48 protein-coding genes (1 of these 48 only partly in view) are annotated in these 57,671 nt (G+C 40.8%); 12 read left to right on the top strand and 36 right to left on the bottom strand.

Features of this window, described 5'->3' with window-relative positions; all coding sequences use genetic code 11:
- From H3T84_RS04645 to purL, 15 genes are all read right to left on the bottom strand, one after another.
- On the bottom strand, positions 1-967 hold the 5' portion of the coding sequence (locus H3T84_RS04645; protein ID WP_198218358.1) for an ATP phosphoribosyltransferase regulatory subunit. 185 nt of this gene lie to the left of the window's left edge; the window shows 967 of its 1,152 coding nt (coding positions 1-967); the start codon lies at positions 965-967; the stop codon falls past the left edge of the window.
- A gap of 151 nt (positions 968-1,118) precedes the next feature.
- Positions 1,119-1,937, bottom strand: coding sequence for an undecaprenyl-diphosphate phosphatase (locus H3T84_RS04640; protein ID WP_084552957.1), 819 nt, complete (start codon positions 1,935-1,937; stop codon positions 1,119-1,121).
- Between the two features lie 98 nt (positions 1,938-2,035).
- Entirely contained in the window at positions 2,036-2,731 is a 696-nt protein-coding gene (locus tag H3T84_RS04635) for a thiol:disulfide interchange protein DsbA/DsbL (RefSeq protein ID WP_198218356.1), read from the bottom strand.
- Between the two features lie 31 nt (positions 2,732-2,762).
- Positions 2,763-3,473 (bottom strand): SPOR domain-containing protein, encoded by a 711-nt coding sequence (locus H3T84_RS04630; RefSeq protein ID WP_198218353.1) that lies wholly within the window; start codon positions 3,471-3,473, stop codon positions 2,763-2,765.
- A gap of 98 nt (positions 3,474-3,571) precedes the next feature.
- The gene (locus H3T84_RS04625) at positions 3,572-5,068 is read right to left on the bottom strand and encodes a YifB family Mg chelatase-like AAA ATPase (RefSeq protein ID WP_084564932.1); all 1,497 of its coding nucleotides are present in this window, start codon (positions 5,066-5,068) and stop codon (positions 3,572-3,574) included.
- Between the two features lie 11 nt (positions 5,069-5,079).
- Positions 5,080-5,385 carry an accessory factor UbiK family protein gene (locus tag H3T84_RS04620; protein ID WP_084564930.1) on the bottom strand — a complete coding sequence of 102 codons (306 nt, stop codon included), beginning with the start codon at positions 5,383-5,385 and terminating at the stop codon, positions 5,080-5,082.
- Positions 5,386-5,474: 89 nt separating this feature from the next.
- Positions 5,475-5,915, bottom strand: a complete 441-nt coding sequence (locus H3T84_RS04615) for a hypothetical protein (RefSeq protein WP_198218346.1) — start codon at positions 5,913-5,915, stop codon at positions 5,475-5,477.
- Between the two features lie 87 nt (positions 5,916-6,002).
- A complete protein-coding gene (locus H3T84_RS04610; RefSeq protein ID WP_198218344.1) occupies positions 6,003-6,794 on the bottom strand; it encodes an NUDIX domain-containing protein in 792 nt (263 codons plus the stop codon).
- Positions 6,791-7,177 carry a holo-ACP synthase gene (acpS, locus tag H3T84_RS04605; RefSeq protein WP_025330433.1) on the bottom strand — a complete coding sequence of 129 codons (387 nt, stop codon included), beginning with the start codon at positions 7,175-7,177 and terminating at the stop codon, positions 6,791-6,793. The genes H3T84_RS04610 and acpS overlap by 4 nt, the downstream gene beginning before the upstream one ends.
- A 29-nt stretch (positions 7,178-7,206) precedes the next feature.
- Positions 7,207-7,938, bottom strand: coding sequence for a pyridoxine 5'-phosphate synthase (pdxJ, locus tag H3T84_RS04600; protein WP_084563445.1), 732 nt, complete (start codon positions 7,936-7,938; stop codon positions 7,207-7,209).
- A 79-nt stretch (positions 7,939-8,017) separates the two neighbouring features.
- Positions 8,018-8,329, bottom strand: a complete 312-nt coding sequence (gene yfaE, locus H3T84_RS04595) for a class I ribonucleotide reductase maintenance protein YfaE (protein WP_025330435.1) — start codon at positions 8,327-8,329, stop codon at positions 8,018-8,020.
- Between the two features lie 55 nt (positions 8,330-8,384).
- Entirely contained in the window at positions 8,385-9,518 is a 1,134-nt protein-coding gene (gene nrdB / locus H3T84_RS04590) for a class Ia ribonucleoside-diphosphate reductase subunit beta (RefSeq protein ID WP_144235867.1), read from the bottom strand.
- An 86-nt stretch (positions 9,519-9,604) separates the two neighbouring features.
- Positions 9,605-11,884 (bottom strand): class 1a ribonucleoside-diphosphate reductase subunit alpha, encoded by a 2,280-nt coding sequence (gene nrdA, locus H3T84_RS04585; RefSeq protein ID WP_198218342.1) that lies wholly within the window; start codon positions 11,882-11,884, stop codon positions 9,605-9,607.
- Positions 11,885-12,270: 386 nt separating this feature from the next.
- Positions 12,271-12,777: an S-ribosylhomocysteine lyase gene (gene luxS, locus H3T84_RS04580; protein ID WP_174833152.1), complete on the bottom strand. Its 507-nt coding sequence runs from the start codon at positions 12,775-12,777 to the stop codon at positions 12,271-12,273.
- Between the two features lie 19 nt (positions 12,778-12,796).
- Entirely contained in the window at positions 12,797-16,732 is a 3,936-nt protein-coding gene (gene purL, locus H3T84_RS04575) for a phosphoribosylformylglycinamidine synthase (protein WP_198218339.1), read from the bottom strand.
- A gap of 166 nt (positions 16,733-16,898) precedes the next feature.
- Here purL and H3T84_RS04570 point away from each other — a divergent pair, with 166 nt between their 5' ends.
- Positions 16,899-17,237 (top strand): P-II family nitrogen regulator, encoded by a 339-nt coding sequence (locus H3T84_RS04570; protein WP_078475291.1) that lies wholly within the window; start codon positions 16,899-16,901, stop codon positions 17,235-17,237.
- A 103-nt stretch (positions 17,238-17,340) separates the two neighbouring features.
- On the opposite strand, the gene H3T84_RS04565 is transcribed toward H3T84_RS04570, so the two are convergent.
- From H3T84_RS04565 to dapA, 11 genes are all read right to left on the bottom strand, one after another.
- Positions 17,341-17,928 (bottom strand): biotin transporter BioY, encoded by a 588-nt coding sequence (locus H3T84_RS04565; protein ID WP_198218335.1) that lies wholly within the window; start codon positions 17,926-17,928, stop codon positions 17,341-17,343.
- A gap of 86 nt (positions 17,929-18,014) precedes the next feature.
- Positions 18,015-19,352 carry an ATP-dependent protease ATPase subunit HslU gene (hslU, locus tag H3T84_RS04560; protein ID WP_025330442.1) on the bottom strand — a complete coding sequence of 446 codons (1,338 nt, stop codon included), beginning with the start codon at positions 19,350-19,352 and terminating at the stop codon, positions 18,015-18,017.
- A 57-nt stretch (positions 19,353-19,409) separates the two neighbouring features.
- Positions 19,410-19,943, bottom strand: coding sequence for an ATP-dependent protease subunit HslV (gene hslV, locus H3T84_RS04555; RefSeq protein ID WP_025330443.1), 534 nt, complete (start codon positions 19,941-19,943; stop codon positions 19,410-19,412).
- A 232-nt stretch (positions 19,944-20,175) separates the two neighbouring features.
- Positions 20,176-20,745: a hypothetical protein gene (locus H3T84_RS04550; RefSeq protein WP_174833156.1), complete on the bottom strand. Its 570-nt coding sequence runs from the start codon at positions 20,743-20,745 to the stop codon at positions 20,176-20,178.
- Positions 20,746-21,000: 255 nt separating this feature from the next.
- Positions 21,001-21,819 carry a symmetrical bis(5'-nucleosyl)-tetraphosphatase gene (locus H3T84_RS04545; RefSeq protein WP_198218334.1) on the bottom strand — a complete coding sequence of 273 codons (819 nt, stop codon included), beginning with the start codon at positions 21,817-21,819 and terminating at the stop codon, positions 21,001-21,003.
- A gap of 60 nt (positions 21,820-21,879) precedes the next feature.
- Positions 21,880-22,266, bottom strand: coding sequence for a RidA family protein (locus H3T84_RS04540; protein ID WP_100125324.1), 387 nt, complete (start codon positions 22,264-22,266; stop codon positions 21,880-21,882).
- A 30-nt stretch (positions 22,267-22,296) separates the two neighbouring features.
- Positions 22,297-23,496 carry a radical SAM family heme chaperone HemW gene (gene hemW / locus H3T84_RS04535; RefSeq protein WP_198218329.1) on the bottom strand — a complete coding sequence of 400 codons (1,200 nt, stop codon included), beginning with the start codon at positions 23,494-23,496 and terminating at the stop codon, positions 22,297-22,299.
- Positions 23,489-24,100 (bottom strand): RdgB/HAM1 family non-canonical purine NTP pyrophosphatase, encoded by a 612-nt coding sequence (rdgB, locus tag H3T84_RS04530; protein ID WP_198218327.1) that lies wholly within the window; start codon positions 24,098-24,100, stop codon positions 23,489-23,491. The genes hemW and rdgB overlap by 8 nt, the downstream gene beginning before the upstream one ends.
- Positions 24,093-24,332 (bottom strand): NGO_0222 family membrane protein, encoded by a 240-nt coding sequence (locus tag H3T84_RS04525; protein WP_198218319.1) that lies wholly within the window; start codon positions 24,330-24,332, stop codon positions 24,093-24,095. The genes rdgB and H3T84_RS04525 overlap by 8 nt, the downstream gene beginning before the upstream one ends.
- Before the next feature lie 820 nt (positions 24,333-25,152).
- Positions 25,153-26,301, bottom strand: coding sequence for an outer membrane protein assembly factor BamC (gene bamC / locus H3T84_RS04520; protein ID WP_198218317.1), 1,149 nt, complete (start codon positions 26,299-26,301; stop codon positions 25,153-25,155).
- 44 nt (positions 26,302-26,345) lie between these two features.
- Positions 26,346-27,221, bottom strand: a complete 876-nt coding sequence (gene dapA, locus H3T84_RS04515) for a 4-hydroxy-tetrahydrodipicolinate synthase (protein WP_174833162.1) — start codon at positions 27,219-27,221, stop codon at positions 26,346-26,348.
- A gap of 224 nt (positions 27,222-27,445) precedes the next feature.
- Between dapA and H3T84_RS04510 the strand changes: the two genes are divergently transcribed.
- The gene (locus H3T84_RS04510) at positions 27,446-28,840 is read left to right on the top strand and encodes a nucleobase:cation symporter-2 family protein (protein ID WP_037394020.1); all 1,395 of its coding nucleotides are present in this window, start codon (positions 27,446-27,448) and stop codon (positions 28,838-28,840) included.
- Between the two features lie 253 nt (positions 28,841-29,093).
- Here H3T84_RS04510 and H3T84_RS04505 read toward each other — a convergent pair whose 3' ends face one another.
- The 8 genes from H3T84_RS04505 to H3T84_RS04470 form a co-directional block, all read right to left on the bottom strand.
- On the bottom strand, positions 29,094-30,494 hold the full coding sequence (locus H3T84_RS04505; protein WP_198218315.1) for a DHA2 family efflux MFS transporter permease subunit: 1,401 nt from the start codon (positions 30,492-30,494) through the stop codon (positions 29,094-29,096).
- Positions 30,495-32,327: 1,833 nt separating this feature from the next.
- Positions 32,328-33,074: a phosphate/phosphite/phosphonate ABC transporter substrate-binding protein gene (locus tag H3T84_RS04500; protein ID WP_174833164.1), complete on the bottom strand. Its 747-nt coding sequence runs from the start codon at positions 33,072-33,074 to the stop codon at positions 32,328-32,330.
- Between the two features lies 1 nt (position 33,075).
- The gene (locus H3T84_RS04495) at positions 33,076-33,573 is read right to left on the bottom strand and encodes a PAS domain-containing protein (RefSeq protein ID WP_174833207.1); all 498 of its coding nucleotides are present in this window, start codon (positions 33,571-33,573) and stop codon (positions 33,076-33,078) included.
- A gap of 414 nt (positions 33,574-33,987) precedes the next feature.
- Positions 33,988-34,350, bottom strand: a complete 363-nt coding sequence (locus H3T84_RS04490) for a roadblock/LC7 domain-containing protein (RefSeq protein WP_100117186.1) — start codon at positions 34,348-34,350, stop codon at positions 33,988-33,990.
- Positions 34,351-34,847: 497 nt separating this feature from the next.
- Positions 34,848-36,824, bottom strand: a complete 1,977-nt coding sequence (locus H3T84_RS04485) for a DNA topoisomerase IV subunit B (protein WP_198218307.1) — start codon at positions 36,822-36,824, stop codon at positions 34,848-34,850.
- Between the two features lie 127 nt (positions 36,825-36,951).
- Positions 36,952-37,491, bottom strand: coding sequence for an RNA pyrophosphohydrolase (locus tag H3T84_RS04480; protein ID WP_037394009.1), 540 nt, complete (start codon positions 37,489-37,491; stop codon positions 36,952-36,954).
- 913 nt (positions 37,492-38,404) lie between these two features.
- Positions 38,405-38,545: a hypothetical protein gene (locus tag H3T84_RS04475; protein WP_157784913.1), complete on the bottom strand. Its 141-nt coding sequence runs from the start codon at positions 38,543-38,545 to the stop codon at positions 38,405-38,407.
- Between the two features lie 294 nt (positions 38,546-38,839).
- On the bottom strand, positions 38,840-40,174 hold the full coding sequence (locus tag H3T84_RS04470; RefSeq protein WP_174833166.1) for a DEAD/DEAH box helicase: 1,335 nt from the start codon (positions 40,172-40,174) through the stop codon (positions 38,840-38,842).
- Between the two features lie 417 nt (positions 40,175-40,591).
- On the opposite strand from H3T84_RS04470, the gene H3T84_RS04465 reads away from it, so the two are divergent.
- The 5 genes from H3T84_RS04465 (at position 40,592) to hisC (ending at position 46,541) form a co-directional block, all read left to right on the top strand.
- Entirely contained in the window at positions 40,592-41,539 is a 948-nt protein-coding gene (locus tag H3T84_RS04465) for a class I SAM-dependent methyltransferase (RefSeq protein ID WP_198218305.1), read from the top strand.
- 28 nt (positions 41,540-41,567) lie between these two features.
- Positions 41,568-42,185, top strand: a complete 618-nt coding sequence (locus H3T84_RS12415) for a ricin-type beta-trefoil lectin domain protein (protein ID WP_174833168.1) — start codon at positions 41,568-41,570, stop codon at positions 42,183-42,185.
- Positions 42,186-42,651: 466 nt separating this feature from the next.
- Entirely contained in the window at positions 42,652-43,827 is a 1,176-nt protein-coding gene (locus tag H3T84_RS04455) for a 5-(carboxyamino)imidazole ribonucleotide synthase (RefSeq protein WP_198218303.1), read from the top strand.
- Between the two features lie 38 nt (positions 43,828-43,865).
- Positions 43,866-45,401, top strand: coding sequence for a SulP family inorganic anion transporter (locus tag H3T84_RS04450; protein WP_198218301.1), 1,536 nt, complete (start codon positions 43,866-43,868; stop codon positions 45,399-45,401).
- Positions 45,402-45,482: 81 nt separating this feature from the next.
- Positions 45,483-46,541: a histidinol-phosphate transaminase gene (hisC, locus tag H3T84_RS04445; protein ID WP_198218299.1), complete on the top strand. Its 1,059-nt coding sequence runs from the start codon at positions 45,483-45,485 to the stop codon at positions 46,539-46,541.
- Positions 46,542-46,616: 75 nt separating this feature from the next.
- Here the strand turns inward: hisC and H3T84_RS04440 are convergent, their stop codons facing one another.
- Both H3T84_RS04440 and H3T84_RS04435 read right to left on the bottom strand, forming a co-directional pair.
- Complete coding sequence (locus H3T84_RS04440; RefSeq protein WP_198218297.1) at positions 46,617-47,585, bottom strand: FAD:protein FMN transferase; 969 nt, start codon at positions 47,583-47,585, stop codon at positions 46,617-46,619.
- A 24-nt stretch (positions 47,586-47,609) separates the two neighbouring features.
- Positions 47,610-50,387 carry a flavocytochrome c gene (locus tag H3T84_RS04435; protein ID WP_198218296.1) on the bottom strand — a complete coding sequence of 926 codons (2,778 nt, stop codon included), beginning with the start codon at positions 50,385-50,387 and terminating at the stop codon, positions 47,610-47,612.
- Positions 50,388-50,858: 471 nt separating this feature from the next.
- Here H3T84_RS04435 and H3T84_RS04430 point away from each other — a divergent pair, with 471 nt between their 5' ends.
- The 5 genes from H3T84_RS04430 (at position 50,859) to sbmA (ending at position 57,176) form a co-directional block, all read left to right on the top strand.
- Positions 50,859-52,109 (top strand): lipoprotein-releasing ABC transporter permease subunit, encoded by a 1,251-nt coding sequence (locus tag H3T84_RS04430; protein ID WP_174833174.1) that lies wholly within the window; start codon positions 50,859-50,861, stop codon positions 52,107-52,109.
- Positions 52,102-52,797 carry a lipoprotein-releasing ABC transporter ATP-binding protein LolD gene (gene lolD / locus H3T84_RS04425; RefSeq protein ID WP_198218294.1) on the top strand — a complete coding sequence of 232 codons (696 nt, stop codon included), beginning with the start codon at positions 52,102-52,104 and terminating at the stop codon, positions 52,795-52,797. Before H3T84_RS04430 ends, lolD begins: the two co-directional genes overlap by 8 nt.
- A 35-nt stretch (positions 52,798-52,832) precedes the next feature.
- Positions 52,833-54,614: an exodeoxyribonuclease V subunit alpha gene (gene recD / locus H3T84_RS04420; protein WP_198218286.1), complete on the top strand. Its 1,782-nt coding sequence runs from the start codon at positions 52,833-52,835 to the stop codon at positions 54,612-54,614.
- Positions 54,615-54,760: 146 nt separating this feature from the next.
- A complete protein-coding gene (locus tag H3T84_RS04415) occupies positions 54,761-55,489 on the top strand; it encodes a 5'-methylthioadenosine/adenosylhomocysteine nucleosidase (protein ID WP_078475270.1) in 729 nt (242 codons plus the stop codon).
- 484 nt (positions 55,490-55,973) lie between these two features.
- On the top strand, positions 55,974-57,176 hold the full coding sequence (gene sbmA / locus H3T84_RS04410) for a peptide antibiotic transporter SbmA (protein ID WP_198218279.1): 1,203 nt from the start codon (positions 55,974-55,976) through the stop codon (positions 57,174-57,176).
- Positions 57,177-57,671: the final 495 nt, after the last annotated feature.

The raw sequence follows: 57,671 nt of genomic DNA, 5'->3' as shown, positions 1-57,671 counted from the left end.
CCGGAGGCAGATGCCCGATTAAATCACGTAAATCAAAACTAAAGCCGGAAGCAGGGCGGTTACGGCCAAAATATTTACCCAGACCATTATAACGTCCGCCTCGTGCCAGTGCGTCCGGCCAGTCTTCGCTATAGGCAGCAAACAGCAACCCGGTATGGTAGTTGTCTACTCGCAATTCACTTAAATCAATAAATATATTATGGTTTGCAAATGCTGTGCAGATTTGTCGGAGCTGCTGTAATGCTTCACTTATTTCCGGCAGGTCTGGCAGACAGTCTGCGGCAGTCTGCAATACTGTCTGGGTTCCATATAATGCAGGTAAAGCGACGAAAGCTTTAATCCATTGCTCAGGAAGCTGCCATTGTTGTACACACTGCTGAACTGCGGCAGCGTCTTTAGCCTGCATCAGCTGTAATAAAGTTGCCGCCTGTTGTGTAGTCAGGCTGGCAGCATTAGCCAGTGTATGAAAAATACCGATATGCCCAAGTGACAGTGTTGGTTTGGGTATATTGACAACGGTCAGGCTTTTGAGCATTAAATCAATAAGTTCGATGTCGGCTTCGATACCCGCATACCCATATAATTCAGCGCCGATCTGTAAAGGCTCCCGGGTACTTAAAAAGCCGTCAGGTCGTGCATGTAAAACTGGACCGGCATAACACAGTCGGTTAATCCCGCTATTGGCTGACAGTAGATGAGCATCTATACGGGCAACCTGGGGTGTAATATCTGCGCGCAGACCAAGCTGCCGGCCACTAAGCTGATCGACAACACGGATGGTTTTTAGTGACAGCCCTTCATCAATACGGGTAAGTAAGGACTGGCTGTATTCAAGTAAAGGGGGGCTGACAAGTTCGTAGCCATGGACGCGATAAAGTGCTAACAGCTGTTCTTTGGCGCTTTCAAGCTGGCGCGCCGCTGAAGGTAGAATGTCGGCAATATATTCGGGCAATTGCCAAGACTGCATTGGGATTCCTCACAAAATACAAGCCACACTGACCCTGACGGAACAGTGTGACGTAGACGTGGAAAGGCAGCTGAATGTTGTGCCTGAGGTCTTTTAAAATATCACTTTATCACAATTTAACGTTTTTATACCAGAGACAATTAGATTCTGATTACCATTTTACCCAGCCTGTAGCCCAAGTAAGTAAAATGATACCGCCAAATACAATTCGGTACCAAGCAAAAGGGATATAATTTTTATGAGCAACAAAGCGCAGTAAAGCTTTCACTGCAACCAAGGCAGAAAGAAATGCGGCAACAAAACCAATAGCAATCAACAATAAATCATCTCGGGTAAATTCATGCAGATGCTTAAGCATGTCATAACCGGTGGCAGCAATCATTACTGGTACGGCCAGAAAAAAAGAAAACTCTGTTGCTGCTTTGCGCTCAATCCCCCAAAGCATGCCGCCCATAATCGTACTTCCAGAACGAGATGTACCGGGAATTAATGCCAGAATTTGTGCCAGCCCGACGATAAGTGCATCGCGAGGCCGCATGTCCTCAACAGTTTTAACTTTCGGTTCGGTACGGCTCTGACGTTTTTCAATCCAGAGAATCAGTAAACCGCCTATTACAAGTGCTGTAGCAACAGTAATTGGATTAAACAGATAATGCTTGATTTGTTCACTGAACAGTAAACCCATGATGGCTGCGGGAATAAAGGCTATAGCCAGATTAAGAACAAAGCGGTTGGTAGCCGGTTCTTTACCAATATGGGTAATGATATGAGCAAATCGGTGTTTATATTCAAAAACAATGGCAAGAATTGCACCAAGCTGTATCGTAATGTCGAATACTTCACCTGTAGTCTCAAATTTCAGCAGATTACCGACTACTATCAGATGTCCGGTACTGGAAACAGGCAGAAATTCGGTCAAACCTTCTACAATGCCCAGAATCAGGGCTTTTAAAAACAAGACAATATCCATTTTATTTACTGTATTTGTGTATTTAAGCCATGAAATTTATACAAAACAATAGTGTGTTTAAGGTTAAACACACTATTGTTTTGATCGAAGATCAGAGTCTATCGATTGGCAGAGGCTGCTAGTGAGGCACCTATGCTTTTGGGTAGTTTACGTGTGCTTGCAGCATGTGCGCTATTCTCATTGCGTACTTTTTCAATTAGTTCATTCATTGTTTTCATTCCTGCTGCAAATCCTTTCGGAAATTTAAGTACGTATTTGCCACCCACAATAACAGTAGGTGTTGACGTAATATTGTATTTTTCGCCCATTTTACGCATGCTGGTAGCTGTAGCTGAATTTTCCAGACTATTATAGGCTTTTACCAGTTTCTGACCGTCAAATGCAGTTTGTTCTACTGCCCATTTATTGAATACGTCAGGTTGCCATAATTCAATATGTTTACTAAAAATAGCATCAAAAATCAGCGGGTCTGCCTGTAATTTCATTCCGGTACTGTTTACTGCGGCAGCTACACGGGCAAGATTGAAATAAACGTCATCATCCCAGACAACATGAACGGGCCGTAGATAGGTATCAGGCGCAAAAGATTTCATTTCTTTAAGCATAAAGGGCTCAAGATGTGAGCAGTGAACACAGCTGTAGGAGAAAAATTCCAATACTTCCACTTTGTTTTTATGCAGTTGAGGAATGGGTGTTTTTAGTACATCGTAATCTACGGATTCTGTTGCAGCTTGTGCCAGAGCGCTGATACAAGCCAGTATTGCCAACAAAGATGTTATAAATTTTTTAAGCATGTTAATTTCCTGTTTAATAAATCCGGATGACTCAGGATGCTGTTCTGGTCAGGCTGTCAATGTTATGCTGCTGTAAAATTCGTTTAATCTGCTCAGCCTGATTCCGACTCAGCTTATCAGTCTGAACACGATATTTGATTGTACCGTTGACTTTAGCATTATGTACGCTGCTGTTAATTCCCAGCATTACTAGTTTGGCACGCTGGGCATCAGCATCAGTACGGTTGTTATATGAACCGATTTGTAAAAAAACTTTGTCTTCACTATGCTGCTTTGCTGCAGCACGCTGAGCTTTTTCAAGACTACCGTTATTCAGAATTTGTTCCGGAGTTATATCTGTATGACTGACTGGGGGTGCTTTTCTGGGTGTTTTTTCTGGTGTTTTATGTTGTATGGGTGGTTGTGTTGTCGGTGTGTGTTTAATAGTAATGTCATTTTCAATCCCTCCCACATTGACCGGTTGTGAAGCTGGTATAGTTTCCGGAGTTTCACCTGTGGTTCCTGAAGACGCAGGAGTATCAGGAGTAAAGATTTGAGAAGATGCTGTTGTACTATTGGCCGGAGTAAGTATTTCGGGTTGTGGCGGAACAGAAGCAGCGGGATTATCAAGATTTTTAAAATCTGATTTGCTTTTATTCAGGAAGAACAGGATACAGGCAATGATTAAGGTTGCAAGAAGCAAACCTATTATAAAGCTGACAAGCCCCTTACCTGCCTGACGAAGTGGTGTGTACATATGCATGTTAAAAGCCTTTATGTTTGGCATTATATACGGCAAATTCTGTTCAGAACTGGAAGCTATCTGTATAGATAACATTATCAATTTCAGTTCTGCTGATATTATAAAGCACGGCGGAAGCTTATGGCGCGTAAAATGTGACTGGTTTCAACATCATGTATATCATTCATATCTGCTAATGTACGTGCAATACGTAAAATACGATGAAAACTGCGTGCTGACAGCGACAATTTTTCCATCACACTGGCCAGGGTTTGTTTGGCTTCAGGGGTGATTCGGGCTATATCATCCAGTTCACGGTTGCTCAGTTGAGCATTGATTTTACCCTGACGCTGATACTGGCGCGAGCGTGCTGTTTTGACACGCTCACGAATACTGCTACTGTTTTCACCGTTTGCCTGCTGTAACAAATCACTGGCAGGTAAACTGGGCACTTCAATGATCAGGTCTATACGGTCAAGCAGCGGACCGGAAATTTTATCACGGTAACGGGTTATGGCTTCGGGTGTACAGCGGCATGGTTTAACTGGATGTCCGAGATAACCACAAGGGCAGGGGTTCATTGCTGCTATTAGCTGGAATTTAGCCGGATAAGTAGCCTGACGTGCTGCGCGTGAGATATGAATTTCTCCGCTTTCCAGTGGCTCTCGCAGAACTTCAAGAACTTTACGGTCGAATTCCGGCAGTTCGTCCAAAAATAAAATACCATGATGTGCCAGTGAAATTTCACCAGGTCGGGGATCGGAGCCACCACCTACCAGTGCAACAGCCGAAGTACTATGATGGGGCGAGCGAAATGGCCGGTTCAGGCGGTATTTTTGCTGTCCGTGAGGCAACAATGACTGTAATGACCAGACACTGACGAGTTCTTTGGCTGTAAGTGGCGGTAAGATACCGGGTAGACGTTGTGCCAGCATAGATTTACCGGTTCCAGGCGGTCCGGACATGAGGATGCTGTGACCGCCGGCTGCGGCGATCTCCAGTGCCAGTCTGGCTGTTTGTTGCCCGCGTACATCAGACATATCAGGATAGTTTGTTTCATCAGGCTGTTGTTGTATATGTTGTACATCAACAGGGGAAAGTGGTTGGTCCTGATTAAGATGAGCTGCTACTGCCAATAATGTATCAGCGCCATAAACATGCGCATCAGGTAACAGGGCAGTTTGAAAAGCATTATCTGAGGGCAGAATAAATGAACGCTGGTGCTGTCTGGCTGCTTCTGCCATGGCGATAGCCCCGCGGATAGGCCTGATCTGACCGGACAGGCCAAGTTCTCCGGCCAGTTCATACTGATGCAGATTGGTACCATCAATCTGACCGGATGCTGCCAGTATGCCGATAGCTATCGGTAAATCAAACCGGCCTGATTCTTTGGGTAAATCAGCAGGTGCCAGATTAACGGTAATTTTTTTAGCCGGAAAGTCAAAACCGGACTGAATAATAGCCGCTCTTACCCGATCTCTGCTTTCTTTAACTTCTGTATCCGGCAGACCAACAATACTGAATGCAGGTAAGCCGTTGGCCAGATGAGCTTCTACCTCTACAAGTGGTGCTGCCATGCCAGCCAGAGCACGACTATAAACAACTGCCCATGACATGGCGTAATTCCCTAGTTAGACAAATCAGTATGATTATCTGTCGGAGCAACCGGATCGGTGGTTTCATGGTTTTTATTATTTTGTGCTAACAATGCTTCCAGCGCGATCACTCTGCTTTCCAGTTCAGCCAGTTTTTCCCGGGTTTTTAGTAAAACCTGTTGCTGAATATCGAATTCTTCACGTGTAATCAAATCCATCCGGTTAAAAGCACTGCCAAGCATGGATTTAACATTTTTTTCCATATCTTTGATGGGACTGTTACTGATGGTATCGCCGAGTTTATCGCTGATGTCTTCAAAAAATTTTTTGCTGATCATGACCTGAATCCTTTTAATGGCAAGGTAATCAATGTCTGTGATTGTACGGGTGAAACAGTCTGAGATGCAATGCTTATATGCTGTGCTGTTTACGGTGCAGTGAACACAATATTGTAATGCTTGCCGTCAACAGTTAAATCACCAAGAAAGTCATTACGTTCGTCAACACATACGGGCAATACGGCACGGTAAGCTGTCCATACCCCCTGTCCCTGCGGTTTGAAGTCGGTACGATTAAAACCCAGACTCATATTGCGCATGGTGAAATGTATGCTGATTCGTTTTACAGAAGCAGGTACTTTACGCATGCTGATATCAAAAGGTTTAGTGATATCTGCTGGAGGCGTAAATTGAATGACAGCTCCTCCGGGTAATATGCAGCCGGTACGGACATTACAGTTACTGAGGGTGCTCAAAGCATCGGTACGGGTGTTATGCCAGAAAACTATGCCAATAATAAGCGTAACAGCTATGATAAAAATAAGTAGTCCGATGATAACAGCAGTTGATTTTTTTGCGGGCTGATTCATGAGATTGGCTGACCAATATAAATTAAGAAAAATTATCCGGTAATTGCAGTACAGGTGGTCGTGAATACACAGAGGTGGTAATACTTATTATTGTTGTTCCAGTATGATGCCATGAACACCCAGTGTCATCCAGTCTGGCTGTGCAATGAGCTGAGCGTTTGTTTGCTGTAAAACCATAACGGGTACAGAGGAAGGCTGATTATGCAGCAGATGAAGCAGCAGATGAATATCTTCATGCTGGCCTACCGGCCAGATTATCGCCGCAGCTGTTTGTGCCTGTAGCCACTCTTCACTGTTATGACATATAGCCCAGATAGCGCTGACAGGATGCAGATTCGCCAGTTGCTGTAGCTGATTTGCTAGTGTGTAAATAATTGATCCTGCTGCTATTCCTGAATGGTAAGGGTATATTTTTAAGGCAGGTTCCTGCTTTGACGCGGTATAAAAACCTGTATTTAAATTTCCGCTCATATGAGCAGGGATGGCTAATGCGGCCAGAATAGGTGCATTAGCAGGTAATATGGGGGTAACAGTAAGACAACCTGGCTGCTGCCAGCTCCAGCTTTGCTGTTCTCGTGCAGTTAGTTGTCCCTGCCACTGATCGGCAGCAATGCGATAAAATTGCAAATATACGTGGGCATGTTCGTAACGATGAGTTTTGCTTATCCATGGTGTAGCTGAATTAACGGTTATGCCTAGTTCTTCGGCAAATTCCCGCTGCAATGCCGCCAGTGGACTTTCCCCTGATTCTACTTTACCGCCGGCAAATTCCCAGTACCCCGCATATGCTTTACCTGCCGGACGTGAACTAAGCAGAAATTCACCGCGCTGGTTATAAAGGACACCGGCAACTACTTCGATGAGATTATCCTGCGTCATTTAGCATACTCTGCTACAGCAAAAGCCACTATGTAGTCGTCTTCATCTGTGAGACTCAGATGGATACGGCCAATGTTTTTTTGTTTGAGCCATTGTGCTAATGGCTTTTCAACAATAAATTCAGGCCGGCCGAGTTCATTATGACCGATTCCGATATTGCGTAAGGTCACTGGACTGCGCAGACCGGTATGGACGGCTTTGGCAAAAGCTTCTTTAGCGGCAAAGCGTTTGGCCAGAAACTGTACAGGATGATTGGCTGAAGGCCACTCTAGTGCTTCAATCCGTGACAGCATTTTTGCTGCTACGGCATTGGCACCATAGGTTTTACACATTTTGGCAATACGCTCAATTTTAACTAAATCTGTACCTATGCCGTAAATCATGTTGTTCCTTTTGCTGGTAAAAGGTTAGGTTAATAAGGAAGGCTGCGTGCACGGAAAATAGTGGTCTTCATTTGTTCAATGGCTTGTGGTAAGCCGATGAAAATAGCCTGAGCAATCAGGGCATGACCAATATTCAGTTCGTTTATAGCCAGAATTTTAGCAATAGGGGTGACATTGTGAATATTCAGACCATGGCCGGCATTAACAATTATGCCCATTTCACTGGCCTGATGAGCTGCTTCTTCGATTCGTGCCAGCTGCTGCCGGCGCTGATGCATTTCAGGTGCATCAGCATAAGCACCGGTATGCAGCTCAATAACTGGTGCACCGACTTCCTGACAGGCCTGTATCTGCCGGCTATCAGCATCAATAAACAGTGATACGCGTATCCCCGCAGCTGTCAGTTTCTGGACATATTCTGCTACTTTATCCTGTTGTGACAGAACATCCAGTCCGCCTTCTGTGGTAATTTCCTGTCTTTTTTCCGGTACGATACATACGTCGGCAGGCTGAACAGCCAGAGCGTTGTCAAGCATTTCCGGGGTAAGTGCCATTTCCAGATTAAGACGGGTGCTGATGGCATTTTTTACGGCAAATACATCTGCATCATGAATATGGCGGCGATCTTCACGTAAATGCATGGTAATCAGATCGGCACCATGTGTTTCGGCAAGCAGTGCTGCTTCCAGCGGGCTGGGATAGATACTGCCGCGAGCGTTACGTACTGTTGCTACATGATCTATGTTTACGCCAAGTAACATAAGTTTTTACCTAGTGCTGAGTTAAATGGATGTCACGATACTTTATCTTTTTCCGGCGGTAAAGATAACCGGTTTAACTTTATTTATCTGCAAATAAATCGTTGTCAAAAAGGTCTGGATTGTGTTCCGGTGTATCGGTTCGAAGATGGCAGACCAGATGCAAATCGGTTTTTACCTGACAGCAGCAGGGAAGTATCTCTCCCGGGGCGATAAAGGCCAGCGGCTGTTCTGCATAACTGACCTGCCCGGATAGCAGTTTGAGCCGGCATGAACCACAATAACCGCTGCGACACTGATATTCAACTTCATGTCCGGTACGTTCCAGACCTTCCAGCAGGGTTTCATCCTGCTGAAGAGTGAATGTTTTGTCGCAGGTGGTGATTAAGCTCATTTTAGCTGAAGCTGCTCCGGTAGGTTTTGTTGAAAACTGGGTTCAGACAGAAATTTTAAAGTTCAAAATCGCTTAAGTCGTCTTCATTAAGTTCGGCATCAATCTGACCAACCAGATATGAGCTGACTTCTACTTCCTGTGGTGCTACCTGAACATTGTCGGAAGACAACCATGCATTAATCCACGGAATGGGATTTTGTTTGGCATGTTCAAAAGCCGGCGGTAAGCCTACAGCCTGCATACGCAGGTTGGTGATATATTCGACATACTGACCAAGAATATCTTTGTTCAGACCAATCATGGATCCGTCTTTAAATAAATATTCTGCCCAGTCTTTTTCCTGTATGGCAGCACGACGGAAAAGCCGGAAACATTCTTCTTCCGTTTCAGCCGCTATCTGAGCCATTTCCGGATCATCTGCACCGGTACGCATCAGGTTAAGCATTTGCTGGGTGCCAGTGAGGTGTAAAGCTTCATCACGGGCAATCAGTTTGATGATTTTGGCATTGCCTTCCATCAGTTCGCGCTCAGCAAAAGCAAAGGAGCAGGCAAATGAAACATAAAAGCGGATTGCTTCCAGTACATTGACACACATCAGGCACAGATACAGCTTTTTCTTCAGTTCATGTAAATTGATTACAACGGTTTTACCGTTAATCTCATGTTCACCTACGCCCAGTAAGTTGTAGTACTGGGTATATTCGATTAAATCATCGTAGTAACAGGCAATTTCTTCAGCACGGGCAATAATGTGTTTGTTTTGTACAATATCATCAAATACAACCGAAGGATCATTCACGATATTGCGGATAATGTGAGTGTAACTGCGTGAATGAATGGTTTCAGAAAAAGACCATGTTTCAATCCATGTTTCCAGCTCAGGAATAGATACCAGAGGAAGTAAGGCAACATTAGGACTGCGCCCCTGAATGGAATCAAGCAGGGTCTGATATTTCAGATTACTGATAAAAATATGCTTTTCATGCTCTGGTAAATTGGCATAATCGATGCGATCACGCGATACATCGACTTCTTCAGGGCGCCAGAAGAATGAAAGCTGTTTTTCAATCAGTTTTTCGAATATATCAAATTTCTGCTGGTCATAACGGGCTACATTAACCGGCTGTCCGAAGAACATCGGCTCTGTCAGGGCATTATTCGGTTTTTGACAGAATGTACTGTAATTCATAGACAGATGTTCACAGGCCATGGCGATACTCTTTATTTAATTAATGTAGAAAAAGGAGATAAGGGTGCTGATGCACCCTTGTTTAATCAGATTTTGCAAGCACCGCTGGCGCAGCCGTCATCCTGAATACTGGTTTGCATATCATCGGCACCATCACGGGTATTCTGGTAATACAAAGTTTTCAGACCAAATTTATAGGCTGTCAGCAAATCTTTGATTAATTGCTTCATCGGGACTTTTTGTCCTTCAAAACGCTGCGGATCGTAATTGGTATTGGCTGATATCGACTGGTCGATAAATTTCTGCATAATACCGACTAAATGCAGATAACCTTCATTATTCGGCATATCCCAGAGCAATTCATACTGGTTGTGCAGACGTTCGAATTCCGGTACTACCTGTTTAAGAATACCATCTTTGGACGCCTTCACCGATACCAGCCCGCGCGGTGGTTCAATACCGTTTGTAGCATTGGCAATCTGACTGGATGTTTCTGATGGCATGAGTGCCGTCAGGGTGGAATTGCGCAGGCCGTGTTTAACTATATCGGTACGCAATGACTCCCAGTCCAGATGCAGAGGTTCCTGACAGATTTTATCCAGGTCTTTTTTGTATGTATCAATCGGTAATAAACCCTGAGCATAAGTAGTATCGCTGAATTTAGGGCATGCTCCCAGTTCCTGTGCCAGTTTGACAGAAGCTTTCAGCAGATAATATTGAATGGCTTCAAAAGTCCGGTGCGTAAGGTTTATGGCAGAACCATCACTGTATTTAACGCCATTTTTGGCCAGATAGTATGCAAAGTTAATGACACCGATACCTAATGTCCGCCGGTTCATGGTAGCCAGTTCAGCTGCTTTGATAGGGTAGTTCTGATAATCCAGCAAAGCATCCAGAGCACGGGTAGCCAGTTCGGCCAATTCTTCGAGTTCTTCCAGATTGTCCAGTGCACCCAGATTAAATGCTGAAAGGGTACAGAGAGCTATTTCTCCCTCAGGGTCTTTAATGTCATTCAACGGACGAGTAGGTAAAGCAATTTCCAGACACAGATTTGACTGACGAACCGGAGCCAGCTTCGGGTCAAACGGGCTGTGGGTATTACAATGGTCGACATTCTGAATGTAAATACGTCCGGTACCGGCACGTTCCTGCATTAATAATGAAAATAAATCCACGGCCGGAATACTGCGGTGGTTGATGCTGTTGTCTTTTTCGTATAAAACATAAAGACGTTCGAATTCGTCCTGATCAGCAAAAAATGCATCATATAACCCCGGGACATCTGAAGGTGAAAACAGACTGATATTTTCACCCTTAATCAGGCGGGTATACAGCAGGCGATTAATTTGTACACCGTAGTCAAGATGCCGTACACGGTTTTCTTCAACTCCACGGTTGTTTTTCAATACCAGCAAATTTTCTACTTCCAGATGCCACAAAGGATAGAACAGGGTAGCAGCACCACCGCGGACACCGCCTTGTGAGCAGGATTTCACAGCTGCCTGAAACATCTTATAAAATGGAATACAGCCTGTATGCTGTGCCTCTCCGCCACGGATTTCGCTGCCCAGTGCACGGATCCGGCCAGCATTAATACCAATGCCTGCGCGCTGAGATACATACTTCACAATTGCACTGGTAGTTGCATTGATGCTATCAAGACTATCATCACATTCAATCAGTACGCATGAAGAAAACTGACGGGTCGGGGTGCGAACACCTGACATAATTGGTGTTGGCAGGGAAATTTTAAAAGTACTGATGGCATGATAGAATTTTTTTACATAAGTCAGTCTTGTAGCCTGAGGGTAACGGGCGAACAGGCACATTGCTACCAGCATGTATAAAAACTGCGGACTTTCAAAAATTTGTTTGGTAACACGGTTCTGAACCAGATATTTGCCTTCCAGCTGTTTAACTGCAGCATATGAGAAAGTTAAATCACGGTTATGTTCTATGCAGTCATTCAGTTCATCAAATTCAGCGCGAGAATAATCTTCTAAAATATGTTTATCGTACTTACCTGATTCTGTCAGCTTACTCACATGATCATACAGGTGAGGTGGCTCAAACTGGCCGAAAGCAATTTTACGCAGATGAAAGATAGCTAAGCGGGCTGCCAGATACTGATAATCCGGTGTTTCTGTGGAAATCAAGTCGGCTGCTGCTTTAATAATGGTTTCGTGAATATCGTCAGTACGAATACCATTATAAAATTGAATGTGTGAGCGCATTTCGACCTGAGATACGGATACATTATCCAGGCCTTCTGCAGCCCAGGTAACGACCTGATGAATTTTATCCAGATTGATGTCTTCCAAACTACCATTACGTTTGGTTACTTTAAGGTTGGCAACCGCATTCATGAGTTATTCTTTCTAGCACAATTGACGCAGAAAAAAACAGTGCCAACACAAAATGTAGTGGTCAACTGTTATTTCAAACACAATATACTGGTTTTTTGCTTTAAAAAAAAGACTTGTCAAAACTGACTATATCCGCTTCTTCATAATGGTTGGGTTAAGTGAAGTAATGATTTTTGTTGATTGACAAGCAGTTTGCTTTGATTTGTCTCAATTTGAATAAAATTGTAAAAAAAATTATTAATTTTTTTGTTTTATTAGTTTTTTTATATCAGGGGATAAGTTTATGCTGTATATATCTACATTTACAGGAAAAAAGAAAAACTGCCTAAAATATAAGCTCAGCACAGCTTCGTTTAATTTCAGGCAGCAATGACAACGATTAGTATCTAGTGTTGCAATAGTGACTCATCTAGTTTTAAGTCATTGTTGTAATTGATACTAATCTGACTTTCAAGAACTGTTCGGGCAATGGACTTGGCTTCTTCGAGTGAATGCATGGTATAGCTGCCACACTGATAGCGGTTAAGTTCAGGTATGCGGCTCTGATCAGTTACCGCAAGCACATCCTGCATAGATTCCGCCCAGGCTTTGGCCACAGTTGCTTCATCAGGTGTTCCGATCAGACTCATATAAAAACCGGTGCGGCAGCCCATTGGTGAGATATCAATAATTTCTACTTGATCACTGTTAAGATGGTCGCGCATGAATCCGGCAAACAAATGCTCAAGAGTATGCATGCCTTTTTCAGGCAGTATAGTCTGATTCGGTTTGCAGAAGCGTAAATCAAATACAGTAATGTCATCTCCTTTGGGTGTGGTCATATTCTTAGCCACACGTACCGCCGGAGCATGCATACGGGTATGGTCTACAGTAAAACTGTCGAGTAATGGCATGATGATTCCCTCGCAATTATCAGTTTAAAATTTTTCGTGCATTGGCAAACAGACGGTACCAGCCGGACATTTCCAGCCAGTCACGCGGAGCCCAGCTCATTTGCGCTGTCTGGAATACCCGTTCAGGATGCGGCATCATAATGGTGACGCGGCCGTCCGTACTGCTGACACCGGCAATACCGGCCGGAGAGCCATTCGGATTGAGCGGATATATATCCGTTACCTGATTCTGACCATCAATATACTGGAGTGCAACAGAAAGATCTGCCGGTATGGCGTCATTGGTCAGATGAGCAAAATCTGCTCGTCCTTCACCATGACTCACTACTACCGGTAAACTACTTCCGACCATATCAGCCAGAATTAATGATGAGGAAGCCGGAATAGTGACCATACTCAGGCGAGCTTCAAACTGTTCGGAAATATTGCGCCGAAAGCGTGGCCAGTTATCTGTACCTGGGATGATTTCAGCCAGATTACTGAGCATCTGACAGCCGTTACACACGCCTAGTGTCAGTGTATCCTGTCTGTTAAAGAATTCTGCAAACTGTTGTCGCAGCTGTTCATTAAACAGAATACTTTTTGCCCATCCTTCTCCGGCGCCCAGTACATCACCATAGCTGAATCCGCCACAGGCAGCCAGCAGTTGAAAATCACTTAATTTAACCCGTCCGCTTAGTAAATCACTCATGTGAACATCGTAAGTTTCGAAACTAGCGCGGGTAAATGCAGCTGCCATTTCTAATTGTCCGTTGACGCCCTGTTCACGAAGAATGGCAACTTTAGGCTGCTGATGCCGATGAATATAAGGTAAAGCAATATCTTCTGCCGGGTTAAAGCTCAGGCTGGCAAATAATTCTGACAGCTGTTCCTGCTCCAGTAAGGCAAATTCACTGTCTGCACAACAAGGATTATCGCGTAAGCGTTGCATTTGATAGCTGGTTTCACTCCAGCTCTTTTGCAATTCAACCCGGTTTTCATTAAGTAAAACTGTATTACCATGCTGAACCATTAACCGGTCAGTTGTATTGATGTGACCAAGTACATGTAAAGTTTCAGCTATGCCGGCAGAGGCAAAAGCATTCTGAATGCCGGCAAGGTCATCATTGTGTACCTGAATAACCGCACCAAGCTCTTCTGTAAACAGACTGCGTACAGCGGCATCTTGCAGCTTCTGATTCTGGCTGTGCTTATTGGTTTGCCGGATGAGAGATGCAATATCAATAGTCACCCCGATATGGGCAGCAAACATCATTTCAGCCAGTGTTACTACCAATCCGCCATCACTGCGGTCATGATAGGCCAGAATTTTATGTTCCTGAATCAATGACTGAATAAGTGTGAAAAATTTAGAAATGATTTCGGGATTGCTGATATCCGGAGCTAAACCGCAGAGATTTTTCCATACCTGCTGCAAAGCACTTCCACCCATTCGGCTGTATCCTTGACCGAGGTCAATGGCCAGCAGGGTAGTATCTGCAATATTCTGTAACTCTGGTGTCACTGTGTTGAGCACATTCTGAACCGGTGCAAAGGCTGTGATGACAGCAGATAAGGGTGAAACTACCCTTTTTTCTTCACCGGCATCATGCCAGCGTGTTTGCATTGATAATGAATCTTTGCCTACAGGTATACTGATTTGCAGTTTCTGGCACAGTTCGGATACGGCTTTGACAGTCTCATACAGACGGGCATCTTCTCCGGTAAAACCACAGGCAGCCATCCAGTTGGCAGAAAGTTTAATTTTGCCCATTTCTCCGATGTCTGTGGCAGCAATATTGGTTAATGCTTCACCAACTGCCATACGCCCTGAGGCTGCACCGGAAAATAAGGCTACAGGTGATTTTTCACCCATACTCATGGCTTCGCCACGTAAGGTATTAAAGCCCATTTTGGTTACGGCAACGTCTGCAACCGGTGTCTGATATCTTCCAATCATCTGATCGCGATGCGTGAGGCCGCCAACACTGCGGTCGCCAATAGTAATCAGAAATTGTTTGCTGGCTACAGCAGGCAGACCTAATACTCTGTACAGACTTTCACGAATATCCAGTTTACTTCCGTCAAAAGGAGGAATCTCTTCAATAACGGCAGAATCTGTACGGGTCACTTTAGGTGGTTTGCCCAGTAACACGTCCAGAGGAATATCTACCGGGTTGTTATTGAATAATTCATCACGTAATTGTAGCTGGCCATCATCAGTAGCTGTGCCGACAACAGCAAACGGACAACGTTCACGCTGGCATATGGACTGAAATATTTCCAGATTTTCAGGCTGTACTGCCAAAACATAGCGTTCCTGAGCTTCATTACACCAAATCTGCAACGGATTAAGGCCGTGCTCTTCAAGTGGTATGCGGCGTAACTGAAAGATTGCCCCGCGGCCGGCATCGTTGACCAGCTCCGGAAAAGCGTTAGATAAACCACCTGCACCAACATCATGGATGGATATAATCGGATTTTCTGAGCCAAGTTGCCAGCAGCGGTCAATAACTTCCTGTGCGCGCCGCTCAATTTCAGGATTACCACGCTGCACTGAGTCAAAATCCAGATCAGCATGATTTGCTCCGGTACTCATACTGGAGGCTGCTCCGCCGCCCAGCCCGATCAGTAAGCCCGGTCCGCCCAGCTGAATAAGTAATGCACCTGCAGGAATATTGTCTTTGAAAACCTGCTGAGCCTGTATATTACCTAGTCCGCCTGCAATCATAATAGGTTTATGAAAGCCGCGCATAGTACCACTGAATAATTCTTCAAAGGTACGGAAATAGCCGAGCAAATTAGGACGACCAAATTCATTATTAAAGGCCGCGCTACCGATCGGGCCATCCAGCATGATATCCAGCGCACTGCTGATATGTGCTGGCTTACCGTACTGATTACGTGTAGTTGTATATTGTTCCCATGGCTGAGTAAATTCGGGAATACAAAGATTAGAAACACTGAAACCACTTAAACCCGCTTTAGGACGTGCGCCTTTTCCTGTAGCGCCTTCATCACGGATTTCCCCACCAGAGCCGGTTGCAGCGCCGGCAAAAGGTGCGATAGCGGTAGGGTGGTTATGGGTTTCCACCTTCATCAGAATATGTGTTTCTTCAGTGCTGAATTGATATTTCTGCTGTTGATTTGCCTGTGGGTAAAAGCGTTCTATACTGGCACCGGCAATGATTGATGAATTGTCTTTGTAAGCGACCAGTGTACCTTCAGGATACGCCTGATGCGTAGCCCGAATCATGCCAAATAGGGATTCAGGTTTGGCTTCATCATCAACAATAAATTTGGCATTAAATATTTTGTGTCGACAATGTTCTGAGTTTGCCTGAGCAAACATCATCAGTTCTACATCGGTAGGATTACGTTGCAGTTGCTGATAATTTTCAACCAGATAATCTATTTCATCTGCGGATAATGCCAGCCCCATTTGCTGGTTAGCTGCTTGCAGAGCTGTTTTGCCATTTGCCAGTATGTCAATACTGGTAAAACTTTTTGCCGCAGTTGTGTGAAACAGTTGTGCAGCGTCCGCTACAGCAGTTAGTACACTTTCTGTCATGCGGTCGTGTAGTATGGTTTGCCAGCTATCCTGTTCCTGCTGACTAAGCTCGCGCGAAAATGAATACAGGATGCCGCGCTCAATGCGCTCAATTACGTTTAGTCCGCAATTGTGTGCAATATCGGTTGCTTTGGATGCCCACGGTGAAATAGTGCCCAGACGGGGTGTAACCAATAATTGCGTGCCTGTCAGAGTATTGCTGTTCTGATGGGTAGCACGTAAAAGTTGAAGCAGTTTTTGCTGTTGACCAGAATCAAGTTCGGTGGCTGAAGCCACAAAATAGCGATATTCGCTGTTTATCTGAATATTACAATCCAGTTGTAATCTGGCTGCCTGCTGTAACAATTTTTCGATACGAAACGGGGATAGTGCGGCCTCGCCGCACAGTGACAGAACAACTGACATGATGAGAGTAGCTCACTTTAGTAGTGGGTTTTGGCTGAAACGCAATTTTACGCGAAAAATAAGTGCTTTGCTTAAATTTATGTTATTAAATCATGGTAGTTTGAGTTTCAGATAAGGATATGGTAGTTTTTAGCACTGTGGATACAGTAAAAAGGAACATGGCGGCATGAAAAAAATTGAAGCAATTGTTAAACCGTTTAAGCTGGATGATGTACGTGAAGCTTTGTCTGATGTGGGTTTCAGCGGAATGACTGTATCTGAGGTCAAAGGTTTTGGTCGGCAGAAAGGACATACAGAAATTTATCGCGGCGCTGAATACGCAGTAGATTTTTTACCAAAGGTAAAAATTGAACTGGTATTACCGGATGACAGAGTAGAACAGGCGATTGAGGTAATTATTGCCGCTGCTCATTCCGGCAAAATCGGAGATGGTAAAATTTTTGTATTACCGGTAGAAAGCGCTATTCGTATTCGAACCGGAGAGCGGGACGATACAGCAATTTAAAAAATAGTTAGAATAAATAGAAAACCGTCTGAGAATAGCAGTGATAATATGACTCAAGTATGTTAATACATTGCTTTCGTACGGTTTTCTTATCTTGAAGATATTAGCTTGGCTTTTTACCAAATTGCCACAGAGTGAACATAATAGTCGCAGCAATAAAAAATTTAAGTAAATCAAAACCGGCAAATGGCAGATAGCCTAATTGCAATGCATGATAAATACTGGTATGCAAATAAAAAGCCAGATAAAAAACACCAAAGACAAATATAATCTGATGAGCAAGTGCAAAGGCGCATAATCCGCTGAAAAAATGTCGGTCATAGCCTCTTTCAGCAGCCCAGCCGGCGATATACGCACTGAATATGAAACCGTACAGATAACCGGCAGAGGCTGATACCAATACATTTATTCCGCCATGCCCACCCGCAAAAAAGGGCAGACCGCAGGCGCCGAGCAGCAAATATTCAAGTATGGCTAATACAGCGAGCTTTCGCCCTAAAAATGCACCGAGCAGTAAAACTGCCAGTGATTGCAGCGATAAAGGGACGGGGTGCAGAGGAATGCTTATATTGGCTGATATAGCCATTAATAATGCTGCTAATGTAGTTGCAAGTAATTGGTGCGACCACTGGGTTAACCTATAGTGCTGCAAAAGATAAGGCTGATAGGTTTGCGATAAAATTGAGGTCATGGATTGGTTATATTTAGTTGAATATCAGGGAGAAAAAAGAGGTTCGCAATTAATAAAATAGCGGCCGAAGCCGCTTGAATATAGTATTACAATACGTAACGAGCCAGATCCTCACGTTCAGCTATATCCTGTAAACGTGCATCAACGTAAGCTGCATCAATGGTTATATCGCCGGCTGGCGCATCAAAGGAAACTTCTTCAAGTAATTTTTCCATAACCGTATGCAATCGGCGTGCACCAATATTTTCAGTTTTTTCATTAACCTGAAAAGCGATTTCAGCAATACGGGCAATGCCGTCATCAGTAAATTGCAGATTGACATCATCAGTAGCCAGTAAAGCGGAGTACTGTTCAGTCAAATTAGCATGGGTCGTTGTCAGAATGGCTTTAAAGTCGTCTACACTCAGATTATCCAGTTCAACACGAATCGGAAAGCGCCCCTGTAATTCAGGGATTAGATCACTAGGTCGATTAAGATGAAATGCGCCAGATGCAATAAATAAAACATGATCAGTTTTAATCATGCCATACTTTGTTTGTACAGTTGTCCCTTCAACCAGCGGCAGTAAATCACGCTGCACACCCTGACGTGAAACATCTCCGCCATGGCGACTGCTGTCAGTAGCAATTTTATCGATTTCATCCAAAAATACGATGCCATTTTGTTCAACTGACTTAATTGCCTGTTCACGTAATTCTTCTTCGCTTACCAGTTTAGCTGCTTCTTCATCCAGCAGTAATTTCATGGCAGCGCTTACTTTCATTTTCTGAGCTTTGGTTTTACCCTGTCCCATGCTGCTGAACATATCTTGCAACTGATTCGTGAAGTCTTCCATTCCCGGAGGACCCATAACAGACATGGTCGGAGAAGGATTAGCGGCAACCTCAATCTCGATTTCCTTATCGTCAAGCTCGCCTTTACGCAGCATCTGACGGAATTTCTGCCGGGTGTGATTTTCCGGTTGAGCTTCCTGTGGCTCACCGGCAAAACCGACGCTGCGCGGTGGAGGCAGGAGAGCATCCAGAATACGGTTTTCTGCGGCGTCCTGAGCACGGTCGCGGTTTTTAGCGATTGTCTGGTTGCGAATGTTTTTTAGTGCAATTTCAATCAAATCGCGAATAATACTGTCAACATCACGGCCTACATAGCCTACTTCAGTAAATTTGGTGGCTTCTACCTTAATAAAAGGTGCGTTGGCCAGACGGGCAAGTCTGCGGGCTATTTCAGTTTTACCTACACCAGTAGGCCCGATCATCAGAATATTTTTCGGAACGATTTCGCTTTGTAAGGGTTCGGCAACGCGACTGCGGCGATACCGGTTTCTCAGCGCTACTGCTACTGCACGTTTGGCCTGAGTTTGCCCGATAATATGATTATCTAATTCATGAACGATTTCGCTCGGGGTCATTACAGATGTACTCATCTTGTTCCAATCTTGAGATATGACCGTTTTAAAATACAAATTAAACGGCCAATAAATTTACAAGGTTTCAATAGTATGGCTCTGATTTGTGTAAATGCAGATGTCACCGGCAATCTCGAGGGATTTTTTAACTACCTCAGCCGGTTCAAGCTCGGTATTTTCCATTAATGCACGTGCTGCCGACTGGGCAAAAGCACCACCGGAACCAATAGCTGCAATGCTTTGTTCCGGTTCGAGCACATCACCATTTCCGGTAATTACCAGTGTGTTTTTTTTATCTGCCACAATTAACATTGCTTCCAGACGGCGTAATGCGCGATCGGTACGCCATTCTTTAGCCAGCTCAATTGCAGCCAGCATTAGTTTACCCTGATGTTTTTGCAATTTACTTTCAAATAGTTCTATCAGGGTAAATGCATCGGCGGTACCACCGGCAAACCCGGCCAGCACCTGATTGTTATACAGTTTGCGCACTTTGCGTGCAGTCCCTTTAATAATGGTATTACCCAGTGTCACTTGACCATCACCACCGATGGCGACGTTTTCACCGCGGCGAACGGAAATAATGGTTGTACCGTCGAATTGTTGCATGTCTCGTGATCCTTTGCTGACCAGCAGCCGGATAGCTGCCGGAGAAAATAACTGCATTTAAATAAGGGCAGTTAATACCGCTTTCAAGTTAAACTATTATTTATTTTGATTTATTAATAACTTAACTTCAATTTTAGCTGGTTAAGGATGTAAATCGGGCATGGAAGTTACTATTTTTACACATATACAAAAACGGCAACCTTTCGGTTGCCGTTTTGCCAAACACAATCAATTATTTTTTATTTTTATATACTTTTTTGGTGGTTACAGTTTTGGTAGTTTTAACAGTTTTGGTGTTAGCCGGAGCTGCTACTGCTACTGTATTATCTACTACGCAGTTTTGGGTAACGATTTGCGGATCAATTTTTTCCACACCGTTAACAACACGTTTAACTGGCTGTAACAAACCAAGAGCACTTACTTTATCAACAGTATCACTGGTAGCAATAGCTGTTCTCCAGGTAATGCCTTCAGGAGAAACGAAAGTATTGTAATTAACATCACGTGGATCACGCATCATTACTGGAGAAAGCTGGTCCTGATATTTTACCTGAGCAGCCACGACGTTCTGGCCTTGCAATCCATACATTGCACTCAAACGGGTTTTAGCTGCACCGGTACCACAGAGATAAAATACTTCTTTACTACCGTCGATATTTGTAGTGTTTCTGTCAGGTACTGCAGATACTGCAGTACCTGCAGGTGCAGGCGTTTGTACAGCAGGTGCATTATGATGATTTTTAGAAGCGCAGCCAGTTAAAACAAGCATTAACAATACAGCAGGAACAAAAACTTTTTTCATGATAACTCCTTAAATGTTTGTGAATAAAATTTTAAATAACATAAACCATCATACTTGGCTTAGGTAAAGATGCAATAGATCTATCTTAGTCTTTTTTTAGCTAATGTAGGGTGGGATTAAAAAAACTAATTAAATGTTATTGTTATTATGTTAATAATAACGCAATTAAAAACGCTGTACAACACAATGTTTTAAGAGGGATATTTATTTTCTGAGCCCAATATTTAAAGATTATGGCCATTAAATTGACTATAATTAATTTTCAATATTTAACTTTATTTCACTTGGTATCTGTACCACGCTCCTGTTATTAAAATTGAAAGCAGTCAGGCTGCCACCCCAAAGAGCACCGGTATCCACGCACACAACATTATCAGCCTGATATAAACCTAATGCTGACCAGTGACCGAATAGAATAGTTTTATCAGTATTTTGCCGGTTTGGTGCTTTAAACCAGGGTAAATAATGAGCCGGTAAATTAGTGAGCATCCCTTTATAATCAAAATCCATTGCTCCATCATCAGTCAGTGCACGCATCCGGGTAAAGCTGTTAGTGATAAAACGCAATCTCTCATCGCCACTGAGATTATTGTTCCAGCGAATAGGTTTATTGCCATACATTTGGGAAAAAAATTGTTCCGGAGTATTTTGCAATACGGTTTCCACTTCCTGAGCCAGTAGCTGTGCCTGATCGCATGTCCATTCCGGCCAGATCCCTGCATGTACCATGACATAATTGTCCTGCTGGCGATATAAAGGCTGTCGGAGTAACCAGTCAATTAATTGTTTTCTGTCAGGCGCATTCAGAATGTCACTAATTGTATCTGCACGTTTGAGTTTGCCATAACCATAATGCAGTGCAAGTAAATGTAAGTCATGATTTCCCAGAATAGTCTGCATACAGCCATCATGCTGTTTTACCAGACGCAATGTGGCCAGTGATTGCGGACCCCGGTTTACCAGATCTCCGGTAAGCCATAAGGTATCAGTACCGGGATTAAAACTCAGTTTATCCAGCAGTTTTTTAAACTCTGTCAGACATCCCTGTAAATCACCAATCACATACTGTGCCATATTTATCTCCTGAGAAATCGGGATAAAGCTAATCAAACTGGTTTGTGCCGATTAGTCTGTTTACTTGTCTAGTACCAGAATGGCTTCAGCTTCAACCAGAGCACCTTTAGGTAAAGCAGAAACTTCAACAGCAGCACGAGCTGGATAAGGAGTTGTAAAGTATTGCGCCATAATCTCATTAAACGTAGCAAAATTACTCAAATCAGTCAGATAGGCATTTACTTTTACCAAGTCATTCAGACTGCCTCCGGCAGCTTCTGCAACCGCCCGAAGATTTTTAAACACCTGATGTGTCTGTTCAGCAAAACCGCCATCAACGATTTGCATTGTTTCAGCTACTAACGGAATCTGACCGGAAAGATATACTGTATTGCCAGCACGCACTGCTTGTGAATAAGCACCGATAGCGGCCGGTGCTTTCTCAGTATGAATAATATTTTTTCCCATGTTTTTACTCCTTGGTATGAAAAGGGGTTATCAGTCTTTCAAAAATAAAGCCAGTAAATCGTTCAGAAAAGTACGTCCGAGTGCAGTCGGACGTAAGTTTAACGGATCTGCGTCCATTAAACCTCGCTCTACGGCCTGAGTAATCGCACATTGAATAGAGGTAACAGGCAAGCCGGTACGCTCTCTAAACCATGTAGTAGGAACTCCATCAGTTAATCTCAGAGCATTCAGCATAAATTCAAAAGGTAAATCCTGTGCAGAAATTTGCCGGCGGACAATAGCACACTGAGGTTGCTGCTGCATCGCTTGCAGATAATCTTTCGGATGCCTGCACCGAGTAGTGCGCTCAATTGCCTGAGCACTGGATATCTTACCATGAGCGCCAGCTCCGATACCGATATAATCGCCAAATTGCCAGTAGTTCAGATTATGCCGACATTGTTGCTGAGGGTGGGCAAAGGCAGACGTTTCATAATGATGAAAACCTGCCTGTGACAGTGATGTATGTACAGCTTCTTCTATATCAGCAATATGGTCATCATCTGGTAGCTTCGGAGGAGGTGAATGGGCAAAAGGTGTATTGGGCTCTAGTGTAAGCTGATAAGCGCTAATGTGCCTTACGCCAGTTGCAATTGCTGTATTAATATCTTCCTTTGCCTGTTCGACAGTTTGTCCTGGTAAGGCATACATCAAATCAATATTGAGTATAGGAAACAGGATTAAGGCTGATTCAATGGCATTTAGTGCTTCTTTGCGGTTATGAATTCTTCCCAGTGCAGCCAGTTTGTCATTGGCAAAACTTTGTACTCCGATGGAAAGCCGGTTTATACCAGCTGCTGCATAGTCTGCAAAACGATCGCGTTCAAATGTGCCCGGATTGGCTTCAAGGGTAATTTCTGCTGTGGGTATCAGATTAACCCGTGCACGAATGCCGCTTAAGAGCTTTTCAAATGCAGATGCGGAAAACAGACTGGGGGTCCCTCCGCCGATAAAAATTGTGTGAACAGACCTACCCCAGAAATAAGGTAGTTCAGTTTCCAGATCAGTTAATAAAGCAGCAATATACTTCTGCTCATCCAGTTCCTGCTTAAGCTGATGCGAATTGAAGTCGCAATACGGACATTTGCGAACGCACCATGGAATATGAATATACAGAGATAGTGGCGGTAAACTGGTCAAAGCTGGCGTAACAGAATGCGGTATTTGCAGAGAAACGGGAAACTCAGACATGAGTATTCAGGCCATACTGCTGACGCAGTTTATCCATTAAAATATTTAATGCCTGAGCACGATGACTTATCCGGTTTTTTTCTTCCTGACTCATTTGTGCTGCAGTCAGTTTATGGTCTGGAACATAAAAATGCGGATCGTATCCAAAACCATTGCTTCCTGCAGCAGAGGATTGCCACAACCCCGGCCAATTGGCTTCAGCAATTAATGGCTGCGGATCATCAGGATGACGCACCAGAACCAGTACACATACATAAAACACACTTTTGTCATCGCAATTGCGTAATTCATCATCCAGCTTGGCGTTATTGGCAGTATCTGATTTCGGTTCTGTACCTGCATAACGTGCTGAATGGACACCAGGTTTGCCATGCAGTGCATTGGCACAAATACCAGAATCATCGGCTAATGCCGGTAAGCCACTATAACGGCTGGCATGACGTGCTTTAGCGAGTGCATTTTCAATAAAGGTGACATAAGGTTCCGGGCACTCAGAAATATTAAATTCAGACTGCGGAACAACTTCGATATTTAAAGATTTAAACAGGCGGCTGAATTCAGCCAGCTTGCCCTGATTATTACTGGCAAGAACAATTTTATTCATGGTTTGCATCATTTGAGGATAATACTTGATTAATTTGCTGGTATGCACGTTCACGCAAAGTAAACGCCAGCGCAGCAAATTGCCCCAGTACACTAATGAAAGCGAGTAAACAGCAGATTATCGCAATAGTGTGCTGTTGATGTACCCAATAATAACAGCCCAGCACAACCCAGCCAATAAACATAAATGTACATGAAGCCAGAATGAGTAATAAAAGTTTGAGTTTCGTCATTCGTGGGATACTTTAAAAATTAACCAATTGAATAGAGAAGGTTGATTAATTAAATTAGTAAGAGTATATCTAAATTATTATCTATAATTTAAATAAAATAAATCGGTCTTAGCAATAAAAGATTCACTACATTTAAAAATAATCAATAATACACAATTCTCATCTTCTAATTTTAGCAAATTCCCCCATTGAATTACGGAAAATAGTATTTTTAAATGAAGTCATAAAGCAAAATATATTTAGAATAGGTAATATCATTGAATGTATAGGTAGCGCTTAAGAAACAATGTAATCTTATTAGGATTCAGTTGCATGTTTCTTGCATTTGATCTTGTAAATAATCAATAACATTTTTGTAATTAAAACTATCAGTATAACTAATAATGGTTATCAATTATTAAATACTAAAATTTATTTAAAGTTTAATAATGGTTTTACGGTGTTAATTTTTAGTTAATTTAAGTTTTGACAAAATCTAATTATTTTAATGGTGAATGGAGTTAGTACTATCAATCCAAGAATAGCAATAACAAAGCAGCAGATACTGTACCTTAATGGAAAACGTATATCTGCAAAAAAAATCGTTCCGAGAACAAGTGCTGCAATTTCTGTCATTGAAAGAAAACAATAAATAATAAGTAATTTTTTCATGTTTATCGTGTCAGAATCATTATTTTATATCTTAAGTGCCATTAATACTTATTGATACTTTCCTTTATAATCATGCAAATCTAAGTCTGTTGTTGACTAGTTTAACTAAGATTAAAGATAATTGCCTAACTAAATCAAAAAAAGCCTGCAATAAGCAGGCTTTTTTTGATTAGCGCAATTGCTGGTCCAGTTGCTGAAGCCATTTTTTTGCATCTTTTCCAGTATAAGATGAGCCATCTTCGTTCGCCAGACTGACACGTGTGCCTCCGTCTTTCAATGGTACGGCCAATACAAATAGACGAGGCTGCTGTTTTGGCTGCTGTTGCTGCTCAGCTTTTTTACTGCGTCCGAACATACGCCCGAATAATCCCGGCTTTTTATTGGTAACAGAAGAGGCTTCAGCTGCAGCTACTTCAACCAGATAAGCATATTGACTCTGGTTTTCACCAATTACATTCAGACCAATACGATCCAGAGCCAGCGCAACACGTCGCCAGTTACGTTCCTGCGGGCCGAGCAGATAAATACTGTTGCCATCAATTTTAGCTAAATTATTTTCATTCGGATCCTGTTTTTGAGCAGCTAATTGTTGCTGTACCTGTTTGGCGTCTGCACCAAGATATTGCATAAAGCGTGCAAGAAAAGCTGCTTCCAGCTCAGGCTCATTAGGTCTTGGCTGCCAAGCAGTGCTGTCACCATCTTTGCTGGTATAGACTTCTTTCATACCTTTCTGGCTGAAGAATACATCTGTACCGCCTTTGCTGTTACGTTCCAGACGAATAGTGAACATATCCCGCTCGCCGCTGGAGTAAACACCACCCAGACCTACTTTTTCAAATATACCGCGAATCACATCAGATGGCAGTTTGGCACGGTTTTCCGCCCAGTTGGTTTGCATCAGACCAATAGATGGTTCTTCACGCTCGATGGTAAAGCCCTGTTCCTGCCAGAAAGCTCTGAGCAACGGCCATAATTCAGCAGCCTGTTTATTGTCGATAGTCAGCCAGCGAATACTGCCATCACGCTGAAAATGAATATTCGGTACCTGAGTCAGTACCTGTGCATTCGCGTTATTCTGAGTTTTGCCCGCTTTTTTGTTCATGTCACTGGCGCGTACAGCCCCATTAATCAGTGAACCACCGGGAGCACTGAAACGATTTCCCTGATTCGGATCAGTCAGATCCGGAGGTACATCCAGCCGAACAATTTTTTTATTGTCAGACTGATAATCCAGTTTAGGAAGATTTTCTTTTTTGCTGGCACAAGCGGCAAGACTGGCTGACAGCAATGTTAATGCAACGGTTTTACTTATATTCATATAGGCCACTTTCTGTGTGCATTATTATGGCAATGTTGGCTGTGTTAAATTAATTCGGCTTCCTGCATGGCGGCCAGTACCGTAGCCTGTCCGGCAGCAGTAAGTTCTGTAATGGGCAGGCGGCAAAACGGACTGATTTTACCCAGTTTAGACAGCGCCCATTTGGTTGGTGCAGGGCTTGGTTCACAGAAAAGATCACCATGCAGACGCTGTAATTTATCATTTAAAGCGCGTGCACCTGTAATATCTCCGCGCAAAGCTGCATGACACATATCTGCAAACAATTTCGGAGCAACATTAGCAGTAACGCTGATTACACCATGCCCGCCGCACAGTAAAAATGCCAGAGCAGTAGGATCATCACCGGAATAAACTGCAAAATTTTCAGGTACGTGCTTAAACAAATAACATGCGCGGCCAATGTTGCCAGTGGCTTCTTTTATACCAACAATATTGTCAATTTCTGCCAGACGTAAAGCAGTGTCCGGTTGCATATCGGCAACAGTGCGACCCGGGACATTATACAAAATCATGGGGATACTGGTTGCTTCGGCAATAGTTTTAAAGTGGCGGTAGATACCTTCCTGATTCGGTTTGTTGTAGTAGGGTACTACAGACAAAGTCATATCAGCACCAGCCTGCTGAGCCTCCTGAGCCAGATAAATTGCTTCGTGAGTATTGTTGGCGCCAGTACCAGCAATCACTTTCACGCGTCCGGATACATGTTCTACAGCAGTTTTGATGACATTCAAATGCTCATCTACGCTGAGTGTGGCTGATTCACCGGTTGTTCCCACGGCGACAATGGCATCGGTTCCGGACTCGATATGCCAGTCAATAAGCTGTTTGTATTGTTCATAATCAATACTGCCATCTTCATGCATAGGCGTTACGATGGCAACCAGGCTGCCTGTCAACATAATTCTACCCTTTACAGGTGAGCTAAAAATGTGATGATTGTAGCGTATTTTTTGCTTACATGGAAAACTGCCGGTATTCAAACCACTTTTGATAAAAGTAGTTTGCTTGTGTTAAAGATTCTATTCCTCAATAGTTTGCTCTGGATTAAACAGTGCCGTATCGCTTAAAATACGCTGCTTTATATACATTTCACACATGCATAAAGCAAATAAGGAAGGATGACATGGCCGATAATTCCTCTGTTCGTAAGCAGAATGAACACTCTGATCTGGTCTATGGTCTGGAGGAAAAACCTCCTGTTTTAAATGGTTTGCTTAGTGCATTAACCCATTTACTCGCTCTTTTTGTCCCTATGGTGGCACCGGCTCTTGTGGTGGGCGGTGCGCTGAAACTGCCGGCTGACATGACTGCTTATCTGGTCTCAATGTCTATGGTGGCTTCAGGTGTAGGTACTTATATTCAGGTACACCGCTTTGGTGTTATTGGTTCGGGGCTGTTATCAATTCAATCAGTTAATTTTTCATTTGTCACTGTTATGATTGCGCTGGGGCTGGGCATGAAAGAAAGCGGGATGAATGAAAATACTATGATTTCAACTTTACTGGGCGTCTCATTCGTGGGCGCCTTTTTAGTAATCGGGGCATCATGGCTGTTACCTTTTCTGAAAAAAATCATCACACCTACTGTAAGCGGAGTTGTGGTATTGATGATAGGACTGAGCCTTATTCATGTCGGTATTACTGACTTTGGCGGTGGTCTTACTGCAAAAGCAAATCATACTTTTGGTTCATGGTCTAATCTTGCTCTGTCCACATTTGTACTGTTTACTGTATTGTTATTTAACTGTTTTAAAAATGCATGGTGGCGTATGGCCGGCATTGCGGTAGGTTTGATATCAGGTTATGTAATTGCTATTTTTATGGGAATTGTAGATTTTTCCAATCTGCACGATTTACCCTTAATTACAATACCGATTCCATTTAAATACGGCTTTGCTTTTGACTGGCATGCTTTTATGGTGGCCGGTACCATTTATCTTTTAAGTGTATTTGAAGCAGTAGGTGATTTAACTGCTACCGCCATGATTTCTAATCAGCCGGTAGATGGTCCGTCGTACACAAACCGTTTACGCGGCGGAGTAATGGCTGATGGTCTGGTATCCGTAATTGCTACAGCACTGGGTTCATTGCCGTTAACCACTTTTGCTCAGAATAATGGCGTAATTCAGATGACGGGAGTTGCTTCCCGGTATGTCGGTAAATATATTGCTGCTATTCTGATTATACTTGGCTTATTTCCATGGGTTGGTGCTATTTTTACCACTATTCCCAGTCCGGTTTTAGGTGGGGCAATGGTGGTTATGTTCGGTTTGATTGTCACCGCCGGTATCAGAATTATTATTACTGCTGGTATCCGACGCCGTGAAGCAGTTATCTGTGCTACATCACTGGGGCTTGGTCTGGGTGTGGCTTTTGAACCGGAAGTGTTTGCTCAGTTACCAATATTGTTTCAAAATCCGATTTGTATGGGCGGAATTGTAGCGATTATTCTAAATATAGTGTTGCCACATGATAAAAGTGAACCTGCTGTTTATTTAAGTGACGATATTCCACATTAATTAATATCTGAAAAAAGGCTGCCAAAAATATTGGCAGCTTTTTTTTATAAATTTAAAATAATAATTTTAAATAGTAAGCTCTATTTTAATTAATGAGTACTATAAATTACATGGAAAAATTTAATTATTTGTAATTCTGAATGGTATTAGTTTTGTATTAAAAATTACTTTTAGTTTGATATTATCCTTTGATTTAATAACAATATCAGGCAGGTAAATAGCTTGTTTTGTCAGAATTCAGAAAATTGTTAATCTATGCATTTTCCTTTGAAAGCAGATTAGCACCGTCAGTTGAATGCAGACGGGCAAATATCCAGCTTGAAAGCAAAGTGAACACGCCGAGAATAATAAAAGTAATGCGAAAGGCGGTAGTAATATTGTGATTGATAAAGCTGGCACGACTGAAAGATTGCAAAAGTAATGCGCCAATTGCTATACCGAAACTTAATGCCAGTTGCTGGTTAACAGCCATCAGACTGGTGCCGCTACTAACCTGATTAGAACGTAAATCAGCCAATGTAATGGTATTCATACCAGTAAATTGTAAAGAGTTGCAGGTGCCCAAAATACACAGATGTAATAATATCAACCATTGCGGTGTACTGGCACTGATTAAAGCGAGTGACATAATCAGTATACCGATAATACGTGTGTTCCAGGCAAGTGTATTACGATAACCAAAATGATTCATTAAGGGCTTCAGAAAGGGTTTGGCAAATATAGCTGCCAAAGCAAGAGGCATCAGCAGCCAGCCTGAATTTACCGCATCATAGTTAAAAGCAACCTGAAATAATAAAGGCAATAATAAAGGCAGAGCACTCATGCCAAGGCGGCTTACTAAATTACCTGCCAGCCCCAGACGAAATGTACGCACCAGAATTAAATGCGGAGGATACAAAGCACGGTTGTTCTGGCGTGCATGAGCAAGATAGGCAAATAAAGCACCAATACCTGCAATAGCCATCATACAGCCAAATAAAATATTGTTAGCATGTGACATGGTTTCAAAAGTAAGCGTCATGCAAAAAGCAGATGCCGAAAACAGAAAGAAACCTAATCCATCAAAGTAATTTGCTGGTCGGTTAAAATTGGGCATGATATACCAGGTAACCAGTAATCCTAATAACCCTATCGGTACATTAAGCAAAAATATCCAGTGCCAGCTGGTATATACCACAAGATAGCCACCAATAATCGGTCCCAGTACCGGACCGATCAGTGCCGGCATAATGGCGTAATTCATAACAGTTATAAGTTTTGAGCGGTCGTAAGCCTGCATCATGGTTAAACGGGCTACAGGAGTTAACATTGCGCCACCCAAACCCTGAATGATTCTGGCCAGTACCAGTAAAGCCAGATTATTACTTGCGGCACACAGTACAGATCCGATAATAAATATGACCATGGAACCCATAAAAAGTTTACGTATTCCTAATTTATCCGACAGAAAACCAGACAGAGGCATCATTATTGCCAGAGTTAATGCGTAGGCAATAATTGCAGATTGCATATTAAGCGGCGACTGCCCCAAATCGGCAGCCATCGAGGGCAGAGCAGTATTCAGGATAGTAGCATCCAGCTGCTGCATAAAAATGGCTATTGCCAACAAAATGGGCAAAAAGCGTGAGGGTTTACTGTCGTTAATAGTAGCCATAATTGCTGTTTATCAATGATGGTCTCATTCATTATAACAGATTCATGCAGAGCATTAATTTATTGTAAATACATAAAATTTAGTAAGTATGTTTTTATTTTTTTATAAATTTTAAATGATAAAACAATAATTGTTAATTTTTTAAAACTTAAATATAGAAATTTTATTAAAAAAATCCAAAATTCAAATATATATTCATATTATATATTATTTTAAGCAGGCATCTGGTATAAAAATAGCTTAGAAAATGAATGAAATATTATGAGTAATCGATGAACAAAATCAGTAATCAAAATTAATACAGAAATTTTAACAGACAATATAAAAATTTAAGTGTTAAATCCTCATTAAGTCCAATGATATGTTTAATTAATGATTTGAAAATTTATATTCATATTTTTAACATCATTAGTTTTGGGCTTTAACAAGTAAATTAATTCGTTGTATCCAATAAAAGTAGCATTTATTAATATAGAATGTACTAGCGTACTTTAATAATATTATTGTGCAGCCCTGATTTAAATTAAAACAGAAAGAAACTTTAAGTTGTATGTTTGAATATTTTGTAATCAAGGTTGTAAAACAAAATTTATTACATAGATTTATTTCACGAATAATGCTGCAATATTCGACAAAAGTTTCTGTACTATGAAAATAGTGTTGTGTAGAAAATAGTTTAAATTCGAGAATGCTAATGAAAAAATTACTTTTTATTCTCTTGAGTTTAAGTATTAGTATGTCTGCATACTCAGAAAGTCCGCAATTGCGCTACATAAAAGAAATGTATGAATGAAGTGTATCTTCAGAGAAAAGTAGTTCTAATAATTTTGATTACGATTATTATAGAAAATACTTTGATAAGAATATCCGGAAGTTATATATGAGGAATGATAATTATCAGAAAATCTTGCATAGACTATGATGTTCTATGGCAAGAGTAAGATTTAGATCCTTTTGCTAAATTAACATTTATTCAGTCAGATAAAGACAGAGTTAAAGTAATTATTGATGCAACAAAAGGGTTTGAAGAACGTTTTGTTACTTATCAGATTAGATGTCAAAAAGATAATGATTATAAAATTACTGAAATATTTGAATAGGGAAAATTTTTAAAAACAATTAACTAACTGTCTTAATGATATTTACCGCACTGAAATTAAAAAACATCGCAATTAATAGACTATATATTTAATCGGCGGATGTAGATAATATGAAAAGGCTGCTTTTACTTTTTTATTGCAGTCTTCTTTAGTAAAAGCTACTGATTTAAAAGGGCAGAACCAAACAAAATTTTTCTTTACAGGCGTGATTTGTACCAGTGTGTCTTTTTGAAAATCGGAAAGCATTGATGTATGCAGAGCTAAAGGTAGGGACTGATTACTCACCAATATTATTATGTGCTAAGTAACTTGATTAAAAAAGTTATACTTGTGGAAAAGCTCAAATAAACAAAAATATGCCTCCTCGTGTTTTTGTAATGCAGGCTTAACTTAGTGTGCGAATAAAATTTACCTAACCAGTATAGTTTTAATAAAAAAATAAAATTAACTATTTGGATGCGTATCTGATTTTTTTGTATATATGATTTATAGGAGTTGATGGATGTATAATAAAAGGTATCATTAAAATGATAATATTTATTTACAATGTCGACCTACACAGTTGAAATTGAATAATGACTCACTAACCAAAAAAATATTTATCGAATAAAAAATTAAAAATTTTGCTTTTTAAATATTTTCAAGTGATTGTATTTTTGAAAAAGGTTAGATATAAATTAAACCGTGCTGCCTTAACAAAGTGAACACGGTTTATTATATTATTACATTATATTTACATACGCAATGTATCTACAACGTCGATCATAAATTCCATATCTTCCTGAGATAAATCTGTAAAGCCTTCTGGATAGCTTAATGCTTTAACAATATTGGTACCATCCGGATCATCTGCCATTTTACATAATATTTCTCTTAATGGCTCAGCCTGGGCGGCTGCATCCTGATGGTAAAGCATAACATGAGATACTTCGTTAATCCGGCTTTTCAGCAAAACTTTTAGTTGATCTTTGGTAACAGAGTTGAAACTTTCATATACGTTTGCCTGAATAATGCCGATTTTTGCTTGCTGGCGAATGACGCTGGAAGCCACCATAAGGAAGTTATCTTTACGATTGATAACTAACTCATCATCATTTAGATTAGCAGGTTCCAATAAACGTAAACCAATAAAGTTTGCGTCTTCATTATTAGAAAGAGCCAGTTCTACCGTACCTTTGAGATCTTCGATAGCGTTTATATCTGAATCTGCGGCAGTAACAATAACGATTTCATCAGGTTTATTTTTAGGTTTAACCAGTGGTAAATATCCCTGCTCACGAACATAGCTACCTGCAGCAAAAGGATTAACAAAAAGCATTGAAACTTTTTCTTTATCCTGTTGTGCTTTAACTTCATCAAATGAAGGAGGCATCAGCAAGGAAATATTCTGGTCACTTTTCTTTTGCAGATAATTATTGAGTAAATACCAGGTGCTGAACTGATCAGGTAAATAATCGGGTACAACCATTAAACTAAGCATATTATTTTCCTTCCTGTTCGGATTTCAGCATTTCTACATACTTGGCACTCATTTCGTTAACACGCTCGCGGCTTGGTTTACGACGAATTGAGCTATAACCAATTACTTTTCCTTGACGTAAGTTAGGAATTACAGTGGCATATACCCAGTAGTGTCCGCCATCTTTACGCAGATTCTTGACATAACCATACCAGCGCTCCCCTCTTTGCAGAGTTGCCCACATATCGGCGAATGGTGCTTTTGGCATGTCAGGATGGCGTAACAGGCAATGTGGTGCACCAATAATTTCATCACGTGCCCAGCCGCTAATATCAACAAATACGTCATTAGCATGCGTAATGATGCCATCAAGATCTGTACGAGATACAATCAAAGCACCGTCAGGATAAGGAAATTCCTGATTGGTTACATATACAGTCGACTCTGTATCTTGTTGATAATATTTTATTTTATGCTCAGAAAACTCACTTTCTGGCTTTGGTTGAATCCAACGACTCATATCCATATTTGGTCCTTCAATTTTGGTTTAATCTGATAAAGAATGAGTGTGCTTAAAATTGCATTTCAGATTTTGTATGCTTTTACTATGGCGGTGCTTATTTCTGCTTTAATACGTTTATCGCCACTATAAATTTCTGAGAATACATATATGTGATGCGTTTTAGTATTGCTATAAAAACATTTAAACGCCCTTTTATATAATTGATCCATTTTTCTTTAGGTTTAATTGACAGCAATTCAGTCAGCGTTTAGAAAATATCCAGATTAAAGGGTAGCAATTACCAGATTTCTAAGCTGATTTTTTACAGTATTGTGTACTGATTAAAAAAGCTGTCAATAAAATTTTCAATTACACATTCACACGAACAGATATTTGAATAGCATTACATATTTCAGATCTAATGATTGATTCTTAATCAAAATGATCAGCTAGTTCTTTCAATGCACGTTTAGCTTCGAACAAAATCAGACCCAATTTGGCTTCATGAGTGGTGGTAATGGTTAATAAAATAGCTTCAGATGCCTGAAACAGCAACATGTAACCTTTGTCAGTATGGATAATGGTATTGTCCAGAGTACCTTTTAATACTTCTTTAGCTGAGCGGTTACCCAAAGACAATAAAGCTGCAGCCATCGCACCAATGCGGTCTTCATCCATGCCACTTTGTAAAGCTGAAGCAATTGGCAGACCGTCAGTTGAAATAACTGCTGAAGAAGTAATATCCGGGGTACTGTTCAGGGTTTTTAATACGTTTTCGATAAAATCATATTTCATGAAAGTTCCTCTAAATTTGACTGTAACTTTGTCAATTATAAAGATGGGTGAATTTTTTTGCAAAAAAATGTTATTAAATTTTATTAATTATCTTTATTTAAATTTTCTATTTTATTTACAATTATTTATTTTTTATGACTTAAATTCAATTAATATCAGTGTTTAAAATTTTTGATTACAATCTTAATCAATTTAGCGGATATGAAATTTGGTCTGAATTATATCATTATGAATAATAAATTACAAAAATTTGACTATTTTAATTTAACTATTATTTGATTTATGTCAAAAATAGTTAAATTTTTAATATTGAAGGTTATTGACTATAAATTAAGCTGGTTACTCAGTTATATAAAATTTCAATATTTTATAAGGTATTTATATGAAAGATTATTTATTTTTAATATAAATTTTTGATTTTAAATTTAAATTATATTTATAAATTAATTTATAAAGGTTGCTATCGATAGTGTGATAACAACCTTTAATCAGATTCATCAGATGTCGGTTTCTACTTTATCACCTTCAGCCTCCATCCATATTCTTCTGGATGCGGCTTCACCTTTTCCCATTAATTTGATAAAAATATTTCGGGTTTCACTGTTCTCTTCATCCGGGATATGTACTTGTAACAGACGGCGTGTATCTGGATTCATAGTCGTATCTTTAAGCTGATCCGGATTCATTTCGCCTAAACCCTTAAAGCGATTTATATGGTAAGTACTTTTTTCTAGTTGCAGCCTGTCCTTGATGCTGTCCAGTTCGGCCTGATCCTGAGCATAAATTTTGCGTGCAGGTTTGCTTTTACCCTGTGCATTTACATCTATACGAAAAAGTGGCGGTTGGGCAACATAAATGTGTCCTGCCTCTATCAATCGTGGGAAATGGGTATAAAACAAGGTAAGTAACAGAACCTGTATATGAGCGCCGTCAACATCGGCATCTGATAATATGGCTATTTTTCCATAGCGCAAGCCGGATAAATCGGGATTATCGGTTCTTCCGTGCGGATCTACTCCGATGGCAACTGAAATATCATGTATTTCAGCATTACCAAATAATTGGTCGCGGTGAATTTCAAAACTGTTTAAAACTTTACCACGCAAAGGAAGAATCGCCTGAGTATTTTTATCCCGAGCTAGTTTGGCTGAACCACCGGCAGAATCACCTTCAACCAGAAACAACTCATTTTCGCGAATATCTTCACTTTCACAGTCAGTAAGTTTGCCTGGTAAAACAGCTACGCCGGAACCTTTTTTCTTTTCAATTTTTTTAGTTGAGCGCATTCGTGCCTGTGCCTGGCTAATCGCCAGTTCAGCTATTTTTTTTCCAGTATCAATATTCTGGTTTAACCAGAGTTCTAATGGGTCACTGCACACTGCAGCTACCAGTTTGAGTGCATCACGACTGGTTAGTTTATCTTTTGTCTGTCCCTGAAACTGCGGATCAAGCAAACGGGCAGAAAGAACAAAAGCAACACGTGAAAAAACATCGTCTGATTGTAGTTTTACGCCGCGCGGAAGTAAATTATGATGATTGATAAAGTTGTTTACAGCATGAAAAACTGCCTGTTTTAGCCCAGCTTCATGAGTACCACCCAGAGCGGTAGGGATCAGGTTAACGTAACTTTCGCCGGGAGCATGTCCTTCCTCTAGCCAGGTTAATGCATAAGCTGCACCTTCACCCTGATTAAAGTCAGTTCCATGATTTGAGTTTAAATAATTTTCACTGGAGAAAATGGGTGTGGTAGTCTGGCTGTCTGAGAGTAAGTCAAGTAAATAGCTTTTCAGGCCATTCGGATAATGCCAGTTTTGTGTCTGAGCTTCATCCGTATCATTCTGGTAGCGAGTAAGGGTAACATTCACGCCGGGTAACAAAACTGCTTTAGCACGTAAATTGCGTTCCAGTTCAGGCAGATTGTATTGCGGATTATCGAAGTAATGTCCGTCAGGCCAGACACGAACTTCGGTACCACTGTCTTTAACGGCGCATTTACCGGTTACAGACAAAGGTTTAATGACGTTACCACCAGCAAAGGCAATATGATAAATATTTCCAGCTCTTTTAACAGTCACTTCAAGTCGGGAGGAGAGAGCATTTGTCACGGAAACGCCAACACCATGTAAGCCACCTGAAAAAGCATAAGCACCGTCGCCGCTTTTTTTATTGAATTTACCACCAGCATGAAGTTGGGTGAAAACCAGTTCAACTACGGGTACTTTTTCGGTTGGGTGTAATCCGGTGGGAATGCCGCGACCATTGTCTCTGACGGTAACGGATCCATCGGGATTCAGAGTAACATCGATATTTTGTGCATAGCCGCCCAGAGCTTCGTCTGCGGCATTATCAATTACTTCCTGAATGATATGGGTAGGGCTATCCGTTCTGGTATACATACCAGGGCGTTCTTTAACTGGTGCCAGACCCTTCAGAACGGTGACACTGGATTCATCATAAGTTGTGGATTTGCTCATAATTTATTTTTAGATAAGTATTAATCGCAATATAAAACAAATTACCGTAAAAAATTTATTTTTTCGGTAATTTGTTTCAGATTCAGAATTTTGGTGTAATCTTCAATACAGAACTATTCACAGGCAATCATTCAGCCAGTGAATATTTATCATCATGATTTTGTCGAGTTTGAACAAATTCAGTCCAGCTGGGCAGTTCGTGTAAAAAGCGTGAAAGCTCGTGTAATGCATTCAAATAGACATTTCTTTTGAATTCAATAACTTCATCAACAGGAGCCCAGTATTGGTGCCAACGCCAGGCATCAAATTCGGGGTGGTGGGTAGCACGCAGGTGAACATCACTTTCCCGCCCGGTCAGCCGTAGCAGATACCAGATCTGTTTTTGACCTTTATAAGAACCACGCCATTCGCGTTTAATCCAATGTGTAGGTACATCATAACGTAACCAGTCCCGAGTGCGTCCGATTATTTTGACATGATGAGGCAACAGACCGACTTCCTCCATCAGTTCGCGATACATGGCTGCTTCTGGACTTTCCCCCGGCTTAATGCCTCCTTGAGGAAACTGCCAAGAGTGTTCGTGTACTCGTTTGCCCCAAAAAACCTCGTTTCGGTCATTGGTAATGATTATCCCGACATTGGGGCGATAACCTTCTCTATCTAACATGGTAGTTCGCCCAATAAATAAATTGAATTTTCGCACAAATCACGCGCTGAGACCAGTAAGGATTAAATTTGAAATATCATATCAAGTTAAGTAAATTTTATATCATATCGGCATGTTTGAATTTCTATAGTTAGAAATCTGGGTTTATATCCGGGTACCACTTTAAGCAAGAGATAAAGATTAATTGAATATTTGAATTCGTATTAATTAATCAAATTGTACATAGATGAGTCTGGGTATTAAGAATCGATACGTGCTGATTTATGAAAGCTCCAGTGAGGATTATTGTTATTTGTATAAGGTGTATTCGTTCTACATAATTTTTATTCATAGTTTTAATAAACCAGATAATAAATAAATCTTAAATCCTTTAAAAGCGTAAAAAACCTGTATCTTTATAAAAGATAGTAAAAAATTAGTTTAGTTATATAGATAAAACTAAAATTATTAATGAAATAAATGCTAATACAAATACGAATAAATTTAATAATTTTGTTTTCGCTGTGATCTTTAGCTTAGAATTTATTTTTGATGATTATAATATTTATTCTATGGTAGCAATTATTTAGCTTATGAAAACTGTATTCAATTCTATAGAGGTAAAAATATTAAAGAATTAGTTATTAAAAAATATTTCTATACTAATTAATAATTATTGAATGCTGCAAAAATAATAGAGTCTGTGTTTAACAATTAGATTAAAATAGATTCAACTGAAAAGATTTCACTTTATCACGATCTTTTTTATATTTTAAAATTTTATTATAAACAAAAACTAATGAATTTACAGTTATTTAATGTAGGTAATAACGTTTCTAAAAAACTAATTTTCTTTGCTTTTAGCAGGCTTAAATGTAGATCAATAAAAAAGAGCCCTATCTGAAAAGATAAGGCTCTTTTTATCAATTAAGTTTTATTGATGAATAGGTTCCAGGTTGTGAATGGCTTTTTCATTTTCATGAGTTTGTTCTTTGCCATTTCCAGTCTGAGTATGTTGATAAAAAGCAGCTCGTTTCGCTGCCTGAAAAATTTGTAATCTACGACGATGTTGCATAATAAAAATCCTTTCTCGCTTGCTGGTGTGGAGCACCAACTGTTGTTATTTATAACTTGGAAGTACAATTTTACTGATAAGATAATAATATTTGTCAGTATTGTGTACAGTTATTATTTTTAACATGATGATTTATTTATTCATCAAACAATATATAAGATATAACAGATTTTTGCAAGACAGTATTGTAAGTCTGTCTTTAAATTGAAGAGGAATTGATTATCAGAAGAATTGTAGAATGGGGTAGATGGTCAGGCCAAATCTTAACCTGACCATTTATTATGATATTTAAATTTATTGTTTAGGTTGACTGTTATTGCTACGTCTGTTTGGCTGACTACTATGCTGACGGGCTGCTGGACTATTATGACGTGAGCGGTTTGGCTGCTGTTCACCGGACTGGCGTCGTTTGGCTCCCCAGTTGCTGTTTTTGCTTTGGTTACCAAACGAGCGACGACCTTTATTCGCTATTTTACCTGCGCGCTTACGGGTTGGTTCCATGCCGGTAATGGTTTGTTCAGGTAATTTACGATTCAGGTAGCGTTCAATTTTATGTACTTTAATGTACTCGTTTACTTCTGCAAAGGTAATGGCCAGACCGGTGCGGCCGGCGCGACCTGTACGACCAATACGATGTACATAGTCTTCGGCCTGCTTGGGTAGGTCATAGTTAATAACATGTGTAATGGTTGGTACATCAATGCCACGGGCTGCAACATCAGTCGCAACCAGTATTTTAATCCGGCCTTTGCGTAAATCCATCAATGTACGGTTACGCCAGCCTTGAGGCATATCTCCATGCAAGCAGTTAGCTGAGAAGCCTTTTTCATACAACTCATCAGCCAGTTGTTCAGACATGGCTTTGGTAGCAGTAAATATTACAGCCTGATCAATGCTGGTATCACGCAAGAGGTGATCAAGTAGGCGGTTTTTATGTCGTATATCATCACAGTAAAGCAGTTGCTCATCAATTTTGCCCTGCTTTTCTTCGCGGGCAATATCAATTTTTTGCGGCTGCTGTGTCAATTTCTGAGCAAGCTTACCAACCATGCCGTCCCATGTGGCTGAAAATAACAAAGTCTGCCGCTCAACAGGGGTAGCCGCAACGATGGTCTCAATATCATCAATAAAACCCATGTCCAGCATCCGGTCTGCTTCATCCAGAATAAGCACTTCCAGCCGGCCAAAGTCAATACGACCCTGACGCATGTGATCCATTAAACGTCCCGGTGTGGCAACGATTAGGTCAATCGGACGGGATAATGCGCGAATTTGCTGACCGAATGCAGTACCGCCTACTAGTGTTACTGTGCGCAGCCAAGGCATGTTTTTACCGTAAATCTGGGCATTTTTTTCAACTTGCTGGGCCAGTTCACGTGTAGGGGTTAATACCAGAGCTCTGGGTCCTTTGCCTGATTTTTCGCTGCGTTTAAGCAATTTTTGCAGAGTAGGTAATAAAAATGCAGCTGTTTTGCCGGAACCGGTTTGAGCAGAAACCATTAAATCCTGATTGTTCAGAACAGCCGGAATAGATTCCAGTTGCACCGGAGTAGGGGTTTCGTAGCCGGCAGCGGTAAGAGCTGTAGTAAGTTGTTTGTCTAAATGTAAATCTGAAAAAGACAATGTCATGATTTTCCTTTGGTTAAACGACCAACCAAACGTGATAATCTAGTTTATTGATGTGAAATTAGATTACTGGGAACTGTTGCTAGCTTAAGCCAAGAAGAAAATAAACAAAGAAAAGATAGCAATTGGTTGTCGTAAGCGTGTGTGTTTGGGTATTTTATACATCGGCGACAACCAGACAACGGACGCATTGCTGCGAAGGGCGGCATTATAAACAATTAAAGTAATATTGAGTTCGCCGTATTTATTTAAGGTTGTAAACGATGGTTTCAAATTATCGACTAAATTATAAGATATATTATGTTTTTAAGCAATAGGATAGTCATGTCATAATGAGTAAATTTGCAAGGGAATATAAAATTTTTTCCGTTACAATATGACTGTTAATGTACCGAACGGTAGAAATTTGAAATTTTATTTATGAGTAATGATATAGGTGCTTTTGCCAACCGCCTAGGCAAAAATATTAAACATTTGCGTAAATGGACGCAGCGTCAGAATATTGAAGCATGGCGCATGTATGACCGGGATATACCGCAATATCCATTTGTTGTGGATATTTATGCTGATCATGTACATTTACAGGAATATGATACTGGCTGGCTAATGCATAAAACAGATTATGAAGACTGGCTGGCTGAAGTAGTAGAAGCTATTTTATTTGTGACTGGTTTGCCCAAAGAGCATATTCATATCAAAAAAAGACTGCGGCAAAAAGGTAAAGATCAGTATGAAAAAACCGGTATTACCGGTACGGATTTCGTGATTCATGAACATGGGCGTTCATTCTGGGTAAATCTGGATAAATATCTGGACACAGGTTTATTTCTTGATCATCGTAATACCCGCCAGAAAATAGGCCTTCTTGCAGCGGGAAAACGTTTTTTGAATTTATTTGCGTATACGGGCAGTTTCTCGGTATATGCTGCAACTGGTGGTGCCTTATTCAGTGAAACTGTAGATTTGTCAAATACATATTTGCAATGGGCGCAACGAAATTTTGAATTAAACGGGCTGGATAAGCAGATTCATCAAATAGTTCGAGCTGATGTGTTTCATTATTTGCAAAAAGCGGCTGAAGAAAAAAAACAGTTTGATTTGATTGTAATGGATCCACCAAGTTTCTCAAATAGTAAGAAAATGCTGGATATACTGGATATTCAGCGTGATCAGGAAAAACTGATAGATGGTGCAATGCGTTTATTATCAAAGCAGGGTAGTTTGTATTTTTCAAATAATCTTCGCAGTTTTGAATTAAATCCGGTTTTGGAACAGCGTTATGATGTAAGTAATATTTCCAAAAAAACAATACCTGAAGATTTTCGTAATACACGCATTCATCAATGCTGGGAAATCCGGAAGGGTTAATTAATGAGTAGATATTCGGGAGGAAATAATGATTCGATCTGCACGAATGTTTTTGGCTACTGGTATATTGAGTTTGTCTGGGTTGTTGTTATCTGTTGCTGAGGCAGAGGTCATCTATCATTCCGGACATGGTGAACGTCATGTTATTGTCGATTTGCCTGTTTCATCAACTACAACCATTAATAAAACTGTACATATTGATGCTCCTGCCGGTACAACTGTAATATATACGGATACTCCTGTTTATCCGGCAGCATTGCCTTATCCGCATTATCCGTCAGTTTTGCCATATCCGCCTGTTTATCCTGTTGCATCCAGTATCAGTTTACGTCCGGTAAATCATGGTTGTTTGCGCAGTGATGGTATGTCTTCAGTCTGGCAATCTGTAGTTGTTGATTCCTGTGCCGGAGATAAAATTAGTGAAGCTTTTTATTTTCATCAGGGTCAGGTGTGGTTCAATAACCGCTGTCTGGCGGTAAAAAATAATGTGGTGGGTACGGTTTATTGTGAACCAGACAAGAATAATAATTGGTTGCTGCTAGGCAGGCAGCTTCGCGACAAAAACAGTAATTTATGTGTGGATGGCTCACAAAGGCGCTTGCAATTGCAGCCTTGTACTAATGAGGAAAGTCAGCAATTTCATTAATATTACTGCTAAGTATATTTAATAAATTATATTTAATAAATTATATTTATATAATTTATTAAATAATTTTATATTTGTAATATTTTGTTTTAATAATAAAATTTTATAGATATTAAATAGATATCAGCTAAATCTTAATATTTATTTTATGTAATTATTTATTTTTTTATGTTAAAATAATGCATATTTGTAACAATTTACACTTATCAGAATTTTATCCATTATATTTATGAATCATAAATGTAGGTATATGTCTGGGCTAAATTCAGACTAATTTGTTCTGATTCAGTAACTAATGCAGGGTAAAAGTGACAGTTGCTGAGAATTTTTGCTTAAATTATTAATATGGTAAAAATAACAAGTTTGTGCTCAATATGGCGATTTCATACTGATGTCTGTAACTGCAAAAATGTTTAATTTCAGCTAATATTGTTTATCTTCTGGATAAGGTAACTTTAATACCGTTATGTCTCGTTTTTCTTCCTGTATTCTGCCACCAGCGATGCTGGGTATTTTAGGTGGTGGTCAGCTGGGTGCGATGTTCACTGTAGCTGCTAAAACAATGGGTTATCAGGTAACTGTTCTGGATCCTGATCCAGATGCGCCAGCAGCACAGTTTGCTGATGTGCATTTATGTTCTGATTTTAATAATGCTGAAGCTCTGCAGAATATGGCTAAATGTGCTGCTGTTACGACAGAGTTTGAAAATGTCAGTGCTGAATCTATGCGCTGGCTGGCGCAATATACAGTTGTATCGCCATCAGGTGATTGTGTTGCGATTGCTCAGGACAGGCAGCAGGAAAAAGAATGGATTGCCCGAGCCGGTCTGACTACTGTGCCGTATACTGTTATCAGTACTGAGTCTGATATTAATGATTCTCTGAATGCATTGTTACCGGGGATTCTGAAAACAGCTACTCTGGGCTATGATGGAAAAGGACAGATAGCAGTTGATTCTCTTGCGGAATTGCAGGCTGCTTTTACCCGACTGCCGCAAGTACGCTGTGTATTGGAAAAAAAGGTGGATTTACATGCTGAAATATCAGTAGTAGTTGCCCGTCTTAATAATCAGCACACTGTTTGTTTTCCACCGGCAGAAAATCAACATCAAAATGGTATTCTTGCTTACTCTGTAGTACCAGCCAGATTACCGCAGCCTGTATTAAAACAGGCTGAAAATATGGCTAATCAGCTGGCGCAAGCCATGGATTATCAAGGGGTGATGGCAGTTGAGATGTTTGTTGCTGGCAATGAAATGCAGTTGCTTGTTAATGAAATTGCTCCCCGGCCACACAATTCAGGTCATTACACTTTAGATGCCTGTATTTCTGATCAGTTTCAGCAGCAGGTAAGGTTGATGTGTGGATTGCCGCCGGCAGCCACAGATTTATTAATGCCTTGTTGTATGGCGAATATTCTTGGTGATGTCTGGCCTGAAAACGGCGAACCGAACTGGAATGCTGTTCTGAATCATAAAACTGCCTGTTTACATCTGTATGGTAAAAAACAGGTAAGACCCGGCCGTAAAATGGGACATTTTACTGTTCTGGCTGATAACCCTGATCAGGCATGGCAAACAGCACGCAATCTTCATCTTCACCTGCAAAACTCAGCTCAAAACTCTTCTACTGCTTCAGATTAATCCTGTTAATATGAACAAAGGATAATACCTTGAAACTAATGAGCACAAAACAGTCTCCATTGGTATGGATGTCTGATGGCTGGAAATTATTAGGATATGTCTTACCAATGGCACTTGCTTGTGCCGGTATTGCCGGTTTACCCATATCTATGGCAATGGCTGGTGTAATGTGTGCTTTGCTCAGTAGTATAATTTTGGGTGGTCCGAAAAAAGTGTTATTAACACCAGCACCGTTTTCAGCGTTAATACTGATGGCTTCAATAGCCTATTATGCAGGAGTGGTGAGTGAGCGTATTACTGTGGCTATTATGCTCACCTTGTTTACTGGTGGGTGGTTATTACTTATGTCACTTATACTACCCAAACATTGTCTGAACTGGATTGCCCGTCCGGTCTGGCATGGTATTGGTCTGGGTATGACTTTAACACTGTTCGCCATGCTTATTCCGGTCATTCTTGGTGTTCCGGCTAATAAAAGTTCATGGCAGGGGTTGTGGGAACTGATTCTTAAATGGTATGGCTGGAACTGGCCAAGTGTGGTTTTGGCCAGTTTATCTTTTGCCTTGCTGGTATTATGGAGAAGTAAGTCTCAGCCTAAGGCCTTGTGGGTGTTGCTACTGGTATGGATTCTCAGTTATATATGGCCGTTTGCACTAGTAGGTATAGCCACTCCGGTTCAGTTGGATGAACAGTATTGGCCATTTATGAATCCGGTACATGCTGACTGGCCTTTGTTGTTTTTTCTGAGTGCTACAATTGCATTATTGATCTATGTAGAAAGTTGTCAGTATTTACCGAAACAGTTCCGGCGCAGTGTCGCGCTGGTTGGTTTTAGTAATATATTGTCTTCATTTACCGGAGGCCTGGTCATAAGTTTAGGTTATGTGGCCGATAAGGCATTAAAAATCAGACGTAATACGCTAATAGTTATGCTATTGCTTATGGTATTGATTTACTGCTGGTCATGGTTGGCGTATGTACCATTGCCTGTACTTGCAGTAATTGCACTGTATGTTCTCTGTGTGCAGATTAACTGGTGTGAATTGCGTTTTTATTACTGGCAATGGGGTGATTTGCTATGGTTATGTATCTCTGCTGGTCTGATTATTATGTTTGGTGTCTGTACTGGTTTATGGCTGGTGATTTCTTTTGCTTTAATAGGAATGTGCTGGTATTCGCTCCGAATGTATGCCTGGCCGGTTTTATTTCCAGAAGTTCAAATCATCGCGCAGGAAGCGGTGATCATTTTGCCTCAGTTATTATTGTTCGCTAACGTCGGTACGCTGCTGAATCGAAGCCATGATATGATTATTAGTCTAGATGTAAAAAATATATATCTGGATTTGAGTGCGGGCTGTCATGCAGATGTAACTGTATTTGTTCATTTACAGGCTCTTGCCCGTAGATTGCATCAGCAGGAAAAAATGTTGTTTGTATGTGGTCTGAATGAAAAAACATGCCGGGTACTTATTGCTAAAAAGCTGGATTATTTATCATCCGAGCAATTCAGTACCCTTAGTGCTGAATCTTTGTTAATATGTCATAAGTATAATAATGGTTCTGTAATAGCGTAATTTGCTCAATATGATAATTGTTGATAGGGATATTAGTTCTGAGTTTTTGATAATGAGTATTTCATTCAGACTGGAGAGAAAATGAGTAAATTCTGGAGTGAGAAAACCAAATTGCTGCAACCTTATGTACCCGGAGAGCAGCCTAAAATAGCCAATCTGGTTAAACTGAATACCAATGAAAATCCATTTCCACCTTCTCCAAAGGTATTAAAAGCAATACAGGCTGCAACTGAAGATTTGTGTTTATATCCTGATCCGAATGCAGATAGATTAAAACAAACCATTGCTGATTATTATGGTTTGTCAAGAGAACAGATTTTTGTGGGTAATGGTTCGGATGAGGTACTGGCTCAGGCATTTGCTGCTTTTTTTCAGGGAAAACAACAATTATTATTACCCGATATCAGTTATAGTTTTTATCCGGTCTATTGTCAGTTATATGATGTTGAGGCTCGTTATATCCCGCTTAATGAGCACTTCGCTATTAATCCGGCTGATTATTATGATGCTCAGGCCGGAGTTGTTTTTCCTAATCCGAATGCACCTACCGGATGTATTTTGTCTTTGGCTCAGGTTGAGCAGATATTACAAGCCAATCCGGATTGTGTAGTACTGGTAGATGAGGCCTATATTGATTTTGGCGGTGAGTCTGCGGTGGCACTGATTGCTAATTATCCTAATCTGCTTGTGGTACAGACACTTTCAAAATCTCGTTCGCTTGCCGGTATGCGGGTTGGTCTTGCACTAGGGCAAGCAGAGCTGATTGAAGGACTTGAGCGGATAAAAAACAGTTTTAATTCTTATCCGCTTGATCGTTTAGCACAAGCTGGAGCTATTGCGGCATTCGAAGATGAAAATTATTTTCGCTCAACTTGTGCCAAAGTTATTGAAAACCGTATCTGGCTGACTAAACATCTGTCTCAGCTCGGATTTGAGGTTTTACCTTCTAATGCCAATTTTGTCTTTGCAAGTCATAAAAATAAAACAGCTGTGGAAATTGCTGCTGAGTTACGCCGGCATGGTGTAGTGGTTCGGCATTTTCCTCAGGAAAGAATCAATAATTTTTTACGAATCAGTGTCGGAACACAGCAACAACAGCAAAGGCTGATTGAAGTATTGGAAGAAATGCTGAATCCATAGACAAATATACATTCTGATTTTGCTGGTCTGCAAGCTGCAAATTATCATAAAAAGGTATTTGTTTGGTTAATGCAGTTAAGAATAGCTGATGAGCTGATAATCATCTGCTATTAATTCAAATATAAAATGCTGATTGGATTGAATGATTATTTTTTTATTCCGTGTTACGAATATAACTCCGATATTTTGCTTTTTTTTCAGTTCATTCAAACCTTTTCTGATACCTAAGCCATAAAAAATAGTTGAATAAATATCTCCGGTTAATGAGTTATCTGAAATGATGGTTACACTGTGCAACTCATTATTCAGAGGATAGCCGGTGTGCGGATCAAGGATGTGATGATACAGCTGGTCGTTAAAAATGAAATAGCGTTCATAAATGCCGGAAGTGACTACTGATTTGTCTTCGACATGTATGATTCCGAGCAGATTGTTTGCCTCGGCAAAAGGGCGTTTCAGACCAATATGCCATTGTTTGTCAGCAGTAATTGGTGAGTAGCCGATTGTTAGTACATTACCTCCGCAATTGATAATTGCCTGAAAAATGTTATATTGAGCTAAGAGCAATTTGATAATGTCCGCAATATAGCCTTTAGCAATGGCTCCTAAATCAATTTCCATACCAGCTTTAGCCAGATATACAGTTTGATTTGTCCGATTCAGCTCAATGTGATGCGGGTTAGTCAGTGTTAATCTACGGGCTATTTCATCCTTTTCCGGAATACTGCGTCCGTTAAAACCTATTTTCCATAATTTCACCAACGGACCAATTGCCAGATTAAACTTGCTGTTAGGTAACAGGCTGGCTGCTTTAGCCTGACTGATTAATTTAAAAACCAGTTTGCTTACTGCTACCGGCTGTTTGCCGGCAGCATGGTTAATGCTCATTACCTCTGAGTGGTAGCGGTTTACCGTTAACCGAGCTTCCAGTTGCTCTATAGCGTTAAAAACGGCAGAGACTGCGGTTAGGTTTTCAACGAACAGTTTCAGGGAAACCGTTGTCCCCATTAACTGTTGGCTATAGGTGTAACTTGTACCAGACATAAGTGATGAGGTATTTTTCAGTAATTAATGATTTTTAGCATATGCAGCAGCCTGATCACCGGCCTGAATACCAAAAATGATAATATCGGCAATGGCATTTCCTCCAATGCGGTTGCCCCCATGTACACCACCGGCAACTTCACCCGCGGCATAAGCACCTTTAATAATCTCTGCATGAGTATCAAGAACTTCTGTCTTCGTATTGATGGTTACACCACCCATAGTATGGTGAATGCCTGGTGCAATGCGGATAGCGTAAAAGAATGGCTGGTTCAACTGGTGACGCATGCCGGTAGTACGCCCGAAATCTTCATCATGCTGCTGTTTTACAAAATGATTGTAGCGCTCAACAGTGGCGATGAGAGAGTTCGGATTAATATTCAGATTTTCTGCAAGTTCAGCCAGTGAGCCGGCTTTTACCGCTAGTCCTTTGCTGATGTAGGTTTCTGCTGCTTTATTTTCAGCACAAATCTGTTCATCAAATAATATATAGGCATAATGTTCAGAAAGAGCAATGATGCTGTTAGATACTTTGTCACGTGTGTCCAGTTCATTGACAAAGCGTTTGCCTTTTTGCGATATCAGAATAGCACCTCCGCCACGGATGGATTCTGATATCAGATAAGCGGTATTTTGCTCTACTGTGGGATGAATCTGTATTTCGTTCATATCAACAGTGCCGGCACCAATTTTTTGTAATAAAGCAATGCCTGAACCGGTTGCTCCTTTATGATTGGTGGTGACAAAATCAGCTAAATCAGGGCGGTAATGGGTAACCATCTGTGCATTGGCTCCAAAGCCACCGGTTGCGATAATGATTGCTTTGGTGCTGATGCGTTGTTCATTTCCTTCTTCGTCGTGTACGATTACTGCATTAATACGCCCGTTCTTCATTTCAATATCTGTTACAGAGGTATCCAGCATTACCTCTATCCCGCGGTCATTAATATTTTTCAGCAGACCGCTAATCAGAAAACCGCCGACTGCTGCACCATTATCAGGACGATGAGTGCGGTCTACACTCATACCACCTGTGGTAGTCAGGTTATTTAACTGGATTCCTTTTTCATCCAGCCAGTCTATTGCTGCGGGAGCGTGCTCGACAAAGTAGTGTAATAGTTGCGGGTTGTTTTTATTTTTACCGCCTTTCAGGGTTTCGTTATAAAACCATTCTTTATGGTCGGTAATTCCTGCCTGCTGCTGAAAGCGGGTTTCAGCCGCATTCATACCTGCGGATGCTTTGTTGGTATTGCCGCCGATAACCGGCATTTTTTCAATAATAATTACTGAAGCCCCTTTATCATGTGCTTCAATGGCTGCGGCCAGTCCGGCACCGCCGCTTCCGACGACTACTACGTCACAGGATTTATCATCAGCATCGCCGCCTTCTACAATTGTCGCTACTTTATATGAGGTTGATATGGCTTTGGTTACAGCTTTATTAAATGCATCACATTGTGAAGTAGCGCCACTGATTGCATCTACATAAGGGCTGTTGGCTGCCAGAATCCGTTCTTTAATTTCATTGAAATTACGTACAGAAACATGATCCAGTTTTTCGGCATTGACTAAAGACAAATCTTTGATAAAGTCTTGCCCCAGTTCTACATTTATGACAAATTGGTTATCAAAATCGTCGCTGACAGTTTGCTGATAGGTACCGGCATGGAATTTTTTGGTATTGATTTCTCTTACCATGCTATGAATAAGCGGAAAGCGCCATAATGGTTCGGGAATGTTCAGGTTAGTACGCTGATCGCTGTTCATGCATAGCTGTAAATCATTATGTTTCTGAATGCGTTCAGCCCAGTCAGGATAGGCCACACAGGCGCGCCCTGCAGCGATGAGATCATAGCCATGTGCCATTGCTGTTTCTGCGTCAGTTTTATTCACGACATTACCGACGCCGATAACCGGTATCTTAGCCAGTACGGCAGAACGTAATTGTATGTATTTATCAATTAATGGTGTTTCATCATTGCTGTCAATGATGGATGGCCGCAGTGTGGCAGCCATTGAAAAATGTATATAGTCCAGACCAATTTGAGCGAGCTTGTCTAGCAGGAACAATGAATCGTCAAAAGTAATGCCCGGCACTTCGAGTTCTTCCGGTGAAAACCGGTAACCGATAATAAATTCATTAGAAGCATATTTTTTAGCCATTTGCCGGCTGATTTCAAGTATGGCGAGCGGGAAGCGGGCGCGGTTTTCGCGGCTGCCGCCCCATTTATCCTGGCGCTGATTGGCGTGTGGTGAAAAAAACTGCTGGATAAGATAAGTATTGGCGCCATGTATTTCGATTCCGTCAAAACCTGCGGCAATTGCGCGCCGGACAGCTTCGCCGAATTTATCAATCATATCTTCGACTTCGCCGGCTGTCATTGCTACAGGGACCGTTGCATTCGGACGCGGAATAGCAATCGCACTGGGGCCGACAGGTGTCTGACCGCCGATTAATTGCGGCTCAACCATTCGTCCGCCATGATAGATTTGTATAACAGCTTTGGAACCACGCTCTTTTATGGCTGCGGCTAACAGGCTCAGACCTTCGATACAATCATCATTATGGATGCCTATTGCTCCCGGAAAAGCCGGTCCTAAAGTATCAACATAACCGCATTCAACAATTACTGTACCAATACTGCCGGCACGTTCACGATAATAATCAATTAGATTATCTGTTACAGTTCCATCATAGAAACCACAGCAAGTAGTCATAGGAGCCATAACTAAGCGGTTTTTTAATACAGCACCATTGGGTAACGTCAGCGGATTGAAAAGGGGCGAAGATAGCTTATTCATATTTTTGATACGAGTTCATCAGAACGGGATAAAAAGACTTAAATATATGGTAGCGTAAACGCTCATAATCATCTATTGAGTAAAAGGGATATATATCGCAATGAAATATATATAATATATTGCTTTGATGTTTATCAAATTATGCGGGTTAAATCGGGTAAATAACTTGTTTTAGGTCAGTTTTGAATGCTTATTTATCTATGAGTGCATTTGCTCAGCGCCACTTTTTATAGGGCAGTTTGTAATGCATACGGTACATACAAAACCCGCATCTGGTTTTACAGTTTTCATTACTGAAACAGATATTATCGGAAGAGCGTATTTAGTATCGTTTTTGCATATTATTTAACATACTGAAAAGATAAAAATTAATTTTTTACAAATATTAATGATCAGATATTTGCTTTATAAGCATGACTTTGTCTGCTGCGCTCAGGTACAATCTGTTTTTTCTATTGAAATACAGTACTCATGGCATCTTTGGAAACATGGATTGGTTTACGTTATTTACGTGCCAGAAAACGTAATGGGTTTATGTCATTCATTACAGCAGTCTCGATAGTTGGGATCGCATTAGGAGTAACGACATTAATTGTCGTTTTATCTGTCATGAATGGTTTCCAAAAAGAAATCCGCAATCAGCTCCTGAGTGTTGCTCCTCATGCTGAAATGGGATTCCATGAAAACAGACTGGATCAGCATTGGCAGGATTTGCAGAAACTTGTTAAAGGTAATCCTCAAGTACTGGGTTCAGCTCCTTATGTGGCTGATCAGGCTTTACTTGCTAATGCCGGCGAGGTTCGAGGTGTGCAAATACGCGGAATAGATCCGGCTCTGGAGGGTAAAGTTGCAGATTATGGTAAGGGTATGCCCAAAAATGGGTTTGCTGATCTTAAACCGGATGAATTTGGTATTCTTTTAGGAAAAGATCTGGCCGATGCGCTGGGTGCTAATATCGGAGATAAGATAACTGTTATTACGCCCGATGGGAATGTTACGCCGGCTGGAATGGTGCCACGGCTGAAACAGTTTACATTAGTAGGTGTGGTTAAAACCAATATCTATGAATTGGATAATACACTCGCTTTAACTCATATTACGGATGCACAGAAACTGTACCGGCTGGGAAATAATGTAAGCGGATTGCGTTTAAAGCTGGCTGATCCGCAGAATGCTCCGTCTGTTGTTCAAAATATTGTGCCGGCAAAACTTCATAATGAGATCTGGATTCGCGACTGGACTTTTCAAAATCGCAGTTATTTTGATGCAGTGCAGATGGAAAAACGGATGATGTTTATTATCCTGTTGTTAATCATTGCTGTAGCTGCCTTTAATCTGGTTTCTTCTTTAGTCATGGCGGTTACTGAAAAACAGGCTGATATTGCGATATTGCGTACACTCGGACTTTCTCCGGGCGGCATCATGCGTATTTTTATGATTCAGGGTGCCATAGCCGGATTCTTCGGTACTCTTTTCGGTGTACTTTTTGGTGTGACACTCGGATTGAATATTGGTCAGATCGTTGCCTTTTTTGAACATCTGACTGGTAAGCATCTGATTCCTTCACAAGTGTATTTTGTGAGCTACCTGCCTTCCGATGTGGAATTATCTGATGTTTGTATGATTGCTGTTATTTCATTATTACTGGCTTTCGTTGCTACTTTATATCCAAGCTGGCGTGCCGCCAAAACTCAGCCTGCGGAGGCTCTGCGCTATGAATAAACCAGAGTATGTTTTTGAATGTGAGCATGTCAGCAAAACTTATGATGACGGACATTTACAGGTATCTGTACTGGAGGATTTAGATTTCAAAGTCAGATGCGGTCAAAGTGTGAGTATAGTTGGTGCGTCCGGAAGCGGAAAATCTACTTTGCTGCATTTACTTGGCGGACTAGATACACCCAGTAGCGGTACTATACGTCTGATGGGACAAGATATTACCCGTCTTGGGCAGAAAGCCATAGGTCAGCTGCGTAATCAGTATCTGGGCTTTGTTTATCAATTTCACCATTTGTTGCCAGAGTTTACTGCGCTGGAAAATGTAATGATGCCTTTACTGATTGGACGCATACCGAAAGTTCAGGCAGAAGAACGTGCTAAGGAAATGCTGGATAAAGTAGGGCTTAAGCAGCGTATGACCCACCGCCCCGGTGAATTGTCTGGCGGTGAGCGGCAACGGGCTGCTATTGCCCGTGCACTGGTTACTCATCCCGCCTGTATATTGGCTGATGAACCTACAGGTAATCTTGATCGGAAAAATGCTGGCAATGTACTGGATATGATGCTGGATTTACAACATGAACTGAATACAAGTCTGGTAGTTGTTACCCATGATGATGAGCTTGCTCAGCGTTTTGATGAAGTATTGACGGTAACAGATGGTAAATTAGTACCATTCAATGTTCATTGATGTATGAATGTTTAGGTTGTATTGATTGATTAAATATGGCTGAAGCTATCAATCCGGCAGAAACTCAGGAACAGTCTGCACATCCAGCACTTGCTGCAATTGAGCATGTGCTTCGTGTGGTTGCCCAGAATGAGTGGGAAATTATTCAGCCATGGGCAGATAAGCTGTTATGGGCGCTGAATCGTGGAGACAGTTATATTATTGTTCCTCGACAGCATTCGGAGGCGCTTCGTAAATGCAGAATTCTTGTTGGAGCTGCTGGTACTTATACGCCATTTATTTTGCAAAGTAATCATTTATTTTTAGGAAGAATGTGGCAGCTTGAGCAGGATATAGCCGAGTCTATGCTGGCATTGGCTAGTATTCCGCCTGTTCATTTGAATATGGATGTAGCCGCTGATCTGGCGGACTGGTTTCCTGATGCCAACAGTACCCAGCAACGTTTTGCTGCGGCACTGGCTCTTATTCAGCATTTTGTAGTGATTAATGGCGGGCCTGGAACAGGTAAAACAACTACCGTAGCCAAAATACTGGGTTTATTGTTGAAACATACCTGGCATTTATCACGTCCGCCGCACATTGCACTGGTGGCACCAACTGGCAAAGCTGCGGCACATATGGCCAATGCTTTACAACGTGCATTGGATAAACTGCTATTATCTGATGACAGCAGACAATTGCTGGCAGATTTATCAGGTCAGACAGTTCATCGCCTGTTACAGTTACAACCTCCATTATTAACAGGCCCATTTGATGCAGAACATCCTTTACCGGTTGATATACTGGTGGTGGATGAATCTTCGATGCTGGATTTGTCTCTGTTTCGTGCACTGTTGCGTGCTTTAAAGCCTGATGTTCGTATCATTCTGCTGGGAGATGCTAATCAGCTGCCTGCTGTAGGCGCAGGAAATGTGCTGGCTGAATTATCTCAGCCGACAGTGCTGTCTCCTGAGCTGAAAAAGCAACTTACGGCTTTATTGCCCGAACAGTCTTTGCCTCCTGTCAGCGATAATGCCGGTATGGCTCAATATGTTGCAACTTTAACTCACAGTTACCGGTTTGATGCGACACAGGGTATTGGCGCTCTGGCCTCCGCTTGTATCAACGGTGACGCGACGTCTGCACTTAATGCAGTAAACAGTTTTCCAGAGCAGTTACAACTGCACCAATTTGATATACAAGTACTGTGTCGCAAATTATATTCACAGCAACAGCTATGGTGGCAGGCAGTGGCTGAAAATAATATTACTCAAGTATTCAGCCATCTTACCGATATTATGGTGCTGACTGCATGGCGTACTGATGCAGAAACATTTAATCAGCAATACCGAAGCTATTTACGAACTCAGTTACATCAGAATACAGATAGCTGGTTTGCTGGTATGCCGATTCTGATTACTCAGAATGATTATGGTGTGGGTTTGTTTAATGGTGATATCGGCGTGATTCTTCCTGAACAGAATAATAGTGGGCATTTACTCGCTTATTTTGCTGAAGGGACAAATTATCGCTCAGTTTCCCTTAGCCGCTTACCACAGCATGAGGCAGCTTTTGCCATTACGGTACATAAAAGTCAGGGATCAGAATATGATGATGTTTGGTTGCTGGCTCCGCAGTTGCGCGCAGCAGCTGATGATTCGTTGTTTAACCGTTCTCTTTTGTATACTGCATTAACCAGAGCCAGAAAACAGTTTACTTTTTGCGGTACGGCCAAACAGCTAGTACAAGGTATAAAAAATAACCAGCAACGGCATAGCGGATTAGCTACAGCTCTGGCTCAATTATTGAGAAACCAGACGCAATTGTCTTTATTCTGAGTTAGCGGGATCTGAATCCGCATTGGTTGTTTTGTTCAAATAATTCATCTGTGAATCGTTAAATTATTGTGTCATTACATCCATGTGGTGAATAAAATAAGATTATGCTATTCTGTTTGATTCTGTTACAGAATAAAGTTTCAATTATGCAAAAACCTTTAATTGCCATTATTGCGGCGATGCAGCCTGAGCTGGATTACCTGCTTGAACAACTGGATAACCGGCAGGATAGTCAGGCTGGTGCTGTTTATTTTCATCGTGGTGAAATTAAGGGCGTACCAGTGATACTTGCACTGAGTGGTATTGGTAAAGTCAATGCAGCGTTGACAACAGCAGTAATAATTGAAAGATTTGCACCTGATTATGTTATCAATACTGGTAGTGCCGGTGGTTTGAAAGCCGGTATTCAGATTGGCGACGTTGTTGTTGGTTGCGAAATAGCTCATCATGATGTTGATGTAACCGTTTTTGGTTATGTGCCGGGTCAGGTACCACAATTACCGGCACGATTTAACGCTAACCAGTATCTTGCTGATGCAGCCAGAAAAGCCGCACACGTATTTACAGGTGCAGAAATCTATACTGGTTTAATTGTCAGTGGTGACCAGTTTGTTGGTACTGCTGAACAAAATCGATTGATTAAAGAAAAATTTTCTGATGTTGTGGCGGTAGAAATGGAAGCCGCTGCCATTGCGCAAACTTGCTATCAGCTTAATATCCCTTTTGTGATTATTCGTGCTATTTCAGATAATGGTGATGCAAATGCTTCTGTCAGCTTTGATCAGTTTCTGCAACAGGCTGCCGGTAATTCTGCGCAAATGGTAATCAACTTAATTACTTCAGGATTGAATAAATCTGCCTTTGAAAACAAGTAAATTAGAGTAGTGATACTGAAAACAGAGTAGATATTCAGATAAGTAAATATTCTGATACTGCTCTGTTTTTTTATTTTTTGCTCTGAATTGTCTTAATATAATGTTGAGTACTGTTAATCTTTAGACATTTATTAGTCTTGGCAGAAAATAATAAATAATTTGGATTATTTGTGATTGAGCGTGTTTATGCAGTAAATTTTCTTACAAGCATGACATTGCTAAAATTCAATTTTGCCGGTTCCTCAGAAATTGAATTTGATATGGGGTACTGTGTGATTATATTTAAGTTATTGTCTGAAAAAATTTGATTATAAAAAATTTAAATATTATTAATTGACTTTGTAGACAAGCCACTATTTAATAGCTTCTTTACAATATAGCTGCTTATGTAATAACTGTATTTACTGTGCTGTCTGCAGCTATAGAAAATTAAGATTAATAACAGTTTATTTTTAAACGGCTTTTATTTCATCAGGATGAAATTGTGTTCCAGTCTTTTTTTCCAAAGCCACGTTGGTTTTTTCTATCTGCCATATTGTGGATAGGTCTGAATATTGCCCTCTGGTATTGCGGAGGTGAAAGTGCCGGAGAGTGGTTTGGCTGGCCGCAAGGCTATGCGACCAAACCTCTGGCTATTGGTCTTTCGCGTTTCTGGTCGCCTGCATTTTTGTGGTTTTATCTTTGGTTTATATTGGCTACAGCTATTTTTGCTATTTTCTGGTCAGTAGTAGCAAAACATCTGTGGCAGCGCTGGTCAATATGGGGTTCTGCTTTAATTCTTTTTAACATCTGGTTCAATGTACAGGTAAATGTAACGATTAATGCCTGGTATGGTCCGTTCTGGGACATGATTCAGAAGATGCTCAGTAGCGGCGGCGGACCAATCAGTAATATATATCAGAACATGCTGACATTTTTGCTGATTGCAATGGTCGCGGTAACAGTAATTATGCTGAATGCTTTTTTCGTCAGTCATTATGTATTTCGCTGGCGTACAGCCATGAATCAGTACTATATCGAAAACTGGCCGAAACTACGTACTGTCGAGGGTGCTTCTCAGCGTGTTCAGGAAGATACCATGCGCTTTGCCACTATTGTAGAAGAGCTGAGTGTCAGCCTGGTGCGGGCGGTTATGGTATTGATTGCATTTTTACCTCTCCTGTTTCAGTTATCAAGTCATGTGCCGGCCTTACCGTTAATTGGTGAAATAAAATATTCACTGGTTTGGGCTGCACTGGGTTGGTCCTTGTTTGGTACAGTTTTACTGATGGTAGTTGGTATTAAGTTACCCGGACTTCAGTTTAATAATCAAAAGGTGGAAGCAGCATATCGTAAAGAGTTGGTTTATGGAGAGGATAATGACAAACGTGCTCAGCCAGCGAGATTAAAAGAACTTTTTGAGCGGGTAAGGGTTAATTACTACAGACTTTATTTTCACTATGCCTATTTTAATATGGTAAGTACATGGTATTTACAGCTGGATGGGTTATTTGGTTTATTTATATTATCGCCATCCATTGCAGCAGGTACAATGACTCTGGGTTTAATCAATCAAATTATAAATGTATTTAATAATGTTCGTGAATCATTTCAGTATCTTATCAGTTCATGGAAAACCATTATTGAATTGCTATCAATTCATAAACGTCTGAAGGCTTTTGAATCTATACTGAATGACAAAAATTGATAGTTATTTATGATAGTTTGGAAAATTCTATAGTTAACCGATTCTGTTCTGACACCTATAGAGTTTTATTAATTTGCCGCAATGATCTTTTTATGTTCCAATTTACAAATTGTGATCAGAAAATAAGCTCGCGGTAGATTTACTAAAATTTTATTAATAATTTCAGTACAGTTCGCTTTAATTTATAACAGCCGGAATGAAATTCGAAGTTACAAGGTTTTATTTTATTTTGTAAAAAGTATGCAGCATAGCAATAGTGATAATGATTAAATACGTCATTACCCAACGCAGAATATTGATATTTTCCGCATGAAGAAGAATACAATTTCGAGATAAAATCGAGCTAGTTTTAGAAAAATGATATTTTTGTTTACAACTTAAAACTATTATTGGAATATTTGTAATTAAAAATAAATTATTTTGGAAATTATCAAATAAATCTGAATTTTATATTAACGTATGTTTATAAATGACATTAATTTGTGGCTAAATGAG

The sequence above is a fragment of the Snodgrassella sp. M0110 genome (assembly GCF_016101465.1).
In the GTDB taxonomy this organism is placed as follows: domain Bacteria; phylum Pseudomonadota; class Gammaproteobacteria; order Burkholderiales; family Neisseriaceae; genus Snodgrassella; species Snodgrassella alvi.
Note: the sequence above shows the minus strand (reverse complement) of the source record. Positions and strands in the feature narration are given on the sequence as shown.

What these genes read in the sequence shown, in the direction of transcription:
- H3T84_RS04455 (WP_198218303.1), top strand. Translation starts at nt 42,652, where the DNA reads ATGTCTCGTTTTTCTTCCTGTATTCTGCCACCAGCGATGCTGGGTATT.
- H3T84_RS04415 (WP_078475270.1), top strand. Translation starts at nt 54,761, where the DNA reads ATGCAAAAACCTTTAATTGCCATTATTGCGGCGATGCAGCCTGAGCTG.
- H3T84_RS04440 (WP_198218297.1), bottom strand. Translation starts at nt 47,585, where the DNA reads ATGTCTGGTACAAGTTACACCTATAGCCAACAGTTAATGGGGACAACG.
- lolD (WP_198218294.1), top strand. Translation starts at nt 52,102, where the DNA reads ATGAATAAACCAGAGTATGTTTTTGAATGTGAGCATGTCAGCAAAACT.
- dapA (WP_174833162.1), bottom strand. Translation starts at nt 27,221, where the DNA reads ATGTTGACAGGCAGCCTGGTTGCCATCGTAACGCCTATGCATGAAGAT.
- H3T84_RS04550 (WP_174833156.1), bottom strand. Translation starts at nt 20,745, where the DNA reads ATGAAAAAAGTTTTTGTTCCTGCTGTATTGTTAATGCTTGTTTTAACT.
- H3T84_RS04630 (WP_198218353.1), bottom strand. Translation starts at nt 3,473, where the DNA reads ATGCATATGTACACACCACTTCGTCAGGCAGGTAAGGGGCTTGTCAGC.
- H3T84_RS04610 (WP_198218344.1), bottom strand. Translation starts at nt 6,794, where the DNA reads ATGACGCAGGATAATCTCATCGAAGTAGTTGCCGGTGTCCTTTATAAC.
- H3T84_RS04480 (WP_037394009.1), bottom strand. Translation starts at nt 37,491, where the DNA reads ATGTTAGATAGAGAAGGTTATCGCCCCAATGTCGGGATAATCATTACC.
- pdxJ (WP_084563445.1), bottom strand. Translation starts at nt 7,938, where the DNA reads ATGTTACTTGGCGTAAACATAGATCATGTAGCAACAGTACGTAACGCT.
- yfaE (WP_025330435.1), bottom strand. Translation starts at nt 8,329, where the DNA reads ATGAGCTTAATCACCACCTGCGACAAAACATTCACTCTTCAGCAGGAT.
- H3T84_RS04495 (WP_174833207.1), bottom strand. Translation starts at nt 33,573, where the DNA reads ATGAGTCGTTGGATTCAACCAAAGCCAGAAAGTGAGTTTTCTGAGCAT.
- H3T84_RS04465 (WP_198218305.1), top strand. Translation starts at nt 40,592, where the DNA reads ATGAGTAATGATATAGGTGCTTTTGCCAACCGCCTAGGCAAAAATATT.
- H3T84_RS04570 (WP_078475291.1), top strand. Translation starts at nt 16,899, where the DNA reads ATGAAAAAAATTGAAGCAATTGTTAAACCGTTTAAGCTGGATGATGTA.
- H3T84_RS04640 (WP_084552957.1), bottom strand. Translation starts at nt 1,937, where the DNA reads ATGGATATTGTCTTGTTTTTAAAAGCCCTGATTCTGGGCATTGTAGAA.
- H3T84_RS12415 (WP_174833168.1), top strand. Translation starts at nt 41,568, where the DNA reads ATGATTCGATCTGCACGAATGTTTTTGGCTACTGGTATATTGAGTTTG.
- H3T84_RS04435 (WP_198218296.1), bottom strand. Translation starts at nt 50,387, where the DNA reads ATGAATAAGCTATCTTCGCCCCTTTTCAATCCGCTGACGTTACCCAAT.
- recD (WP_198218286.1), top strand. Translation starts at nt 52,833, where the DNA reads ATGGCTGAAGCTATCAATCCGGCAGAAACTCAGGAACAGTCTGCACAT.
- H3T84_RS04525 (WP_198218319.1), bottom strand. Translation starts at nt 24,332, where the DNA reads ATGACGAAACTCAAACTTTTATTACTCATTCTGGCTTCATGTACATTT.
- hslV (WP_025330443.1), bottom strand. Translation starts at nt 19,943, where the DNA reads ATGCAACAATTCGACGGTACAACCATTATTTCCGTTCGCCGCGGTGAA.
- H3T84_RS04565 (WP_198218335.1), bottom strand. Translation starts at nt 17,928, where the DNA reads ATGACCTCAATTTTATCGCAAACCTATCAGCCTTATCTTTTGCAGCAC.
- H3T84_RS04540 (WP_100125324.1), bottom strand. Translation starts at nt 22,266, where the DNA reads ATGGGAAAAAATATTATTCATACTGAGAAAGCACCGGCCGCTATCGGT.
- nrdB (WP_144235867.1), bottom strand. Translation starts at nt 9,518, where the DNA reads ATGAATTACAGTACATTCTGTCAAAAACCGAATAATGCCCTGACAGAG.
- acpS (WP_025330433.1), bottom strand. Translation starts at nt 7,177, where the DNA reads ATGATTTACGGCATAGGTACAGATTTAGTTAAAATTGAGCGTATTGCC.
- H3T84_RS04475 (WP_157784913.1), bottom strand. Translation starts at nt 38,545, where the DNA reads ATGCAACATCGTCGTAGATTACAAATTTTTCAGGCAGCGAAACGAGCT.
- bamC (WP_198218317.1), bottom strand. Translation starts at nt 26,301, where the DNA reads ATGAATATAAGTAAAACCGTTGCATTAACATTGCTGTCAGCCAGTCTT.
- H3T84_RS04470 (WP_174833166.1), bottom strand. Translation starts at nt 40,174, where the DNA reads ATGACATTGTCTTTTTCAGATTTACATTTAGACAAACAACTTACTACA.
- rdgB (WP_198218327.1), bottom strand. Translation starts at nt 24,100, where the DNA reads ATGAATAAAATTGTTCTTGCCAGTAATAATCAGGGCAAGCTGGCTGAA.
- H3T84_RS04485 (WP_198218307.1), bottom strand. Translation starts at nt 36,824, where the DNA reads ATGAGCAAATCCACAACTTATGATGAATCCAGTGTCACCGTTCTGAAG.
- H3T84_RS04430 (WP_174833174.1), top strand. Translation starts at nt 50,859, where the DNA reads ATGGCATCTTTGGAAACATGGATTGGTTTACGTTATTTACGTGCCAGA.
- H3T84_RS04615 (WP_198218346.1), bottom strand. Translation starts at nt 5,915, where the DNA reads ATGAATCAGCCCGCAAAAAAATCAACTGCTGTTATCATCGGACTACTT.
- H3T84_RS04635 (WP_198218356.1), bottom strand. Translation starts at nt 2,731, where the DNA reads ATGCTTAAAAAATTTATAACATCTTTGTTGGCAATACTGGCTTGTATC.
- purL (WP_198218339.1), bottom strand. Translation starts at nt 16,732, where the DNA reads ATGTCAGTTGTTCTGTCACTGTGCGGCGAGGCCGCACTATCCCCGTTT.
- H3T84_RS04500 (WP_174833164.1), bottom strand. Translation starts at nt 33,074, where the DNA reads ATGCTTAGTTTAATGGTTGTACCCGATTATTTACCTGATCAGTTCAGC.
- H3T84_RS04620 (WP_084564930.1), bottom strand. Translation starts at nt 5,385, where the DNA reads ATGATCAGCAAAAAATTTTTTGAAGACATCAGCGATAAACTCGGCGAT.
- nrdA (WP_198218342.1), bottom strand. Translation starts at nt 11,884, where the DNA reads ATGAATGCGGTTGCCAACCTTAAAGTAACCAAACGTAATGGTAGTTTG.
- luxS (WP_174833152.1), bottom strand. Translation starts at nt 12,777, where the DNA reads ATGCCATTACTCGACAGTTTTACTGTAGACCATACCCGTATGCATGCT.
- hisC (WP_198218299.1), top strand. Translation starts at nt 45,483, where the DNA reads ATGAGTAAATTCTGGAGTGAGAAAACCAAATTGCTGCAACCTTATGTA.
- hemW (WP_198218329.1), bottom strand. Translation starts at nt 23,496, where the DNA reads ATGTCTGAGTTTCCCGTTTCTCTGCAAATACCGCATTCTGTTACGCCA.
- H3T84_RS04490 (WP_100117186.1), bottom strand. Translation starts at nt 34,350, where the DNA reads ATGAAATATGATTTTATCGAAAACGTATTAAAAACCCTGAACAGTACC.
- hslU (WP_025330442.1), bottom strand. Translation starts at nt 19,352, where the DNA reads ATGAGTACATCTGTAATGACCCCGAGCGAAATCGTTCATGAATTAGAT.
- H3T84_RS04450 (WP_198218301.1), top strand. Translation starts at nt 43,866, where the DNA reads ATGAGCACAAAACAGTCTCCATTGGTATGGATGTCTGATGGCTGGAAA.
- H3T84_RS04510 (WP_037394020.1), top strand. Translation starts at nt 27,446, where the DNA reads ATGGCCGATAATTCCTCTGTTCGTAAGCAGAATGAACACTCTGATCTG.
- H3T84_RS04545 (WP_198218334.1), bottom strand. Translation starts at nt 21,819, where the DNA reads ATGGCACAGTATGTGATTGGTGATTTACAGGGATGTCTGACAGAGTTT.
- H3T84_RS04625 (WP_084564932.1), bottom strand. Translation starts at nt 5,068, where the DNA reads ATGTCATGGGCAGTTGTTTATAGTCGTGCTCTGGCTGGCATGGCAGCA.
- H3T84_RS04505 (WP_198218315.1), bottom strand. Translation starts at nt 30,494, where the DNA reads ATGGCTACTATTAACGACAGTAAACCCTCACGCTTTTTGCCCATTTTG.